At 74.4% G+C, this 57,671-nt stretch carries 46 protein-coding genes and 1 riboswitch (2 of these 47 running past the window's edge); of the genes, 21 read left to right on the top strand and 25 right to left on the bottom strand.

Going from position 1 to position 57,671, the window contains the following annotated elements:
- The 6 genes from LG943_RS13850 to pyrR all read right to left on the bottom strand — a co-directional run.
- Positions 1-823, bottom strand: partial view of a dihydroorotate dehydrogenase electron transfer subunit gene (locus tag LG943_RS13850; protein ID WP_270072673.1) — the 5' portion only. Its footprint begins 89 nt before the window's first position; 823 of the gene's 912 nt are visible here — the first part of the coding sequence; its start codon is at positions 821-823; its stop codon lies beyond the left edge, outside the window.
- Between the two features lie 85 nt (positions 824-908).
- Positions 909-4,211, bottom strand: coding sequence for a carbamoyl-phosphate synthase large subunit (gene carB, locus LG943_RS13855; RefSeq protein ID WP_270072674.1), 3,303 nt, complete (start codon positions 4,209-4,211; stop codon positions 909-911).
- An 18-nt stretch (positions 4,212-4,229) separates the two neighbouring features.
- Positions 4,230-5,417, bottom strand: a complete 1,188-nt coding sequence (gene carA / locus LG943_RS13860) for a glutamine-hydrolyzing carbamoyl-phosphate synthase small subunit (protein ID WP_270072675.1) — start codon at positions 5,415-5,417, stop codon at positions 4,230-4,232.
- Positions 5,414-6,712, bottom strand: coding sequence for a dihydroorotase (locus LG943_RS13865; protein WP_270072676.1), 1,299 nt, complete (start codon positions 6,710-6,712; stop codon positions 5,414-5,416). Before LG943_RS13865 ends, carA begins: the two co-directional genes overlap by 4 nt.
- A 142-nt stretch (positions 6,713-6,854) precedes the next feature.
- Entirely contained in the window at positions 6,855-7,763 is a 909-nt protein-coding gene (locus LG943_RS13870) for an aspartate carbamoyltransferase catalytic subunit (protein ID WP_270072677.1), read from the bottom strand.
- Entirely contained in the window at positions 7,763-8,398 is a 636-nt protein-coding gene (gene pyrR / locus LG943_RS13875; protein WP_270072678.1) for a bifunctional pyr operon transcriptional regulator/uracil phosphoribosyltransferase PyrR, read from the bottom strand. Before pyrR ends, LG943_RS13870 begins: the two co-directional genes overlap by 1 nt.
- Positions 8,399-8,918: 520 nt before the next feature.
- On the opposite strand from pyrR, the gene bldD reads away from it, so the two are divergent.
- Together bldD and LG943_RS13885 are read left to right on the top strand one after the other, a co-directional pair.
- Positions 8,919-9,413, top strand: coding sequence for a transcriptional regulator BldD (gene bldD / locus LG943_RS13880; RefSeq protein ID WP_017591133.1), 495 nt, complete (start codon positions 8,919-8,921; stop codon positions 9,411-9,413).
- Positions 9,414-10,166: 753 nt separating this feature from the next.
- Complete coding sequence (locus tag LG943_RS13885; protein ID WP_270072679.1) at positions 10,167-10,778, top strand: GNAT family N-acetyltransferase; 612 nt, start codon at positions 10,167-10,169, stop codon at positions 10,776-10,778.
- On the opposite strand, the gene metF is transcribed toward LG943_RS13885, so the two are convergent.
- Complete coding sequence (metF, locus tag LG943_RS13890) at positions 10,696-11,649, bottom strand: methylenetetrahydrofolate reductase [NAD(P)H] (protein WP_270072680.1); 954 nt, start codon at positions 11,647-11,649, stop codon at positions 10,696-10,698. The two genes, LG943_RS13885 and metF, sit on opposite strands and share 83 nt — an antisense overlap.
- 122 nt (positions 11,650-11,771) lie before the next feature.
- Here metF and LG943_RS13895 point away from each other — a divergent pair, with 122 nt between their 5' ends.
- From LG943_RS13895 to LG943_RS13905, 3 genes are all read left to right on the top strand, one after another.
- Positions 11,772-12,842 (top strand): polyprenyl synthetase family protein, encoded by a 1,071-nt coding sequence (locus tag LG943_RS13895; RefSeq protein WP_270072681.1) that lies wholly within the window; start codon positions 11,772-11,774, stop codon positions 12,840-12,842.
- A gap of 1,581 nt (positions 12,843-14,423) precedes the next feature.
- Entirely contained in the window at positions 14,424-15,821 is a 1,398-nt protein-coding gene (locus LG943_RS13900) for a DUF418 domain-containing protein (protein WP_270072682.1), read from the top strand.
- 170 nt (positions 15,822-15,991) lie between these two features.
- Complete coding sequence (locus LG943_RS13905) at positions 15,992-16,876, top strand: SDR family oxidoreductase (protein WP_270072683.1); 885 nt, start codon at positions 15,992-15,994, stop codon at positions 16,874-16,876.
- A 168-nt stretch (positions 16,877-17,044) separates the two neighbouring features.
- On the opposite strand, the gene LG943_RS13910 is transcribed toward LG943_RS13905, so the two are convergent.
- The 3 genes from LG943_RS13910 to LG943_RS13920 form a co-directional block, all read right to left on the bottom strand.
- Complete coding sequence (locus LG943_RS13910) at positions 17,045-18,676, bottom strand: long-chain fatty acid--CoA ligase (RefSeq protein ID WP_270072684.1); 1,632 nt, start codon at positions 18,674-18,676, stop codon at positions 17,045-17,047.
- Positions 18,677-18,869: 193 nt separating this feature from the next.
- The gene (gene thiE, locus LG943_RS13915) at positions 18,870-19,571 is read right to left on the bottom strand and encodes a thiamine phosphate synthase (RefSeq protein WP_270072685.1); all 702 of its coding nucleotides are present in this window, start codon (positions 19,569-19,571) and stop codon (positions 18,870-18,872) included.
- A 107-nt stretch (positions 19,572-19,678) separates the two neighbouring features.
- Positions 19,679-20,038, bottom strand: coding sequence for an Rv2175c family DNA-binding protein (locus tag LG943_RS13920; protein ID WP_270072686.1), 360 nt, complete (start codon positions 20,036-20,038; stop codon positions 19,679-19,681).
- Positions 20,039-20,281: 243 nt separating this feature from the next.
- Positions 20,282-20,395: riboswitch (TPP riboswitch) on the top strand.
- Here LG943_RS13920 and thiO point away from each other — a divergent pair.
- The 5 genes from thiO (at position 20,390) to LG943_RS13945 (ending at position 25,579) form a co-directional block, all read left to right on the top strand.
- Positions 20,390-21,589 carry a glycine oxidase ThiO gene (thiO, locus tag LG943_RS13925; protein ID WP_270072687.1) on the top strand — a complete coding sequence of 400 codons (1,200 nt, stop codon included), beginning with the start codon at positions 20,390-20,392 and terminating at the stop codon, positions 21,587-21,589. (Overlaps the previous riboswitch by 6 nt.)
- Positions 21,580-21,780, top strand: a complete 201-nt coding sequence (gene thiS / locus LG943_RS13930; protein ID WP_270072688.1) for a sulfur carrier protein ThiS — start codon at positions 21,580-21,582, stop codon at positions 21,778-21,780. The genes thiO and thiS overlap by 10 nt, the downstream gene beginning before the upstream one ends.
- Before the next feature lie 6 nt (positions 21,781-21,786).
- Positions 21,787-22,608, top strand: a complete 822-nt coding sequence (locus tag LG943_RS13935; protein ID WP_270072689.1) for a thiazole synthase — start codon at positions 21,787-21,789, stop codon at positions 22,606-22,608.
- Between the two features lie 252 nt (positions 22,609-22,860).
- On the top strand, positions 22,861-24,822 hold the full coding sequence (pknB, locus tag LG943_RS13940; protein WP_270072690.1) for a Stk1 family PASTA domain-containing Ser/Thr kinase: 1,962 nt from the start codon (positions 22,861-22,863) through the stop codon (positions 24,820-24,822).
- A gap of 112 nt (positions 24,823-24,934) precedes the next feature.
- Entirely contained in the window at positions 24,935-25,579 is a 645-nt protein-coding gene (locus LG943_RS13945) for a response regulator (protein WP_270072724.1), read from the top strand.
- A 113-nt stretch (positions 25,580-25,692) separates the two neighbouring features.
- Here LG943_RS13945 and glpK read toward each other — a convergent pair whose 3' ends face one another.
- Complete coding sequence (gene glpK, locus LG943_RS13950; protein WP_270072691.1) at positions 25,693-27,171, bottom strand: glycerol kinase GlpK; 1,479 nt, start codon at positions 27,169-27,171, stop codon at positions 25,693-25,695.
- Between the two features lie 268 nt (positions 27,172-27,439).
- Here glpK and LG943_RS13955 point away from each other — a divergent pair, with 268 nt between their 5' ends.
- Both LG943_RS13955 and thiI read left to right on the top strand, forming a co-directional pair.
- Entirely contained in the window at positions 27,440-28,465 is a 1,026-nt protein-coding gene (locus tag LG943_RS13955) for a 6-phosphofructokinase (RefSeq protein WP_270072692.1), read from the top strand.
- Positions 28,466-28,720: 255 nt separating this feature from the next.
- Positions 28,721-29,998, top strand: a complete 1,278-nt coding sequence (gene thiI / locus LG943_RS13960) for a tRNA uracil 4-sulfurtransferase ThiI (RefSeq protein ID WP_270072693.1) — start codon at positions 28,721-28,723, stop codon at positions 29,996-29,998.
- Positions 29,999-30,124: 126 nt separating this feature from the next.
- On the opposite strand, the gene aroF is transcribed toward thiI, so the two are convergent.
- Positions 30,125-31,183 carry a 3-deoxy-7-phosphoheptulonate synthase gene (gene aroF, locus LG943_RS13965; protein ID WP_270072694.1) on the bottom strand — a complete coding sequence of 353 codons (1,059 nt, stop codon included), beginning with the start codon at positions 31,181-31,183 and terminating at the stop codon, positions 30,125-30,127.
- A gap of 336 nt (positions 31,184-31,519) precedes the next feature.
- On the opposite strand from aroF, the gene LG943_RS13970 reads away from it, so the two are divergent.
- Positions 31,520-32,122 carry a molybdopterin-dependent oxidoreductase gene (locus LG943_RS13970; RefSeq protein WP_270072695.1) on the top strand — a complete coding sequence of 201 codons (603 nt, stop codon included), beginning with the start codon at positions 31,520-31,522 and terminating at the stop codon, positions 32,120-32,122.
- Positions 32,123-32,271: 149 nt separating this feature from the next.
- On the opposite strand, the gene LG943_RS13975 is transcribed toward LG943_RS13970, so the two are convergent.
- From LG943_RS13975 to LG943_RS13995, 5 genes are all read right to left on the bottom strand, one after another.
- Positions 32,272-33,927 (bottom strand): FAD-dependent monooxygenase, encoded by a 1,656-nt coding sequence (locus tag LG943_RS13975; RefSeq protein ID WP_270072696.1) that lies wholly within the window; start codon positions 33,925-33,927, stop codon positions 32,272-32,274.
- A gap of 165 nt (positions 33,928-34,092) precedes the next feature.
- Positions 34,093-34,719: an acyl-CoA-like ligand-binding transcription factor gene (locus tag LG943_RS13980; RefSeq protein WP_270072697.1), complete on the bottom strand. Its 627-nt coding sequence runs from the start codon at positions 34,717-34,719 to the stop codon at positions 34,093-34,095.
- A gap of 107 nt (positions 34,720-34,826) precedes the next feature.
- Entirely contained in the window at positions 34,827-35,969 is a 1,143-nt protein-coding gene (gene macS, locus LG943_RS13985) for a MacS family sensor histidine kinase (protein ID WP_270072725.1), read from the bottom strand.
- A gap of 264 nt (positions 35,970-36,233) precedes the next feature.
- A complete protein-coding gene (locus LG943_RS13990) occupies positions 36,234-37,130 on the bottom strand; it encodes a hypothetical protein (RefSeq protein WP_270072698.1) in 897 nt (298 codons plus the stop codon).
- Positions 37,127-37,900: an alpha/beta hydrolase gene (locus LG943_RS13995; protein WP_270072699.1), complete on the bottom strand. Its 774-nt coding sequence runs from the start codon at positions 37,898-37,900 to the stop codon at positions 37,127-37,129. Before LG943_RS13995 ends, LG943_RS13990 begins: the two co-directional genes overlap by 4 nt.
- Before the next feature lie 309 nt (positions 37,901-38,209).
- Here LG943_RS13995 and LG943_RS14000 point away from each other — a divergent pair, with 309 nt between their 5' ends.
- Positions 38,210-39,100 (top strand): lysophospholipid acyltransferase family protein, encoded by an 891-nt coding sequence (locus tag LG943_RS14000; protein WP_270072700.1) that lies wholly within the window; start codon positions 38,210-38,212, stop codon positions 39,098-39,100.
- Positions 39,101-39,671: 571 nt separating this feature from the next.
- On the top strand, positions 39,672-41,612 hold the full coding sequence (locus LG943_RS14005; RefSeq protein ID WP_270072701.1) for a carbohydrate-binding module family 20 domain-containing protein: 1,941 nt from the start codon (positions 39,672-39,674) through the stop codon (positions 41,610-41,612).
- Positions 41,613-41,756: 144 nt separating this feature from the next.
- Here the strand turns inward: LG943_RS14005 and LG943_RS14010 are convergent, their stop codons facing one another.
- The 3 genes from LG943_RS14010 to LG943_RS14020 all read right to left on the bottom strand — a co-directional run bounded on the left by LG943_RS14010 (position 41,757) and on the right by LG943_RS14020 (position 44,320).
- Positions 41,757-42,473 carry an endonuclease/exonuclease/phosphatase family protein gene (locus LG943_RS14010; protein WP_270072702.1) on the bottom strand — a complete coding sequence of 239 codons (717 nt, stop codon included), beginning with the start codon at positions 42,471-42,473 and terminating at the stop codon, positions 41,757-41,759.
- Positions 42,474-42,711: 238 nt separating this feature from the next.
- Complete coding sequence (locus tag LG943_RS14015) at positions 42,712-43,662, bottom strand: ROK family glucokinase (protein WP_270072703.1); 951 nt, start codon at positions 43,660-43,662, stop codon at positions 42,712-42,714.
- A 214-nt stretch (positions 43,663-43,876) separates the two neighbouring features.
- Positions 43,877-44,320 carry a hypothetical protein gene (locus LG943_RS14020; RefSeq protein ID WP_270072704.1) on the bottom strand — a complete coding sequence of 148 codons (444 nt, stop codon included), beginning with the start codon at positions 44,318-44,320 and terminating at the stop codon, positions 43,877-43,879.
- A gap of 360 nt (positions 44,321-44,680) precedes the next feature.
- Here LG943_RS14020 and LG943_RS14025 point away from each other — a divergent pair, with 360 nt between their 5' ends.
- The 3 genes from LG943_RS14025 (at position 44,681) to LG943_RS14035 (ending at position 48,704) form a co-directional block, all read left to right on the top strand.
- Entirely contained in the window at positions 44,681-46,477 is a 1,797-nt protein-coding gene (locus LG943_RS14025) for an AMP-dependent synthetase/ligase (protein WP_270072705.1), read from the top strand.
- A 296-nt stretch (positions 46,478-46,773) separates the two neighbouring features.
- A complete protein-coding gene (locus LG943_RS14030) occupies positions 46,774-47,343 on the top strand; it encodes a UbiX family flavin prenyltransferase (protein WP_270072706.1) in 570 nt (189 codons plus the stop codon).
- Positions 47,340-48,704, top strand: coding sequence for a UbiD family decarboxylase (locus tag LG943_RS14035; protein WP_270072707.1), 1,365 nt, complete (start codon positions 47,340-47,342; stop codon positions 48,702-48,704). Before LG943_RS14030 ends, LG943_RS14035 begins: the two co-directional genes overlap by 4 nt.
- 70 nt (positions 48,705-48,774) lie before the next feature.
- On the opposite strand, the gene LG943_RS14040 is transcribed toward LG943_RS14035, so the two are convergent.
- The 5 genes from LG943_RS14040 to LG943_RS14060 form a co-directional block, all read right to left on the bottom strand.
- Positions 48,775-49,926, bottom strand: coding sequence for a glycosyltransferase family 4 protein (locus LG943_RS14040; RefSeq protein WP_270072708.1), 1,152 nt, complete (start codon positions 49,924-49,926; stop codon positions 48,775-48,777).
- 120 nt (positions 49,927-50,046) lie between these two features.
- Complete coding sequence (locus LG943_RS14045; RefSeq protein WP_270072709.1) at positions 50,047-51,054, bottom strand: C40 family peptidase; 1,008 nt, start codon at positions 51,052-51,054, stop codon at positions 50,047-50,049.
- Between the two features lie 533 nt (positions 51,055-51,587).
- On the bottom strand, positions 51,588-52,580 hold the full coding sequence (locus LG943_RS14050) for a C40 family peptidase (protein ID WP_270072710.1): 993 nt from the start codon (positions 52,578-52,580) through the stop codon (positions 51,588-51,590).
- Positions 52,581-53,063: 483 nt separating this feature from the next.
- Positions 53,064-54,413: an NYN domain-containing protein gene (locus LG943_RS14055; protein WP_270072711.1), complete on the bottom strand. Its 1,350-nt coding sequence runs from the start codon at positions 54,411-54,413 to the stop codon at positions 53,064-53,066.
- Complete coding sequence (locus tag LG943_RS14060; protein WP_270072726.1) at positions 54,410-54,661, bottom strand: hypothetical protein; 252 nt, start codon at positions 54,659-54,661, stop codon at positions 54,410-54,412. The genes LG943_RS14055 and LG943_RS14060 overlap by 4 nt, the downstream gene beginning before the upstream one ends.
- 225 nt (positions 54,662-54,886) lie before the next feature.
- Here LG943_RS14060 and LG943_RS14065 point away from each other — a divergent pair, with 225 nt between their 5' ends.
- The 3 genes from LG943_RS14065 to LG943_RS14075 form a co-directional block, all read left to right on the top strand.
- On the top strand, positions 54,887-56,635 hold the full coding sequence (locus tag LG943_RS14065) for a DEDD exonuclease domain-containing protein (protein WP_270072712.1): 1,749 nt from the start codon (positions 54,887-54,889) through the stop codon (positions 56,633-56,635).
- A 66-nt stretch (positions 56,636-56,701) separates the two neighbouring features.
- Positions 56,702-57,457 carry a rhomboid family intramembrane serine protease gene (locus tag LG943_RS14070; protein ID WP_270072713.1) on the top strand — a complete coding sequence of 252 codons (756 nt, stop codon included), beginning with the start codon at positions 56,702-56,704 and terminating at the stop codon, positions 57,455-57,457.
- A gap of 31 nt (positions 57,458-57,488) precedes the next feature.
- Positions 57,489-57,671 carry the 5' portion of an Lrp/AsnC family transcriptional regulator gene (locus tag LG943_RS14075; RefSeq protein ID WP_270072714.1) on the top strand. The gene runs 96 nt beyond the window's last position, so the window shows 183 of its 279 coding nt (coding positions 1-183); its start codon is at positions 57,489-57,491; its stop codon lies off the right edge, out of view.

Consider the following 57,671-nt stretch of genomic DNA (forward strand, 5'->3'; position numbering starts at 1 on the left):
AGGGGATCGTGCCGACGTCGTCGAAGCGCACCCGTTCGCCGCGGAAGACCGGGCCGTCCACGCACGCCCGCACCATGCGGGTGATCCCGTCCTCGCCCACCACCGGGATGACGCAGCTCATGCAGATCCCGGTGCCGCAGGCCATGGTCTCCTCGACCGCCACCTGCACGGGCACGCCCTGGCGGGCCGCCACCGCGGCCACGGTGCGCAGCATCGGCATGGGGCCGCAGGCGTAGACCACGTCGGAGCGGGCGTCGTCCATGGCGCGCTCCAGCGCGTCGGTGACCCGGCCGCGCACCCCGAAGGAGCCGTCGTCGGTGGTGAAGGTGGTGGTCTCGGCGATGCGGCGGGCGCTGATGGCGCTGAACACCCGGTCGGCCGAGGCGGCGCCGAGCACGAAGTCCACCCGGCAGCCGCGCCGGCGCAGCGCGTGGGCCAGCGGGAACAGCGGCGCCGCGCCCGAGCCGCCGCCGGCCAGCATGCAGTTGACGGGGTCGCGCGGCAGCGGGAAGGGCCGGCCCAGCGGACCCACCACGTCCAGCAGGTCGCGCTGGCGCCGCTCGGCCAGCCAGGCGGTGCCCGGGCCGCGCACCGCGAACAGGAACTCCACGGTGCCGCCGTAGTCGGGCTTGACGTCGTGGATGGCGAAGGGGCGGCGCAGCAGCATGCTCGACTGCTCGCCGCCCACCGCCACCGACAGGAACTGCCCGGAGCGGAACCGCTCGGCGATCTGGGGGGCGACCACGGTGATGGCGTAGTAGGCGTCGACCCGGCGCACGGTCAGTACGGGGCTCCGCGTCTGCACCGGCCCGTTGTCGCTCACTCGTGCTGCCCTGCCTCGCCTCGCCGCGGTGCGCCGCCGCCTGCCCGGCCCCCGCCCGGTCTGCCCTCCCGCGCCTAGGCGCGGCTCACGCCCGCGCCCCCTGGAGGGCTGCGGCGTGCTCCTGGAGGGAGCGCACCCCGATGTCGCCCCGGGCCAGCGCCTCGATGCCCTGCACCGCCGCGGCCAGGCCCTGCACCGTGGTGACGCTGGGCACGCCGCGCACGACCGCCGCGGTGCGGATCTCGTAACCGTCCAGCCGGGGTCCGGCCTGGCCGGCGCTGCCGAACGGGGTGTTGACGATGAGGTCCACTTCGCCGCGGTGGATGAGTTGCACGATAGTGGGTTCGCCGTCGGGCCCGGGACCCTCGCTGTGCTTGCGCACCACGCGGGCCGTGACTCCGTTGCGCCGCAGCACCGCGGCGGTGCCCTCGGTGGCCAGGATCTCGAAGCCGAGGTCGGCCAGCCGCTTGACCGGGAAGACCATGGTGCGCTTGTCGCGGTTGGCCACCGACACGAACACCGCGCCGCTGGTGGGCAGCGAGCCGTAGGCGGCCATCTGGGACTTGGCGTAGGCGGCGCCGAAGTCGGAGTCCAGGCCCATGACCTCGCCGGTGGAGCGCATCTCGGGGCCCAGCACGGTGTCGACGCCCTCGCCCTGGCGGTCGATGAACCGGTTGAACGGCAGCACCGCCTCCTTGACCGCCACCGGGGCGTCCAGCGGCAGGGTGCCGCCGTCGCCCTCGGCGGGCAGCACGCCCTCCTGGCGCAGTTGGGCCACGGTGGCGCCCATCATGACCCGGGCCGCGGCCTTGGCCAACTGCACGGCGGTGGCCTTGGACACGAACGGCACGGTGCGCGAGGCGCGCGGGTTGGCCTCCAGCACGTAGAGCACGCCCGAGGCCAGCGCGTACTGGACGTTGAGCAGGCCGCGCACCCCGGTGCCCCGGGCGATGGCCTCGGTGGAGTAGCGGATGCGCTCGAAGTCCTCGTGGCCCAGGGTGATGGCGGGCAGGGCGCACGCGGAGTCGCCGGAGTGGATCCCGGCCTCCTCGATGTGCTCCATGATGCCGCCCAGGTACAGCTCGGTGCCGTCGTAGATGGCGTCGACGTCGATCTCGATGGCGTCGTCGAGGAAGCGGTCGATCAGCACCGGGTACTCCGGGCTGACCTCGGCGTTGCGCTCGATGTAGTCGGCGAGCATGGCCTCGTCGTAGACGATCTCCATGCCGCGCCCGCCCAGCACGTAGGAGGGCCGCACCATGACCGGGTAGCCGATCTCGTCGGCGACCTCCTTGGCCTCGGCGAAGGAGTGCGCGGTGCCGTGCTTGGGCGCGGGCAGGCCGGCCTCGGTGAGGACCTTGCCGAACTCGCCGCGGTCCTCGGCCAGGTCGATGGACTCGGGGCTGGTGCCCACGATGGGCACGCCGGCCTCCTTGAGCCGGCGGGCCAGGCCCAGCGGGGTCTGCCCGCCAAGCTGCACGATGACCCCGGCCACCGGCCCGGCGGCGCGCTCGGCGAGCACGACCTCCAGCACGTCCTCCAGGGTCAGCGGCTCGAAGTAGAGCCGGTCGCTGGTGTCGTAGTCGGTGGAGACGGTCTCGGGATTGCAGTTGACCATCACGGTCTCGTAGCCGGCCTCGGCCAGCGCGAAGGAGGCGTGCACGCAGCTGTAGTCGAACTCCACGCCCTGGCCGATGCGGTTGGGGCCCGAGCCCAGGATGATCACCTTGGGCCGGGTGCCCGCGGGCACCTCGGTCTCCTCGTCGTAGGAGGAGTACAGGTAGGGCGTCTTGGCGGCGAACTCCGCGGCGCAGGTGTCGACCGTGAGGTAGACGGGGTGGATGCCCAGCGCGTGCCGCAGCTCGCGCACGACCTCCTCGGACTTGCCGGTGATCTCGCCGATCTGGAGGTCGGAGAAGCCCAGCCGCTTGGCCGCGCGCAGCGAGGCGGCGTCGAGCTTGGGCGCCGCGGCCAGCTCGCGCGCGGTCTCCTCCAGCAGCAGCATCTGGTCCAGGAACCAGGGGTCGATGTTGGTGGCCTCGTGCAGCTCCTCGACGGTGGCGCCGGCGCGCAGGGCCTGCTGGACCAGGCGCAGCCGGTGCTCGCCGGGGGTGGCGGCGGCGCGCAGCAGGTCGTCCTTTGCGCCGGGCTCGCCCGCCCAGGTCAGGCCGATGCCGTTCTTCTCGACCGAGCGCATGGCCTTCTGGAGCGCCTCGGCGAAGGAGCGGCCGATGGCCATGGCCTCGCCCACCGACTTCATGGTGGTGGTCAGGGCGGGGTCGGCGCCGGGGAACTTCTCGAAGGCGAAGCGCGGGACCTTCACCACCACGTAGTCCAGGCTGGGCTCGAAGCTGGCCGGGGTCTCGGCGGTGATGTCGTTGGGGATCTCGTCGAGGGTGTAGCCCACGGCGAGCTTGGCGGCGATCTTGGCGATGGGGAACCCGGTGGCCTTGGAGGCCAGCGCCGAGGACCGCGAGACGCGCGGGTTCATCTCGATGACGATGATGCGCCCGGTGTCGGGGTGCACGGCGAACTGGATGTTGCAGCCGCCGGTGTCCACGCCCACGGCGCGGATGATGGCGATGCCCAGGTCGCGCATGCGCTGGTACTCGCGGTCGGACAGGGTCATGGCCGGGGCCACGGTGACCGAGTCGCCGGTGTGCACGCCCATGGGGTCGAAGTTCTCGATGGAGCAGACGACGACCACGTTGTCGTGGGCGTCGCGCATCAACTCCAGCTCGTACTCCTTCCAGCCGAGGATGGACTCCTCCAGCAGGACCTCGGTGGTGGGCGAGAGGGCGAGCCCCTGCCCGGCGATGCGGCGCAGCTCGGTCTCGTTGTGGGCGAAGCCCGACCCGGAGCCGCCCATGGTGAAGGAGGGCCGCACCACCACGGGGTAGCTCAGCTCCTCGGCGGCGGCCAGGCACTCCTCGATGGTGTGGCAGATGCGCGAGCGGGCGGACTCCCCGCCGATGCGCTCCACGATCCCCTTGAAGGTCTCGCGGTCCTCGCCGGACTGGATGGCCTCGACGTTGGCGCCGATCAGCTCGACGTTGTACTTGGCCAGCACGCCGGAGTCGTGCAGGGCCACGGCGGTGTTGAGCGCGGTCTGCCCGCCCAGGGTGGGCAGCAGGGCGTCGGGGCGCTCCTTGGCGATGATCTTCTCGACCATCTCCGGGGTGATCGGCTCGACGTAGGTGGCGTCGGCGATCTCGGGGTCGGTCATGATCGTGGCGGGGTTGGAGTTGACCAGGACGACGCGCAGGCCCTCGGCCTTGAGCACCCGGCACGCCTGGGTGCCGGAGTAGTCGAACTCCGCCGCCTGCCCGATCACGATGGGCCCGGATCCGACCACCAGGACGGACTTGAGGTCATTACGGCGCGGCATGTGTGTGGTCCCCCGGCTCTACGACTGCGCGGGCTGGGCCGGGCGGCCCGAGCTCGCGGACGGATCGGACGAGGCGGCCATCAGGTCGCAGAACGCGTCGAACAGCTCGGCGGCGTCGTGCGGGCCCGCGGCGGCCTCGGGGTGGTACTGGACGCTGAAGGCGGGCCGGTCGAGCAGCCGCAGGCCCTCCACGACGTTGTCGTTGAGGTCGACGTGGCTGACCTCGGCCCGGCCGTAGGGGGTGTCGAACGGGCCGTCGAGGGGGGCGTCGACCGCGAACCCGTGGTTGTGGCTGGTGATGTGCACCCGCCGGGTGTGCACGTCGCGCACCGGCTGGTTGACGCCCCGGTGGCCGAAGCGCAGCTTGAAGGTGCCCAGGCCCAGCGCGCGGCCCAGGATCTGGTTACCGAAGCAGATGCCGAACAGCGGCTTGCGGGCGTCCAGGACGCCGCGCACGGCCGCGACGGCGGTGTCGGCGGTGGCGGGGTCACCGGGGCCGTTGCTGAAGAAGACGCCGTCGGGGTCCAGGGCCAGGATCTCCTCGGCGGTGGCGGCCGCGGGCAGCACCGTGACCTCGCAGCCGCGCTCGGCCAGCCGCTGGGGGGTCATGGCCTTGATGCCGAGGTCGACCGCCGCCACGCGGAACCGGGTGGCCACGCCCTCGGGCGGGCGCACGGTGTAGGGCTCGGTGGTGGTGACCTCGCCGGCGAGGTCGGCGCCGGCCATGCGGGGGCTGGCCAGGACCCGCTCGCGCAGGCGCTCGGGGTCGGTCGCGGTGGTGCTGATGGCGGCGCGCATGGCCCCGCGGTCGCGCAGGTGGCGGGTGAGGGCGCGGGTGCCGTCCAGGGCGATGCCCACCACGCCCTGGCGGCGCAGCTCCTCGTCGAGGGTGCGCTTGGCGCGCCAGTTGGAGGAGACGCGGGCGGGTTCGCGGACCACGTAGCCGGCCACCCAGATGCGGCCCGACTCCGGGTCGTCGTCGTTGACACCGGTGTTGCCGATGTGCGGCGCGGTCATCACGACGATCTGGCGGTGGTAGGAGGGGTCGGTCAGGGTCTCCTGGTAGCCGGTCATGCCGGTGTTGAAGACGATCTCGCCCAGGGTCTCGCCGGGCGCGCCGAAGGAGCGGCCCCTGAAGTGCCGGCCGTCCTCCAGGACGAGGATGGCCTCGGCGTGCTCAGGTCCGCCTGCTGCTGTTGAACTCACTGGATCTTCCCATCGAGGACCGTCGGGGTGCCGCGCAGGAACGTGGCGGTGACGCGGCCGGGCAGCCGCATGCCCCGGTAGGGGGTGTTGGCGCTCTTGGAGGCCAGGGCCGCCGGGTCGACCTCCCAGGCGGTGTCCGCCTCGTACAGGGTAACGTTGGCGGGCTCACCTGGGGCGATCGGGCGGCCGTGCCCGCTGAGGCGGCCGATGCGGGCGGGCGCCGCCGACATCCGCTCGGCCACGCCGGCCCAGTCGAGCAGGCCGGTGTCGACCATGGTGTGCTGCACGATCGACAGCGCGGTCTCCAGGCCGAGCATGCCCATGGCGGCCGTGGCCCACTCGGTCTCCTTGGCCTCGGCCGGGTGGGGGGCGTGGTCGGTGGCCACGCAGTCGATGGTGCCGTCGGCCAGGGCCTCGCGCAGCGCCTGGACGTCCTCGGCGGTGCGCAGGGGCGGGTTGACCTTGTAGATGGGGTCGTAGCTTTCGGCCAGGTCGTCGGTCAGCAGCAGGTGGTGCGGGGTGACCTCGGCGGTGACGTCGCAGCCCCGGCTCTTGGCCCAGCGCAGGATCTGCACCGAGCCCTTGGTCGAGACGTGGCAGACGTGCAGGCGCGAGCCGACGTGCTCGGTGAGCAGGCAGTCGCGGGCGATGATCGCCTCCTCGGCGACGGCCGGCCACCCGGCCAGGCCGAGCCGGTCGGAGACCACGCCCTCGTTCATCTGCGCGCCCTCGGTGAGCCGGGGGTCCTGGGCGTGCTGGGCGACGACGCCGTCGAACGCCTTGACGTACTCCAGGGCGCGGCGCATCAGGAGGGGGTCGGAGACGCACATGCCGTCGTCGGAGAACACCCGCACGGCGGCGGCGGACTCGGCCATGGCGCCAAGTTCGGCCAGGCGCTCGCCGGCCAGGCCCCGGGTGACGGCGCCCACCGGCTGGACGTCGCAGTGGCCGGACTCCCGGCCCAGGCGCCAGACCTGCTCGACCACGCCGGCGGTGTCGGCGACGGGGTCGGTGTTGGCCATGGCGTGCACGGCGGTGTAGCCGCCGGCGGCGGCGGCGCGGGCGCCGCTGGCCACGGTCTCGGCGTCCTCGCGGCCGGGTTCGCGCAGGTGGGTGTGCAGGTCGACCAGGCCGGGCAGGGCGATGAGACCGTCGGCCTCGACGACGCGGGCGTCGGGTGCGCTCAGTCCGGGGCCGACCTCGGCGATCACGCCGTCGCGGATGAGGATGTCGGCCGGGTCGCGCCCGGTGAGGCGGGCGCCGCGGATGAGGTGGGCGGCGCTGCTGTGGGTCATCTCGTACTTCACTTCTGTGTCAGTGGCGGCTAGTGGCGGCTGAGGGTGCGGCCGGCCCGGTGCCGCCGCGCGGTGCGGCGGGCGCGCGGGCGCGGGCGGTGCCGGCGGCGGGCCGGGTGCGGCGGGTGGCGGCACCGCGGGGCTAGGACCCGCCCAGCAGCAGGTAGAGCGCCGCCATGCGGACGCTGACGCCGTTGGCGACCTGCTCGCTGATGGTGCTGCGCGCGGAGTCGGCGACCTCGGCGGAGATCTCCATGCCGCGGACCATGGGGCCGGGGTGCATGACGATGGCGTGGTCGGGCAGGCGGGCGAGGCGGTCGCGGTCCAGGCCGTAGCGGCGGCTGTACTCGCGGGCGGTCGGGAAGAACGCGTTCTGCATCCGCTCGGCCTGGACGCGCAGCAGCATCACCACGTCGGTCTTGGGCAGGACGGCGTCGAGGTCGTAGGAGACCGCGCAGGGCCAGGTGTGCACCGAGACCGGCATGAGGGTGGGCGGGGCCACCAGGGTGACCTCGGCGCCCAGGGTGTGCAGCAGCAGCACGTTGGAGCGGGCCACGCGGCTGTGCAGGACGTCGCCGACCACGGCCACGCGCAGGCCCTCGACGCGGCCGGTGCGCGCGCGCATGGTGTAGGCGTCCAGCAGCGCCTGGGTGGGGTGCTCGTGGGTGCCGTCGCCGGCGTTGAGCACGGCGCCGTCGACCCAGCCGGCGAGCCGGTGGGCCGCGCCGGAGGCGGGGTGGCGCACGACCACGCCGTCGGCGCCCATGGCCTGGAGGGTGAGCGCGGTGTCCTTGAGGCTCTCGCCCTTGGAGACGCTGGAGCCCTTGGCCGAGAAGTTGATGACGTCGGCCGAGAGTCGCTTGGCGGCGAGTTCGAAGGACGTGCGGGTGCGGGTGGAGTCCTCGTAGAAGAGGTTGACCACGGTGCGTCCGCGCAGGGTGGGCAGCTTCTTCACCGACCGGCCGCTGACCTGGGCGAGTTCGGCGGCGGTGTCGAGCACCAGCGTGGCCTCGTCGCGGGAGAGGTCGCCGGTGGAGAGCAGGTGGCGCATCAGCGGTCGTCCTCCTCGCCCGGGCGCGGGCGGGCCGGGCCCAGCAGCACGGCGTCGCGGCCGTCGAGTTCGGCCAGCCGGACGTCGACGCTCTCGCGCAGCGACGTGGGCAGGTTCTTGCCGACGTAGTCGGCGCGGATGGGCAGCTCGCGGTGGCCGCGGTCGACCAGGATGGCCAACTGCACCGCGCGGGGGCGGCCGATGTCGTTGAGGGCGTCCAGCGCGGCGCGCACGGTGCGGCCGGAGAACAGCACGTCGTCGACGAGGACCACCACGCGGCCGTCGACCCCTTGGGGCGGGATCTCGGTGCGGCCCAGGGCGCGCGCGGGCGCCAGGCGGAGGTCGTCGCGGTACATGGTGATGTCGAGGGAGCCCCAGGGGACGGCGCGGCCCTCGACCTGCTCGACGCGCTCGGCCAGGCGGCGGGCCAGCGGGACGCCGCGGGAGGGGATGCCCAGCAGGGTGACGTCGTGGGCGCCCTTGGTGCGCTCCAGGACCTCGTGGGCGATGCGGGTCAGCGCCCGCTGGATCTCGGGACCGTCGAGGACGGTCCGCGCGGTCTGGGCGCCGGGAGCCGTGGGATCGGCCGCCGGGGACGCCTCCGCGTCACTTTCCGCGCGTTTTCGCGCACACACAGTAGTGACCCCCTTTCCTGCCTCACGGGACAGGTCGTTAAAGGATGTCGATCGCGCACACGTTATCAGCGGAGAGGGACAGCGGTGATCACCGCCCGCAGCGATACCGGACAAAAATATGACACTCGTCACAGCGGGGCGCGTTGACATATCCCCCGATGTGGTGGCGTTCGAGGCGACTCGGACACCGCGTGTCTGGGGCGAACGCGTGGAATCCCAGCATTCTCGGGCTTTCCGCGCCGCCCGCGCGCGTGCGATGTCCGCTCGGTCACGTTTTGAGAGGGACCTCACTTACACACGGTTTGGCCACTGATTCATCGCGTTTCCGCCCAACGGCTTGACCTGGCAACCGAACGGCCTTACCGTCACTGTCCGTAACCAATCTTGGGCGGCGCAGCTTGGTGCCACCCCTGGGGCGGCCCCCTGACCGGGGTCCGCCGCGGGGTGCGGCCACCACCGAGCGAACTCGGGGCACACCGCCCACGCCAAGCACCTTCACGGCCGGGGAGCGACGAAGAAGATGCCATCCGAATACGCCAAGTCACTCGGCGCGCGGCTGCGCGCCATCCGCACCCAGCAGGGCCTGTCCCTGCACGGGGTCGAGGAGAAGTCCCACGGCCGCTGGAAGGCCGTCGTCGTGGGCTCCTACGAGCGCGGCGACCGCGCCGTCACCGTCCAGAAGCTGGCCGAGCTGGCCGACTTCTACGGTGTGCCCATGTCGGAGCTGCTGCCGGGCGGCGCCGCGCCGACCCCGCTGGGCCCCACGCCCAAGCTCGTCATCGACCTGGAGCGCATGCAGCAACTGCCCCAGGAGAAGGCCGGGCCGCTGGCACGCTACGTGGCCACCATCCAGAGCCAGCGCGGCGACTACAACGGCCGTGTCCTGTCCATCCGCCAGGAGGACCTCCGGTCGCTCGCGGTGATCTACGACCGCTCGCCGGGCGACCTCACCGAGGAGCTGATCAACTGGGGCGTCCTCGACCCCGAGGCGCGCCGCGCCGTCGACGCCTTCTAGCCGACCGCGCCGCGCGCACGGCGCCACCGGTCCTCTTCGTCGACGCCCCCGTGCCCCAGGGGCCCGCAGTACGCGCACCGGAAACACGGCAAACGGCCACGCCCCCTCAGGACGTGGCCGTTTTCGCGTGCCCGGGGCCTTCCCCCGCGCCCGGCGGGGGGTTTCGGACGTGCCGCGGCGGACCCCGCTCCCCGGCGCGGCGGAGACGGGCGCAGTGGCGCGGGTGGCCGACCTGGAATCCCAGGCCGCGCCAACGCAGGCGGAGCGCGGCAAAGTGAGAACGCCGACCCGGCCACCAGGCTCCGGGAGCGCCGCCCGCGTTCGGCGCGCGGCGCGCCGGCGGGATGGCACGGGGCGGCGGAGGCCGGCAGGTGCGGGCGTCAGGAACAACCCGGGAGGCCGAAGGCAGGCAGCGGGCCGCGGGGCACCGGAGGACGGCCGAGGGAGCCTGAGGCGGCCGGGAAGCCGCGAGCCGAAGCGCGGCGGAGCGTTGCCGCGCACACGAAGGCGGCCGGGCAAGAGGCTTCCCCTCCCCCCGCCCGGCCGCTTCCCCGCGTTCGCCCGGCGCCAGAGGTCAGGCACCGATCGGCCAACGCGAGCCGGAGCGTACTCCCGTGCTCCGCCGGCCGTCCGCCGACCGACCGACTCGAACAGAAGTACGAACAGGTCCAAGTTAAGCGCACCCCACCGTCCTCGTCAACAGCGGCGCCGGCGCGCGCGGCAGGGCGCGGCGATGCGGGTTAGGGTGGCGGCGTGTCCGGTGACATCGAGCTGTGGGAACTGGCCGCCCCCGCCTTCCTCCACACCCTTCCCGCCCTGGTGGAGGTCTACGCGGCCGCCATGAAACCGCCCCGCGACCAGCTCCCCGGGCGCCAGGCCATCATGCGCGAGCACGCCCGCCACCCGCTCTTCCGCAGCGTGGTGGCGCTGCGGCCCGGCGACCCCGGCGCGGCCGGGTTCGCCTACGGCTTCCACGGCCGGCGCGGGCAGTGGTGGCACGACATCGTCTCCGGCGAGGTGCGCGCCCGCGACCCCGAGGCCGAGCGGCGCTGGCTGGGCGACTCCTTCGAGATCGCCGAGGTGCACGTGCTGCCCGCCGAGCAGGGCCGGGGCGTGGGCCGCTCGATGCTGGAGGCGCTGACGGCGGCGCGCCGGGAGCGCACCGCCGTCCTGTCGACACCCACCGGGCCGACGGCGGCCCGGAGCCTGTACCTCTCGTGCGGGTTCGCCGACCTGCTGCCGGAGTTCCGCTTCCCCGGCAACCCGCATCAGCCCTTCGCGATCATGGCCGCGCCGCTGCCGCTGCGGGCATCCGGTCGGCGGCGATCTGCTGGTAGATCTCGCGCGTGGCAGTGGACTGGTTGAACGTGATGAAGTGGATGCCGGGCGCGCCCTCGTCCAGCAGCCGCTCGCACATGCGCTGCGCCTGCTCGATGCCCAGCGCCCGCACCGCCTCGGGGTCGTCGGCGACCCGCTCGAACTCCGCCGCTAGGTGGCGCGGGAACGGCGCGCCGGAGAGCTGCTCGGAGCGCTCGATGGTGGCCAGCTTCACCACCGGCATGATCTCGGGGATGATCGGGACGTCGCAGCCCCGGGCGGCGACCCGGTCGCGCAGCCGCAGGTAGTCGTCGGCGTCGAAGAACATCTGGGTGATGGCGTAGTCGGCGCCGGCGCGGCACTTGCGCACGAAGTACTCCACGTCGGAGTCGACGTCGGGCGAGCGCGGGTGCTTGTAGGGGAACGCCGCCACGCCCACGCAGAAGTCGCCGGACTCCTTGAGCAGCCGCACCAACTGCTCGGCGTACTCCAGGCCCTCGGGGTGGCGGACCCACTCCCCCAGGGGGTCGCCGGGCGGGTCGCCGCGCAGCGCGAGGATGTTGCCCACGCCCACGGCGGCGAACCGGCCGATGAGGTGGCGCAGCTCGCGCACGGAGTGGTTGACGGCCGTCATGTGCGCCACCGGCAGGAGCGTGGTGTCGGTGGCCATGCGCTCGGTGATCTCGACGGTGAGGTCGCGCGTGCCGCCCCCCGCCCCGTAGGTGACCGACACGAACGAGGGCGCCAGCGCCTCGATCTCGCGGATGACCCGCCAGAGCTTGCGCAGGCCCTCGGGGGTCTTGGGCGGGAAGAACTCGAAGGAGAAGGTGGGTTCGCCGGCCTTGAGCAGTTCGCGGATCCGGCGCGGCCGGGCGGACAGGGCCGGCGCGCTTCCGGGACGTGTCGATGAGGCGAGCATGCCCTCTACCTTAGGCGAACCGCCTCCGGCGGTGGAGTCGACCTGACACGCGCGGAGAGGGACACAGGGGCGGAATCGGTCGGTGCGCCAAGCCTGGTGCGCACACCCGATAACCTCTGCCCATGACCTCCTCCGACTCCTCTCCCGTCGCGTTCGTGCGCGCGGCCGTCGACGCCGAGCTGGCCCGCTTCGTCGCCGAGCGCCGCGCCCAGTTGCTGGAGATCGGGGGCGAACTCGCCCCCGTAGTGGACGCGCTGGAGGCCATGCTCGCCGGCGGCAAGCGGCTGCGCCCGGCGTTCTGCTACTGGGGCTGGCGCGGGGCGGGCGGCGCCGACACCCCCGACATCCACGCGGCGGCGGCGTCGCTGGAGTTCCTCCAGGCGTGCGCGCTCGTACACGACGACGTCATCGACAACAGCGACACCCGGCGCGGGATGCCCGCCACCCACAAGCGCATGGAGGAGCTGCACGCCCGCTCGGGGTGGAGCGGCGCGGCCGACGCGTTCGGGCGCGGGGCCGCCATCCTGATCGGCGACCTGTGCCTGGCCTGGAGCGAGGACATGTACCAGGCCAGCGGCCTGAGCCTGGCGGCGCTGCGCGCGGGCCGGCGGCCCTTCGACGCCATGCGCACCGAGGTCATGGCCGGGCAGTACCTGGACATGCTGGAGCAGGTGCGCGAGGACGGCGGCGTGGACGCGGCGCTGCGGGTCATGCACTACAAGGCCGCCAAGTACACCGTGGAGCGCCCGCTGCACCTGGGCGCGGCCCTGGCCGGGCGCTACGACGACCTGGGGCCGGTCTTCAGCGCCTACGGCCTGCCGCTGGGGCTGGCCTTCCAGCTCCGCGACGACATCCTCGGCGTCTTCGGCGACCCCGGCCAGACCGGCAAGCCGGCGGGCGACGACCTGCGCGAGGGCAAGCGCACCCTGCTGGTGGCCGAAACCCTCGACCGCGCCGCCCCGGCCGACGCGGCGGAGTTCCGCCGCCACCTGGGCGACCTCGACCTCACCCCCGAGCGGGTGGAGTGGATGCGCGCCCTGGCGGAGGACTGCGGCGCCCTGGCGGCGTGCGAGCGCCGCATCGACGACCTGGTGGCCCAGGCCACGGCCGCCCTGGACACCGACCTCATCGACGACACCGCCCGTGCCCCCCTGGCCGACCTCATCGTGGCGGCGACGGCCCGCAAGCACTGACGAAGGCGTCACGGGCACCAAGGGCGTTAACGACGTCAACGGCGTCAGCGGCATCAGGGCGCGGGAGGCGATCACCGGCCCGCCGGGCGAACGGCTGAGGCGGCGACGTGGCACCGAAGGCGACGGGGGCCGGACACGCGGTCATCGGGCACCCCACCTGAGGCCAGGGCCGCGACGGGGCACCGAAGGCGGCGGGGCATCCGGGCGGCCAACGGACCGCACCGCGTCCGTCCGGGGCGGCGACGATGGCGCCAAGGGCCGCAGCGGTCCGGGCACGCGGTCATCGGCACGGCGGCGGCAGGGCCGGGGAGCGAGGAGGCGCCGAAGGCGGCGAGGGGCCGGGCTCGCGCGAGCCGGTACTGCGGAGGGCGGCCGGGGCCGCGACGGGGTCCGCGCACCCGCGCGGCGGGCGGGGCGGACTGACGGTGCCGCCCCCGCCCTCGATGCCCCCCGCGCGGGACAATGCAGACAAAGCGGGCACCCGACCTCGGAAATCTCACATTGTGAGACGTTGGCGGCCTCTTTCACGACGACCTGCGAGTTCGACGCGCCAGAGCGACAGATAGGCGCGGTTCGTCGCCTCCAAAAAGCGACATAAGCGTCCAAATGGTCAATCGCCCCTCCCCGAGTGTCTCACCATGCGGGCGGAAGCACCCCTTCGGCACCCTTCGTCGCCCTTGCGTGACAGCCGAATGAAAGAACAAACAGGACAAATTGCTAAATAACAACGGGGCGCGAGCGGACGACATGTGGGTTTGCCCCACCAGCCCTCCGCGCGAGCCACTTCAAGCAGGGGCGGCCCCGCCACCAAGCCGCCAGCCCCGAGGCCGCCCCGTCGCCCACCTCAACCACCTGACGGCCGCACCGACGTTCGCCCGCCGAACCCCCATCCGCCCTCGCCGCCCCCGTCTCGGCCTCAGCCACCCGCCTTGGTGACCGGTGAACGCCACCCGGCACCCCACCACCCTCGCTGCCGCGTCGCCGCTCCAGCCACCGTGCGACAGCACCGATGACCGCCGCCCGCACCCCTGCGGCCCCCGGCGCCCCGTCGCCGCCCCAGCCACCCGACCGCCGCACCGATGTTCGCCCCACCCGAACCCCCACCCGCCGTCGCCGCCCCGACGCCACCCCAGCCAGCACGCAACAGCACCGATGACCGCCGCCCGCACCTCCGCCACCCTCGGTGCCTCGTCGCCACACCCGCCACCCGGGCGGCGGAGCGGTATGGCCTCCCCCGGACCTTCCGCCCCTCCCCCGCCCCCTCCCGAGGCCGGATGCGGACAGCGGCCGTGATCATCGCCGCACCCCTCCCCCTCCCCGCCGCTGTCCCGGCCCGCTCCCCCAGCACCCCAGCACCTACGTTTCCGCTGGTCAGATGCGCCATGAGGGCGACTGTCCCGCACAGAGGTGAAGGGCCTCCCCCTTGCGGTGGAGGCCCGCGCCCTACTCGCGGTCGATATGCCCTACGTCCGCATTGCGGCAGGGTGGAGGAATTAGTCCGTTATCGCGCTGACGCGCCTCGCGGCGGTCCGGCCCCGGCCCCGGCGCGGGTCCCCGAACATCCACCACCTGGAGTTTGCAGTGAACGCCACCACATCCCCCGCACGCGGGCCGGTGCGCCCCGACGAGCGGGCGCTGGCTCCTGACCTGGCGCGCGGGTTCATGCTCCTGATGATCGCGCTGGCGAACACGCCCTGGTACCTGTGGGGATCGCCGCAGTCGTCCATGGGCGCCCACCCCACCGACGGCTCGGCGCTTGACCGCGCCGTGCAGTTCGTCATGATCACGGCGGTCGACGGCCGCATCTACCCGATGTTCGCGTGCCTCTTCGGCTACGGCATGATGCGCCTCTACGACCGCCAGCGGGAGGCGGGCGCCAGTGAGCGGTCGGCGGCGGGCGTGCTGCGGCGCCGCCACCTGTGGCTGCTGGTCTTCGGCTTCCTGCACACGCTGCTGCTGTTCATGGGCGACATCCTGGCCACCTACGGCCTGGCCGGGCTCATCCTGGGCTGGCTGCTCCTGCGCCGCAGCGAGCGGGCCATCCGGATCGCCGCCGGAGTGCTGCTGGGCGTGGTGCTCCTGCTGTACGGCCTCACCCTGCTGGGCGCGGTCGCCGCCGCCTCCGCCCCGCCCTCCGCGGCCGACGCGGAGTCAACGGCCGGAATCCCCGACATCCTGCACGCCTCCTTCGGCGAGCCCGACATCCTGGCCGCCGCCGTGGACCGCGTCATCGTGTGGCCGCTGATGCTGCTCGTCCAGGTGTTCGGGCTGACCGTCCCCGCCATGATGGCGCTGGGCATGGTGCTGGCCAAGCGCCGCGTCCTGGAGCGCCCGCAGGACCACCTCCGGCTGCTGACCTGGACGGCCGTGATCGGCATCGGCGTCGCCTGGGTGTCGGGCCTGCCGCACGCGATGGCCCACGTCGGCCTCTTCGACTCCTCCGAACTCCTCAACACCTCGCTGGGCGGCGTGCAGCAGCTCAGCGGCGTGTTCGGCGGCACCGGCTACGTGGCGCTGTTCGGGTTGATCGGCTACGCGATGACCCGCCGCTCGCGCCGGGGCGTCGTCACGACGGCCGTCGCGGCGGTGGGCAAGCGCTCCCTGTCGTGCTACCTGGCCCAGTCGGTGATCTGCGCGCCGCTGCTGACGGCCTGGGGCGTGGGGCTCGGCGGGGTGTTCGGCAGCGCCCAGATGGCGGCGTTCGCGGTGGGTGTGTGGCTGGTGACGCTCGTCGGCGCCTACGCGATGGAGCGGGCCGACGTGCGCAGCCCGGCCGAGGTGCTGCTGCGCAGGCTCAGCTACCGGGGGCGGTCCCGCCCGGGCAACGACCCCGCCGCGACCGCCGGTGCCCCGGCGGCCGCACCCGCCGCCCCGTCCGGTACCGACGCCTTCCCCGCCTCGCCGACCGCCCCGCCCGCTCCGCCCACCCCCGGCCCGCAGCCGCCGGCCGACGGCCCGACCGCCCCGCCCGGCCGCTGAGGCGGCGTGCCGGCCGCCCCGCTGAGGACGGCGGCCGGCACGCCCCCTCCTCCGCCCCCGCACGGCACAACACGCTGAGCCCCCGACGCGACCCCCGCGCCCGCGCGGGTTGCGTACGGGGGTGCCCACGGTCGGTGACCATCACCCCCTGTTGCCCGATAATGACCGCCATGGGCGACGATCAGGCAATAACGCACACCATCGGCATTACGGGCGCCACCGGCGCCCTCGGCAGGCGCGTGGCCGACCGGCTGGCCCGGCGGGGGGTGGCGCAGCGGCTCATCGTGCGCGACCTCAACCGCGCCCCGGAGCTGCCCGGGGCCAGCGCCGTCATGGCGTCCTACGAGGACACCGCCGCCTTCGAGCGCGCCGCCAGGGGCGTCGACACCCTGTTCCTGGTGTCGCTGCCCGAGGCGGCGGACCGGGTGCCGGTGCACGCGCGGGTGGTCGACGCCGCCCTGGCCGCCGGGGTGAGCCGGATCGTCTACACGTCGTTCCTGGGCGCCGGCCCCGCCTCGGTGTTCATCTTCGCCCGCGACCACTTCCACACCGAGGAGCACATCCGGGCCTCGGGTGTCGCCCACACGTTCCTGCGGCCCAGCCTCTACCTGGACCTGCTGCCCTCCTGGGCCGACGACACCGGCATCATCCGGGGGCCGGCCGGTCTGGGCCGGGCGGCGTGGGTCTCGCGGGACGACATCGCCGACGCGGCGGTGGCCGTGCTCACCGGCGGACCGGCCCACCACGGCCGCACCTACGACCTCACCGGCCCGGAGGCCATGACGCTGGGCGAGACCGCCCAGCGGCTGTCCGCGCTGACCGGTCGGGTGATCGCCTACGTGCCCGAGACCTGGGAGGAGGCGCTGGCCTCGCGGCGGCTGACTGGCGCCCCGGACTGGCAGATCGAGGGGTGGGCCAGCTCCTACGCCGCCATCGCGGCGGGCGAACTGGACGTGGTCTCCCCCGCGGTGCCCGCGCTCACCGGCCATCCCGCCCAGTCGCTGGAGGGCTTCCTGCGCACCCACCCCACCGCGCTGCGGCACGTGCTCGTCTAGCGCCCGGCCCTCGGCGCCCGGCGCGCGGCGAACCCGGCCCCCTGCCGGGCCGCGCGGGCGGCACCGACCCGCACCGCCCGCCGCACCCGCGCATCCATCCGCCCCGCCGCTCTGCGGCCGACCGTGTCGGTCGCAGAGCGGCGGCGGAGTCCACCGGCCCGGCGCCGCCTACCCCCGGACCTCGGCCACCTTCAGGGCGCCCTCGGCGTGCCGGCCGCGCAGCACCTTCTTGTCGAACTTGCCGACACTGGTCTTGGGCACCTCCGCCACGAAGGTCCAGTACTCCGGCACCTGCCAGCGCGGCACCCGCTCGGCGAGGAAGGCCCGCAGCTCGGCGGCCTCCGCCACCGCCCCCTCCTTGAGGACCACCGCCACCAGCGGCCGCTCGTCCCACCTGGGGTCGGGCACCGCCACCACGGCGGCCTCGGCCACGGCCGGGTGCGACATCACCTGGTTCTCCAGCTCCACCGAGGAGATCCACTCCCCGCCGGACTTGATGACGTCCTTGGCGCGGTCGGTGAGCCGCAGGAAGCCGTCAGGGGTGAGCGTGCCGACGTCGCCGGTGCGCAGCCAGCCGTCGTGGAACCGCTCGGGGTCGTCGTCGCGGTGGTAGGAGCCGGTCACCCAGGGGCCGCGCACCTCCAGCTCGCCCACGCTGGTGCCGTCGTGGGGCACCGGGCGGCCGTCGGGGCCCACCAGGCGGCCCTGGACCGAGGCGGGCAGTCGCCCCTGGCTCAGCCGGTAGGCCCAGCGCTCCTCGCCCTCGGAGTCCGCCGGCGGCCGGGCGACGCTGCCCAGCGGCGAGGTCTCGGTCATGCCCCATGCGTGCAGCACCGGGATCCCGTACAGCTCCTCGAACCGGCGCATCAGCGACGGCGGGCAGGCCATGCCGCCCACCACCACGCTGTGCAGCGAGGAGACGTCGCGCGGCGCGGACTCCAACTCCTGGAGCACGCCCTGCCAGATGGTGGGCACGGCGGCGGCGAGGGTGGGCCGCTCCGCCTGGATCATGTCGGCCAGCGGTCCGGGCTGGAGGAACCGGTCGGGCAGCAGCAGCGAGGCGCCGACCATCAGGGCGGCGTAGGGCAGGCCCCAGGACATCGCGTGGAACATCGGCACGACGGCCAGCGCGTGGTCGGCCTGGCTGAGCGCCTTGCCGTCGGTCATGCACACCTGCATGGAGTGCAGGTACACCGAGCGGTGGCTGTAGGCGACCCCCTTGGGCGCGCCGGTGGTGCCGGAGGTGTAGCACATGGCGGCGGCGTCGCGCTCGTCGACGGCCGGCCAGTCGAAGGTGTCGGGCTGCCCGGCGATCAGCTCCTCGTAGGAGTGCACCGCCACGCCCTCGGCCGCCAGGGCGCCGGGGTCGCCGCCGCAGACCACGACGTGGCGCACGGTGCGCAGGCGGGGCAGGACCGGGGCGAACAGCGGCAGCAGCGAGGCGTCCACGATGACGACGTGGTCCTCGGCGTGGTCGGCGATGTAGGCGATCTGGTCGGGGTGCAGCCGGATGTTGAGGGTGTGCAGCACCGCGCCCATCGCGGGGACCGCGAAGTACGCCTCCAGGTGCTCCTGGTTGTTCCACTGGAAGGTGGCGACGCGCTGGTCGCCGGTGACGCCGAGGCCGCGCAGCGCGTGGGCCAGGCGCGCGGCCCGCGCGCCGACCTCGGCCAGGGTGGAGCGGCGCGCCGTGGCGGGGTCTCCCGACCAGGTGACGACCCGCGCGCGGCCGTGGACGGTGGTGCCGTAGCGGACGAGGTCGCCGATGGAGAGGGGTACGTCCTGCATGGTGCTGCGCATCAGCCCACACCCTTCGCAAATCCGTTGTGACGGGTATCACGGGTGCAACTGACGCTAGGAGCCGGGCGCGGCCCGGAAAAGGACGTAACGGAGATCGTTACCTAACGGTGTTAGGGGTGTGTGGCGCGCCGCAGCGGGGCGTCGGCCGGATCAGCCGTGCCGCCGCCCCGAGGGCGTGCTGCCGCCTCCCCGACTACCGCGAGGCGCCCGCGTCCGCGTTGGCGTCCCCGTTCGCGGCCGCGTCCAGGCGGCGCCGGAACTCCGCCGCCGCCGCCCGGGGGTCGTCGGCCTCGGTGATGGCGCGGACCACCACCACGCGGCGCGCACCCGCCGCCAGGACCTGGTCCAGGTTGCCCAGGTCGATCCCGCCGATGGCGAACCACGGGCGCGCGGTGCCCAGCGCGGCCGTGCGCTCCACCAGCTCCAGCCCGGCCGCCGCGCGCCCCGGCTTGGTGGGTGTGGCCCAGGTCGGGCCCACGCAGAAGTAGTCGACCCCCTCCTGCCCGGCCGATGCCGCCGCCATGGCGGCGTCGCTGTTGGAGCGGCCGATCAGCGGCTCGGGGCCGATGATGTCGCGGGCGGCGGGCACGGGGAGGTCCTCCTGGCCCAGGTGCAGCACGTCGGCGCCGGCGGTGCGGGCGATGTCGGCGCGGTCGTTGACCGACATCAGCGCGCCGTGGCGCGCGCAGGCGGCGCGCACGACCTCCAGGGCCGCCAACTCCTGGCGGGCCTCCAGCGACTTGTCGCGGAGCTGGACGATGTCGACTCCGCCCGACAGCGCCGCGTCGAGGAACTCGGCGAGGTCGCCGCGCTCGGCGCGGGAGTCGGTGCACAGGTACAGGCGCGCCCGTGCCAGGCGCTCGCGCAGGCTGGTGCTGGTGCTCACCCGCGTCATGCTAGTGCGCGCCCGCGCGGCGCCCGGCGGGCGGGGTGGGCGCCGCGCCCCGGCGTGCCCGCGGGCGCCGGGGCGGATCCGCCGCGCCCGCCGGGTGCGGCCCGCGCCTACAGGGCCATGGCCTGCGCCCGGCGGCGGACCTCGGTGCCGCGGTTCTCGGTCAGCGCCTGGATGGGCGCGCCGGGAAGGGTGTCGTCAGGGGTGAACATCCACTGGAGCGCTTCGTCGGTGCTGAACCCGGCGTCGGCCAGGACGGTCAGCGTGCCCGGCAGGCCCTTGACGATGTCGTCGCCGGCGATGAACGCGGCGGGGACGCACAGCTCACCCTTGCGGCGGACGCCGAGCAGCTTGTGGTCGGCGATGAACTGCTTGACGCGGTTGGGGCTGGTGTTGAGCGCCCGCGCGACGTCCTTGATGGTCATCCATTCACCGACGAGGGTGTCGGTGTCGTGGTCGTTCTCGGTCACGCTGCCAATGTCCCACACCCCGGCCCCTCGCAAACGCGGCCAACGTCCCCGCACCGGCCGCGTTCGCTCACGGCGTGACCGGCGGCGACCGGCGCGGTCCCCCGCCCGGCGCGCCCGGCGACCTCGGACGGCGCCCCTCGCGCCCCCGCCCTCTCCCTTCCGTCACCGCCGGCCGCGCCGACCCCTCCCCCGCCCGGCCCGCCCGCCCCTCCGGCCGCGCGGGGTCATAGGATGGGTGCGGACAAGGACACCCGCGGGAGCCGGGTCGGGACCCGGCTGAGAGGGAGGCTGTCAGCCTCCGACCGCATGAACCTGATCCGGGTCATACCGGCGAAGGAAGTGGCGACCACCGTGTGCGCAGCGATATCCGCCTCCCGCTCCCCCGACGTCGTCGTCGTGGGCGCCGGCCTGATCGGGCTGGTCACCGCCTGGCGGGCCGCCCAGCGCGGCCTGTCCGTCACCGTGGTCGCCCAGACCGCCGCCGGCGCCGCCTCCCCCGTCGCGGCGGGCATGCTCACCCCCGCCACCGAGGCCGCCTTCGGCGAGGAGGCGCTGATGCGCTTCGGCGTCCTCTCCCGCGACCGCTACCCCGCCTTCGTCGCCGAACTGGAGCAGGACAGCGGCCTGCCCGCCGGCTACCGCCCCCACGGCACCCTCCAGGCCGCGTTCGACACCGACGACCTCGCCCGGCTGGCCCACCTCAGCGAGCTGCGCACCCGCCTGGGCCTGCGCACCGAGCGCCTCACCGGCCGCGAGTGCCGCCGCCTGGAGCCGATGCTGGCGCCCGCCGTGCGCGGCGGCTACCTCGCCCCCGACGACCACTCCGTGGACCCCCGCCGGCTGCTCGCCGCCCTGCACGCCGCCGCCGAGCGGCGCGGCGCCGTGGGCGTCCGCGACCGGGTCAGCGAGGTCGTCCTCGACGGGGGCCGCGTGCGCGGCGTGCGCCTGGCCTCCGGCGGCGAACTCGCCGCCGGCCAGGTGGTGCTGGCCGCCGGCGCGGGCATCCCCGCCATCGGCGGGCTGCCCCCCGGCGCGGTCCCGCCGCTGCGCCCGGTCAAGGGGCAACTGCTGCGGCTGCGCACCCCGCCCGGCGAACCCCCGCTGGTGGGGCGCACGGTGCGCGGCCTGGTGCGCGGCTCCCCCGTCTACCTGGTGCCGCGCGAGGACGGCGAGATCGTGCTGGGCGCCACCCAGGAGGAGCAGGGCCACGACACCCGGCTCACCGCCGGCGGGCTGTGGGAGATCCTGCGCGACGCCCACGAACTGGTGCCCGGCGTCAGCGAACTGGAGGTCGCCGAGACCTGCGTGGGACTGCGCCCGGGCTCCCCCGACAACGAACCGCTGCTGGGCCCCACGTCGGTGCCCGGCCTGCACCTGGCCGCCGGGCACTTCCGCCACGGCGTGCTGTTCACCCCGGCCACCGGCGACGCCATGGCCGAGGCACTGACCACGGGCGCCCTGCCCGGGTACGCGCGCCGGTTCGCCGCCACCCGCGCGCTGGAGGCCGTCGGCGGCACCGGCACGGGAGGCGGAGCGGACCAGTGGACGTGACCATCAACGGGCGGCCGAGCAGCGTCGCCCCGCACACCACGGTGGCCGAGGTCGTGGCCTCGCTCACGCGGTCTGCGGGCGGCGTGGCCGTCGCCCTCAACGACGAGGTGGTGCGCCGGGCCGACTGGGCGACCACCGTGGTCGCCGAGAACGACCGCATCGACGTGCTCACCGCGGTGCAAGGAGGCTGAACCCCCATGACCTACGCCCCTGAGTCCCCCGCCGCCCCCGCCGGCGCGGCGCCGGCCGTCCCCGACCCCGCCGCCGACCCGCTGGTCATCGCCGGGCGCGCCTTCACCTCCCGGCTGATCACCGGCACCGGCGGCGCGCCGTCGCTGCGGGTGCTGGAGGAGGCGCTGGTGACCTCCCGGACCGAACTGACCACGGTGGCGCTGCGCCGCGTGGCGCCCGGCGCCGAGGGGTCGGTGTGGGAGGTGCTGCGCCGCAACGGCATCAGCCCCCTGCCCAACACCGCCGGGTGCTTCACCGCCGGCGACGCGCTGCGCACCGCCCGGCTGGCCCGCGAGGCGCTGGAGACCGACTGGATCAAGCTGGAGGTCGTCGCCGACGAGCGGACCCTGCTGCCCGACCCCGTCGAACTCCTGGACGCCGCCGAGCGGCTGGTCGACGAGGGCTTCACCGTGCTGCCCTACACCAACGACGACCCGGTGCTGGCCCGCCGCCTGGAGCAGGTGGGCTGCGCCGCCGTCATGCCGCTGGGCGCGCCGATCGGCTCGGGGCTGGGCATCCGCAACCCGCACAACATCGAGCTGATCGTGGAGCAGGCGAACGTGCCGGTGGTCATCGACGCCGGCATCGGCACCGCCAGCGAGGCGGCGCTGGCCATGGAGCTGGGCTGCGACGCGGTGATGCTGGCCACGGCCGTCACCCGCGCCAAGGACCCGGTGCTGATGGCGGCGGCCATGCGCGACGCCGTGTCGGCGGGGCGGGCCGCCTACCGGGCCGGGCGCATCCCGGTGCGGCGCTACGCCCAGGCGTCCTCCCCCGGGGTGGACTGACCGCCCCCTCCGCCTTCCCGCGCCTGCCTCCCGCACCCTTCCCCCACCCCGCGTCCGGCCGCGGCCCCTGGCGGCCGGGCGCGGCGCGGGCCGCGCGGGGCGGGTAAAGGATCGGCTCCTGGCCGCGCCGGGCCACCGCGTCGCGAACGCGGCCGTGGCGGGGGTTCCGGACGCCCCAGGCCGCCCCGCCCGGTTCGGCCGGGCGGTGGATCGACTACGACCGGCTGTCCCATACGCCCTAAACTCCCCTGTGTGGACATGACGACTGCGGACCCCCTTGTCGGCACGACCCTCGACCAGCGCTACCGCGTCGAGGCGCGCGTCGCCAGCGGCGGCATGGCCACGGTCTATGTGGCCCACGACCTGCGCCTGGACCGCCGTCTGGCGTGCAAGGTCATGCACCCCTCCCTGGCCGAGGACCCCACGTTCGTGCGCCGCTTCATCAACGAGGCGCACTCGGTGGCCAAGCTGTCCCACCCCAACGTGGTGGGCGTCTTCGACCAGGGCACCGACCAAGGCCACGTCTACCTGTGCATGGAGTACGTCCCCGGGCGCACCCTGCGCGACATGCTGCACGCGCGCGGGCGGCTGGCGCCGCGCGACGCCCTCGACATCATCGCCCCCGTGCTGGCCGCGCTGGGCGCCGCCCACCAGGCGGGCATGATCCACCGCGACGTCAAGCCCGAGAACGTCCTGCTCACCGAGTCCGGCCTGGTCAAGGTCGCCGACTTCGGCCTGGCGCGGGCCGTTGAGTCCCAGCAGGGCATGACCAAGACCGGCACCCTCATGGGCACCGCCGCCTACCTGGCGCCCGAGCAGATCGAGCGCGGCACCTCCGACGCCCGCACCGACGTCTACGCCGCCGGCATCATGCTCTACGAGATGCTCACCGGCCGCCAGCCCCACACCGGCGACACCCCCATCTCCATCGCCTACCAGCACGTCAACGAGGACGTCCCGCGCCCCTCGCGGATGGTGCCCGGCATCCCGCCCGAGGTCGACACCCTGGTCACCCGCGCCACCGAGCGCGACCCCCGCTACCGCCCCGCCAACGCCGGGCAGTACCTCGCCCTGGTGCTGGAGGCCCGCAACTCCCTGCCCGCGGCGGCCGGCGCCGGCCCGGTGCCCGGCGCCGCCGCGCCCGCGCCGGTCAACGCCAACGACACCCTGGTGGTGGAGGCCGGCGGTCTGGCCGACCTCCGCGACCCCGACGACCTCGACGACGACCTCCCGCCCGAGCGGCGCGGCCCGCTGGGCCGCCTGGACCGCCGGCACTACCCCGCCCTGCTGGTCTCGGCGGTGCTCGCCCTGGTGCTCATCGTGCTGGGCTGGTGGTTCTTCATCGGCCGCTACGAGCCCGTGCCCGACGTGGTCGGCATGGGCGAGGAGGAGGCCGCCAACGTCCTGCGCGACGCCGGGCTGCGCATGGAGGTCGCCGACTCCCAGGTCTACAGCGACGACGTCGAACCCGGCCTGATCGCCGAGGTCGACCCCGGGGTCGACGACCGCGTGCTGCCCAACGACACCGTCACGGTGTCGCTGTCCAAGGGGCCCCAGACCGTCGAGATGCCCGACGTGGTCGGCCAGTCCGCCTCCGACGCCCGCGCGGCGCTGGAGGAGGAGGGCTTCACCGAGATCACCGAGGAGCAGACCACCTCCCACGAGGAACCCGCCGGCACCGTGCTCAGCACCGACCCCGAGCCCGGCGCCGAGGCCGACCGCGAGGGCGAGATCGTCCTCACCGTCGCCCAGGGCTTCGACCTGCCCGACGTGGTGGGCCAGGACCAGGAGCAGGCACGGTCCACGTTGGAGGACCTGGGCCTCCAGGTGTCGCTGACCGAGCAGTCCAGCGACGACGTCCCCGCCGGGCAGGTGATCTCCCAGGACCCCCAGGGCGGCTCCACCGCCAGCGCCGGCGACGACGTCACCCTCACCGTCTCCACCGGGCCCGAGATGGTCGCGATCCCCGACGTCACCGGCTGGAAGGTCCAGGACGCCGAGAAGGAGCTGCGCGAGCTGGGCTTCGAGGTCACCGTCACCGAGATTTTGGGCGGCGACCGGGTCGTGCGCTACAGCCCCGAGGGCGAGGCCGAGAAGGGCACCGAGATCGAGCTGTGGGTCAGCCCGTTCGGCCCCGGCGGCGACGAGGGCGAGGGCGGCGGCAACGGCAACAACGGGAACGGCAACGGCAACGGGCGCGGCGGCGACGACTGACCCGGGCCGCCGGCGGCCCCGCCCGCCGGCGGCCGTTCGCTAGGCTCGCCGCATGGACAGCCCGCCCAGCCCCGACCGCGCCGCCGCACCCCCGGTGCGCCCGGTGCGCGTCATGGTGGTCGACGACCACCCGATGTGGCGCGACGCCGTGGCGCGCGACCTCGCCGAGGCCGGCCTGGAGGTCGTCGCCACGGCCGGCGACGGCGCCAAGGCGGTGCGGGTGGCCCCGGCCGCCCGGCCCACGGTCGCCGTGCTCGACCTCCAGTTGCCCGACATGTCCGGGGTGGAGGTCACCCGCCGGCTGCTGGCCGCCGCCGACCCGCCGCGCATCCTGATCCTGTCGGCCAGCGGCGAGCGCGCCGACGTGCTGGAGGCCGTCAAGGCGGGCGCCACCGGCTACCTGGTGAAGTCGGCCGGGCGCGAGGAACTGCTGGACGCCGTGCGGCGGGTGCACGCCGGCGAGGCGGTCTACACCGCCGGGCTGGCCGGGCTGGTGCTGGGCGAGTACCGGCGCATGGCCGCCGAGCCCCGCACCCGCCGCGACCCCGCCCCCGCGCCCTCCCTGACCCCGCGCGAGACCGAGGTGCTGCGCCAGGTGGCCAAGGGCCTGGGCTACAAGCAGATCGCCGAGCGGCTGTCGATCTCGCACCGCACGGTGCAGAACCACGTGCAGAACACGCTGAACAAGCTGCACCTGCACAACCGGGTGGAACTGGCGCGCTACGCGATCGACCGGGGCCTGGACGCCGACGGCTGAGCCGGCCGCTGACGCGGCGCCCCGCCCCCGCGCCGCGCCATGGCGCAGCCTGGCGCGCCGGGGGCCGGCGGCGGGGCGGCGGGGACCGGGCCGCCCTTGGCCCCGCTGGGCCGTCAGCCGATGTCGGCCCAGCCCTTGGTCCGCTCCACCGCCGCGCGCCAGCGGCGGTGGGCGCCCTCGTGGCGCTCGCCCGGCTCGAACCGGCGGTCGAGGTTCCAGGTCTGGGTCAGCTCGTCGGTGGAGGACCACACCCCCGTGCCCAGGCCGGCCAGGAACGCCGCCCCCAGCGCGGTGGTCTCCTGCACCTGGGGCCGGGCCACGCTCACCTGGAGCTGGTCGGCCTGGATCTGGCACAGCAGGTTGTTGGCCGAGGCGCCGCCGTCGACCCGGAGTTCGGGCAGTTCGGTGCCCGAGGCGCGCGCCATGGCCTCGGCGACGTCGCGCACCTCGAAGGCGATGGCCTCCAGGGTGGCGCGGGCGATGTGGGCGCGGCCGGTGCCCCGGGTGATGCCGAAGATCGCGCCCCGGGCGTGGGGGTCCCAGTCGGGCGCGCCCAGGCCGGTGAGCGCCGGCACGAACACCACGCCGCCGGAGTCGCGGACGCTGGCGGCCAGGCCCTCGGTCTGGGCGGCGGTGTCGATGAGCCCCAGTCCGTCGCGCAGCCACTGCACGGCGGCGCCGGTGACGAAGATGGAGCCCTCCAGGGCGTACTCCAGGCGGCCGTCGGGGTGCTGCCAGAGCACGGTGCTCAGCAGGCCGTGCTCGGGCGCCACCGGCGACTCCCCGGTGTTGACGAGCACGAAGGACCCGGTGCCGTAGGTGCACTTGGAGGAACCGGGGGTGTAGCAGTTCTGGCCGAACATGGCCGCCTGCTGGTCGCCGGCGATGCCCGCCACGGGCAGGCGCAGGCCGAGGAACTCCTCGGGGTCGGTCTCGCCGACGGTGCCGTAGGAGGGCACGACCTCGGGCAGCGCCGAGACCGGGACCCCGAACAGCTCGCACATCTCCTCCGACCAGCGGCCCTCGTTGATGTCGTAGAGGAGGGTGCGCGAGGCGTTGGAGGCGTCGGTGACGTGGCGGGCGCCGCCGGTCATGCGGCTGATGATGTAGGAGTCGACGGTGCCGGCCACGGTGTCGCCCGACTCCACGCCGCTCCAGGCCCGCTTGTCGTTGCGGCTCATCCAGGTGAGCTTGGTGGCGGTGAAGTAGGGGTCCAGGCGCAGCCCGGTGACCTGGGTCACGCGCTCCTCGTGGCCGGCATCGCGCAGCTCCGAGCAGATCCCGGCGGTGCGGCGGTCCTGCCACACGATGGCTCTGCGCGGCGCGCCGCCGCGCTTGCGGCTCCACAGCACGGCGGTCTCGCGCTGGTTGGTGATGCCGATGCAGGTGGGCGCGGTCTCGGTGCCGTCCAGCGCGGTCTGGCACGCCGAAAGGGTGGCCTGCCAGATCTCCTCGGGTACGTGCTCGACCCACCCCGACTCGGGATAATGCTGAGCGAACTCCTGGTAACCCCGGGCGAGAACGGCGCCGTTCTCATCCACGATGAGGGCGGTGACACCGGTTGTTCCGGCGTCGATCGCGAGGACGGTCATGGGTTGGCCTCCAGCACGTTGGACGACTATGGTCTAGACCATGCGGACGGTGTGAGCGGACGGCACCGGCCCCCGCTCCCAGACATCACCCGAGGGGTCTACCCGGGGGTGCGGGGCTTGCAACGCGCGCCGGACGCCATCCGTGACACCGGTCACATTCTCGCTGCCGTGCCGGCGGCGGGCGACCCCGGGGTCCGCAACGCCTGGAGGGCGCCCCGCGCCGGCCATGGCAGTCAGGGTTTCGTCATTGGATTCGAGGAGTACGCGCATGCGAGTCGGGGTGCTGACCGGCGGCGGTGACTGCCCGGGGCTGAACGCGGTGATCCGCGCGGTCGTCCGCAAGGGGATCAAGGACTACGGCTACGAGTTCGTGGGGTTCCGCGACGGCTGGCGCGGCCCGCTTGAGGGCGACACCATGCCCCTGGACCGCGCGGCCGTCAGCGGGATCCTCCCGCGCGGCGGCACGATCCTGGGCTCCTCCCGCACCAACCTCATGAAGATCGACGGCGGGGTGGAGCGGGTCAAGGCCAACATGGCCGAGCTGGGCATCGACGCGCTGGTGGCCATCGGCGGCGAGGACACCCTGGGCGTGGCCACCCAGCTCACCGACCGCGGCGTCAGCGTCGTGGGCGTGCCCAAGACCATCGACAACGACCTCAACGCCACCGACTTCACCTTCGGCTTCGACACCGCCGTCAACATCGCCACCGAGGCGATCGACCGGCTGCACACCACCGCGGAGTCCCACCACCGCGCGCTGGTCGTGGAGGTCATGGGCCGCCACGCCGGGTGGATCGCCCTGCACTCGGGCATGGCCGCCGGCGCCAACGTCATCCTCATCCCCGAGCGGCCCTTCGACATCGACGAGGTCGTGGCGCACGTCGAGAGCCGCTTCAAGACCAACTACGCGCCCATCATCGTCGTCGCCGAGGGCGCCCACCCCAAGGACGGCCAGATGGAGCTGTCCACCGGCGAGAAGGACGCCTTCGGCCACGTCCGCCTGGGCGGCATCGGCCAGCGCCTGGCCGACGAGATCGAGTCGCGCACCGGCAAGGAGGCCCGCTCGGTCGTGCTGGGCCACGTGCAGCGCGGCGGCACCCCCTCGGCGTTCGACCGCGTCCTGGCCACCCGCCTGGGCGTCAACGCCATCGACGCCGTCCACGACGGCGACTTCGGCAAGATGGTCGCCCTCCAGGGCACCGACATCGTGCGGGTGGACCTCTCGGCGGCCACCGAGAAGCTGAAGACCGTCCCCACCGAGCGCTACGAGGAGGCCGAGGTCTTCTTCGGCTGACCGGCGCCGCGCGGCCCGGCCGCGCACAGCCCCGCACCGCCGCGGCGGCGCGCGGGGCCCCCCCGCGCGCCGCCGCGCCCGGGGGCGGCCCCTCCGGAGTCCCGGCCGCCGGAAGCGGGAATCCGGTTGTCCCGACCGGTCGTTGGGATGTTCGATACTGGGATATCACCCGCAGGCGCCGGGCGCGGCCCCCTCCGCGGCCGCCCGCGCGCCTCCGGGCACCACGCACGCGAACGAACCGTTGGAGCCGCCGCCATGGCCGTCATGTCCGAGCCCGAGGCCGTCGACGGGCGCGAGGCCGCCGAAGCCGCCGTCCAACTGCGGTCCGCCTCCGGACCGCACGAGCTGTGCGTGCTGATGAAACTCGGCGAGATCGTGCTCAAGGGCAGCAACCGCCGCCTGTTCGAGCGCCGGCTGCACAACAACATCCGCGCCTCGGCGCGCGGTCTGGGCGAGATCAAGCTGACCCAGCGCGGCGCCGGCGTGATCATCGTCCGCATGCCCGGCGGCTCCGACCTGGAGGTCGCCGAGCTGGCCGAGCGCATGCGCAACGTGATGGGCGTGGTGTGGGTGCACCTGGTGCGCCGGGTGCCCAAGGATCTCGACACCGTGACCGCCACCGCCGTGGCGGCCCTGGCCGACCGCACCGGCACCTTCGCGGTCAAGGCGCGCCGCCGCGACAAGCGGTTCCCGCTGACCTCCTCCGAGATCGCCCGGCACGTGGGCGCCGCCGTGCAGGCGGCCCACGGCCTGCCGGTCGACCTCAAGCGGCCGGCCAACACGGTCGCCATCGAGGTCGACAAGGACGAGGTGTTCGTCTTCACCGACGGCATCCCCGGTCAGGGCGGGCTGCCGGTGGGCATGAGCGGGCGCGCGCTGGTGCTGCTGTCGGGCGGCATCGACTCCCCCGTCGCCGCGCACCGGATGATGCGCCGCGGCCTCAAGGTCGACTTCCTGCACTTCTCCGGCATGCCGTTCACCGGCCCGGAGTCCATCTACAAGGCCTACAGCCTGGTGCGCCAGCTCGACCGCTTCCAGGTGGGTTCGCGGCTGTTCGTGGTGCCCTTCGGCAAGGCCCAGCAGCAGCTCAAGAGTTCGGGCGTGGAGCGGTTGCAGATCGTGGCGCAGCGGCGGCTGATGCTCAAGACCGCCGAGGCGCTGGCCGACGACCTCGGCGCCGAGGCGCTGGTCACCGGCGACGCGCTGGGCCAGGTCTCCAGCCAGACCATGACCAACCTGACCGCCCTGGACGACGCCGTCGACCTGCCGATCCTGCGCCCGCTGATCGGCATGGACAAGACCGAGATCATGGACCAGGCGCGGCGGATCGGCACGCTGACGATCTCCGAGCTGCCCGACGAGGACTGCTGCACGCTGCTGACCCCCCGCCAGGTCGAGACCGCCGCCAAGATCCCCGACCTGCGCCAGATCGAGAAGCGGCTGGACGCCGAGGAGCTGGCCGAGCACCTGGTCACCACGGCGCAACTGCACCGGCCCAGCTTCCTGGGCGACTCCGCGCCCGCCAAGGTCTGAAGGCGCTCGCGGCGCCAAGGCCGCATCGGGGGGCGCCGCGCCGCCGCGCACGGCGGCCCCGGTTCCGGGCCGGAACCGGGGCCGCCGTCGTGTGCCACGTGCGAAGGGACAGCCCAAGCGACGCCGTCAGACCCCGGCCGGCTCCGGCCGGGCGGCGGGCGACGGCGCGGGCGTGAGGGTGCGGCCCAGCAGCGCGGGCAGCGTGGCGGCGATGTCGGCCAGCTCGGGGATGTCGGAGTCCACCAGCGCCTGCGGGCCGTCGCACAGCGCGGTCTCGGGGTGGGGGTGGACGTCGACGATGATGCCGTCGGCCCCCACCGCGATGGCGGCCCGCGACAGCGGCAGCACCAGTTCGCGCTTGCCGCCCGAGTGCGAGGGGTCCACGATCACCGGCAGGTGGGACAGCCGCTGGGCGACCGGCACCGCGCTGATGTCCAGGGTGTTGCGGGTGGCCTTCTCGAAGGTGCGGATGCCGCGCTCGCACAGCACGATGTCGAGGTTGCCGCGCTGGGCGATGTACTCGGCGGCCATCAGCCACTCCTCGATGGTGGCGTTCATGCCGCGCTTGAGCATGACCGGGCGGCCCGCCTCTCCGGCCGCCTGGAGCAGCGCGAAGTTCTGCATGTTGCGGGTGCCGATCTGGAGCATGTCGGCGTAGCCGGCGACCAGCTCGACGTCGGCGGCGTCGACCACCTCGGTGACGATCGGCAGGCCGGTCTCGGCGCGCACGTCGGCGAGGATCTTCAGGCCGGTCTCGCCCAGCCCCTGGAAGGCGTAGGGGGAGGTGCGGGGCTTGTAGGCGCCGCCGCGCAGCAGCGCCGCGCCGGCGGCCTTGGCCATCTGGGCCGCCCGCAGGGTCTGGTCGGGGGTCTCGACCGCGCACGGCCCGGCGATGACGGTCATGTGGTCGCCGCCGATGGGCACCCCGGCCACCCGCACGGTGGAGCGGGTGGGGTGGTTCTCGCTGCTCACCAGCTTGTAGGGGACGCTGATGCGCAGGACGTCGCTGACACCGGGCATGGCACGCAGGTCCAGGGTCTCGAACTGCGCCACGTCGCCGACCAGGCCGATGATGGTGCGGCTCACGCCGCGCGTGACGTAGGCCTCGCCTCCCGCGCTCGTCACGAGGGCGACGAGGTTGTCGATATGTTCGGGTGTTGCTCCTGGTCCCATGACGATGACCATGGTGGTTGTCCCTTCGGCGTCGTGTGCGTCCGTGGCCGGACGTGGCTGTCGTGCTCGGGCGCACCGGGTGCGGTCCGGGACCGGACCGGCCCGTGAGACGCGAAAGAGCCCCGGGCCGGTGACCGGCCCGGGGCTCTTCGATGTCGTCCGTGTCAGCGCAGCGCTTGGCGGGCGACCGTCCTAGCCGTGGGCCGGTAGCCATAAAAGCGCCAAAAGCTGAGCTGCATGGAAGCGACTATAGCGCACCACGGTGAGGGGCCGGGCAGCTGAGGGGGCGGGTGGAGGGCCGGGACGGCCCTGGCAGGATGTGAGGGAGAGCGCACCGAGGAGAGCCGATTGTCGGAACAGCCGCTGCCGCCGGGGCAGTACGTACCGCGCGAATGGCCCGCCCTGCACTACGGGCCCGTGCCGCGCTTCCGGCCCGAGCGGTGGGACCTGCGCGTCTACGGGTTCACCGAGAACCTGGGCGAGTACCGGTGGACCTGGCCGGAGTTCGACGCGCTGCCGCGCGTGGACAGCGTCTCGGACTTCCACTGCGTGACCAGGTTCACCATGCCCGAGGTCCCCTGGAGCGGGGTCTCCACCCGGACCCTGGTGGAGCTGGCGCCGCCGGCGCCCTCGGTCACCCACGTGCTGGTGTGGGCGGAGTACGGCTACAGCGCCAACATGCGCATCGGCGACTTCCTGGCGGCCGGGGTGCTGCTGGCCACCCACCGGGCGGGCGCGCGCCTGGCGCCCGAGCACGGCCACCCGGTGCGGCTGGTGGTGCCCCACCTCTACGGGTGGAAGAGCGTGAAGTGGGTGCGGGCGGTGGAGTACCTGACCGCCGACCGGCGCGGATTCTGGGAGGAGCGCGGCTACCACAACCTGGCCGACCCCTGGAAGGAGCAGCGCTACTCCTACCAGGAGGAACCCGGCGACGGACCGCCGCTGGTGTGATGGCGTGACGGTATGACCGGGCGGATGGCGGCGGCCGGACGGTGATGCCGGACCCGGTGGTCGGACACGGCCCGGCGGTGGAACACCGCCGGCGGCCGGACCCGACCTGGTGACCCGGCGCGACCTGGTGACCGGGTCGGTGCGGCACCTCAGGCAGCGGGGCCGAACCAGCGGGCCAGCGCCGCCCGCAGCTCGCCGAGGTCGCGCTCGGCGGGCCGCTCTGCCGAGGACGCCCAGGCGGTGTAGCAGTCGGGGCGCAGCAGCAGCGCGCGGGCCGGCGCCTCGCCGACGGGGCGGGCGGAGACCGCGTGCACTCGGTCCGCCCAGTCCCCGGCCTGGGCGGCGAACGCCCCCGTGCCGGTGAGGTCCAGCAGCAGCGGGCGGGCGTCGGGGGTCAGGTTGTCCAGGGCGCGGGTCGGGCCGCCGTCGACCGGCTCCAGCACGAGGTCCGGCGCCCAGCGCCCCACGAGCGGGTGGGGGTCGGGCGAGTCCGTACCCATGTCGTAGCGGACGTCGGCCCCGGCCATGGTGTCGGCGACGTGCTGGACGACGGCGGGCAGGCGCAGCAGCTCGGCGAACAGGCGGCGCAGGGCGGTGGTGTCCGGGCCGGGGGCGGTCAGGGCGGACTGCGCCTGGGTCTGCATGGTCACCCGCTCGGCGACCGGGCGGCGCTCGGCCTCGTAGGTGTCCAGCAGACCGGGGGCGGCGCGGCCCCGTACCTGGGCGGCCAGCTTCCAGCCGAGGTTGACGGCGTCCTGCAACCCCAGGTTGAGGCCGGGGCCGCCCATGGCGGAGTGCACGTGAGCGGCGTCGCCGACCAGCAGGACGCGGCCCGCGCGGAACCGGTCGGCCAGGCGGGTGTTGCCGCCCGCGATGCGGCGGAGCACGTGCGGCCCGGGACCGGCCGGGGGCGCGAGCGGCACGTCGGCGCCCAGGACGCGGCGCACGCTGTCGCGGACCTCGGCCAGGGTGGGCACCTCGTCGGTCGAGGGCGCGGGGGCGCCGCCGGGCTCGATCCACTCGGTGACGCTGAGCAGCGGGGCCTCGGGGGTGAACGGGGCGAAGGCGATGAGCCCGTGGTCGGTCCGGTGGTGGGCGAAGGCCGGGACCGTGCCGTGACCGGGGACGCCCAGCCCGCCGGTCGCGGGGTCCACGAGCGCGGCCGGGACGCTGACGTGGGCGGTCAGGGTGACGGTGTTGTCGCGGGTGACGCCGGGGAAGCCGATGCCGCTGAGCTTGCGGACGGCACTGCGGCCGCCGTCGGCGCCGACCAGGTAGCGGGCGCGCAGCTCGTAGCCGCCGCGGGGGTGGTCGGCGGCCTCGACGGTGACGGTGACGCCGCCGGGGTCGGTGGCGGGGCCGCTGCCGGGACCGGTGGCGGGGTCGGCGTCCTGGGACAGGGCGGTGAGGGCGTGGCCCCAGCGGATCTCCACGCCGAGTTCGGCGGCCCGCTCGGCGAGCACGGCCTCGACGCGCCGCTGGGGCACGGGCAGGAGGTGCAGGGGGTTGTCGGCGGCCAGGCGCAGGTCCAGCGGAAGCGCGCCGAAGACGTACCTGTCGGTGGGGAGGGGCGGCTCGGTGTCGCCGGTCAGGCGTCGGCCCAGGCCCCGGCGGTGCATCAGCGGCACCACCCGGCCCACGAGCCCGTTGGCCCGGTTGTCGGCCGTGGGGCCGGTGCGCTTCTCCAGCACGACGGGGCGCACCCCGGCCAGGGCGAGTTCGCACGCGAGCATCAGTCCGTTGGGCCCGGCCCCGGCGATGACGACATGGGTGGTGGGCGTGGTGGCGGGTGTGGAAGCGGACATGCGTCGGTCCTCCTGGGACTCGGGCGGATTTCGGGCATGGCGGACGGCGCCCCGGCGCTGCCGGGGCGGTGGAGGGTGACGGGGTTACGGGGAAGGGTGATCTGCGCGGAGCCGGTCGAGGGCGGGGGCCGGACTGCGGGAGGAGTCAGGGAGGGGCAGGACAGGTCAGGGCGGGGGCAGCCCGGCGGAGAGCCGGCTGATGGCGTCGTCCAGCAGCGGCAGCAGGGGGCCGGGCGGGTCGGCCCGCAGCCACCGCCGCATGGCGGCGTGCATGGCGGCGCCGACGGCACCGGCCACCAACTGCGGGTACAGGTCCTCGGGGTCGGTGCCGGTGCGGTCGGCGACCGCACCGGCGAGCGCGTCATGGGCGGCGGCGTCGATCCGGAACAGTTCGGCTTGCAGGGCGGGCTCGGTCAGCATCAGCCGGACACCGGCGATCCAGTGGTCGTTTGGGGTCCGCTCCCCGTCGGAGGGGCGGTCGAGGGCGACCCGCGCCCGCGCGGCGTTGCGCACGGCCGTCCAGAGGGGTTCGGAGTCGGGCCGGGCTCGCAGTTCGTCGGCGATGAGCCGCGCCCGGTCCAACTGGCGCGCGGCGATGGCCTCGCCCTTGCTCGCGAAGTAGTTGTTGAAGGTCCGAGCCGAGACGCCGACCTCGTCGGCGATGTCCTCGACCCGCACGTTGGCGTACCCGCGTTCGACGGACAGCCGGATGGCCGCCCAACTGAGCGCCATGCGGGTCCGCTGCTTCTTCCGCTCCCGGAGCCCCGGAGGGGAGGGGTCGTCGGCGTCCATGCGTTCACCCTACCCCAAAGTTTCCGACCACGAAAAATTTCTGACTCGGAAATTTTTTGGCTCGCCCCGCCACCGCGAGGACACCCGGCCGGGAGGGGGCGGCGGTCCTAGCGGGGCACGCGGAGTTCGATCTCCGTGCCCTGGCCTGGGGCGGTGGTGACCACCGTGGTTCCGCCGAGGTCGGCGATGCGCCCGCGGATGGAGTGGGCCACTCCCATGCGGCCCTCGGCGCATGCCCGGTCCAGGCGGTCGGCGGCCATGCCGGGGCCGTCGTCGCGCACGGTCACGGCAACGGTGTCGCCCTCGTCCTCCACCAGCAGCCACACGCGGGTCTCATCGGGGCAGTGCCGCTCGACGTTGGCCAGTGCCTCGCCGACGGCGGCGTCGATCTCGGTCGCGGCGTGCTGGGGCAGCCCCACCTCCGTGGCCGGGGCCGAGACGCTGACGCGGGACGACGCGCGGCCGCGCAGCAGCGCGGCCAGGTCCTCGGTGGCGGCCGCGTGGATGCCGCCTCCACCGCCCTCGCCCGCTGCGGGCGCGCCGCTCCCCGCCCCGTCGCGCAGGTCGATCAAGGCGCGCAGCTTGGCCTCCTGCTCACCGGCCAGCCGCCCCAGTTCGGCCGCCTCTCCCCCGGCCTCGGCGCCGCGCCGCTGCACCAGGGCCAAGACCTGGAGCACCGAGTCGTGGATGGACCTCGCCAGCCGCTCCCGCTCGCGGGTGCGGGCGGCCAGTTCCACGGCCTCGGTGAAGCGCCGCTCGGCCAGGTGGGCGTAGTTGGCCATGTAGCCCACGGCGTAGCCCGCGAGCATCAGCAGCGCCACGCCGCGCGGCACGGCGGCGGTGATGGTGAGGCCCAGGGCCAGGCGCACGCAGATGTCCACCACCCCGTGGCCGAGGGCCACGCCCAGCGCCCAGCGGCGACCGCCGATCACGGCGGCGGCCAGCGCCGCCCCGGCGAACCAGGTGGTGGTCAGCGGCGGCCCCATCCGCAGGTAGCCCGGCTCCACCACCAGCGCGGTGGCCGCCAGGCAGCCGAACGTCAGGGCGAGGTCGGCGGCCAGCAGCCCCCACGCGCGGCGCGGCGGGTTGGGGCGGGCGTAGAGGTAGGCCGAACCGGCGGTCCAGGCGGCCATCACCACCAGCACGGCGCACGCGCCCAAGGGGTGGGCCAGCAGGTCGCGGTGCTGCACCACCAGCACCACGGCGTAGACCAGCGACGCCACGCGGAACACGGCGATGGCGCGCCACAGGGGCGCGGTGAACCCGGGGCGCGCGGCGGTGGCGGATCCGGTCGGCCCCGCCGATCCCGTGAACGCCGAGCCGGAGGACGCCGAATCCGAGGCCGCCGACGCCGCTCCCGGCCACCACCGCCCTGGCTTCAGCCATGCCCCCGGCCCTGACCCCCGCGCACTCGCGGAACCGGAGGACGCGGTGCCGGAGGACGCCGCGTGCGCGGCCTGCGGCCGGGTGGTGTCTGTCATCAGGGCTGCCGAGGGGTGCGGTGCCGCCGGGCGTCAGACCACGGCGCCGTCGTCGGGCCCGTGGTCGCCCGGCGGGCGGTCGCCCATGCGCACGACCAGCACCACGAAGCCCGCGATGAACGCCGCCACGGCGAGGAACGCCACCCACCCGGGCAGGGACACGCCCAGCAGCATCGAGCCCAGCAGCACCAGCGGCCCGCCGAACAGGCCGCCCCAGGACAGCCGGCTCACGAGGTCGCCCCGGGGCAGGGGCGGCGGCGGGGGCGGGACGTAGTGGTCCTGGGGCTCGGCGTTCTGGGCCGGGCGGACGATCCGGGCGCGCGGTTCGTCGTCGTCATCCGGGTCGGGCTCGGGCTCGCGGGTGTCGAGCAGGTCGCCCGGGTCGGGCACGGAGCCCCGGTCGCGGCCCCGCCCCCGGCCGCGGTCGTCGTCGGCTGCGGCGCGCTCCTCCGCCGAGAGGTTCTCGGCGTCGGGCCAGTGCGGGGTGTCGCCGCCCCGGCCGCCGTCGTCGTAGAAGCGGGCGACGAGGTCGGCCCACACGTCGTCGTCATCCCCGGCGGTGCCGCGCGCGGGGTCGGCGGCGGCCGGGCCGGGGCCCGGAGCCGCCTCGGCGGGCTCGCCGCCCCCGGCCGATCCGCCGGAGTCGGCGGCGGCCGCGCCCCGCTCGGAGCGGTGCTGCTCCAGGTCGGGCAGTTCGGCCCGCAGGATCTCGGCGGCGGCGGCGCGCTGGCGGGCGTCGACGTAGAGGTGGTCGGTGGGCGGGTCGTCGAGGGCGTCGGCGGACTCCAGCGCGCCGTCCAGCGGCATGGCGTAGGCCGCGATGCCCGAGCGCCGCAGCGCGTCGAGCATGAGGTCGGCCAGGGCGGGCGGGAGCAGGATGAGCGGGACATAGGTGTCCGCGAGCAGGCCGTTGCCGCGGCGGTGCGTCATCGCTTCGTCCCTTCCCCGCTCCTGCTGTGCTCGCGGACGAACGCGAGGCTTCCCTCGAAGATGGTCGAGGCGTCGTAGTCCAGGGTGGCCACGTGGTAGCTGTTGTCCAGGGAGTGGACGCGCAGCTCGGCGTTGACCGCCCTACTGGTGAGGATACGCAGACTCCGGGGCCCGACGACATGGTCCTGGGGACTTCGGTAGGCCAGGACGGGGGCGGTGATGGCCGCGAGGTCGCGTTTGGTGTCGCGCCACAGCTTCGGGAGTGTCGCGGCGGCGGCCGTGGGCACCTTGTCATAGGAGCCTTCGCCCACGCCGGGCTTCTTGATGTCCTCGCCGATGCTGTCGGTGGTGGGCAGGATCCGCGCCAGGGCGGGGGCCACCAGCAGCAGCCAGTTCTCCAGGGCGAGGGACGGGTTGACCACCACCACCCCGCACACCTTGTCGGGGTGCAGCTCGGCCAGGCGCAGGGCGAGCGTGCCGCCCATGGACAGCCCCATGACGAAGACCGTGTGGCAGGACTCGTGCAGCCGCAGCAGCGCGTCCTCCACGGTGGCCAGCCACTCGGTGCTGGTGGTGGCGGCCATCTCCTGCCAGGTGGTGCCGTGGCCGGGCAGTAGCGGCAGGTCGACGGTGAGCCCCTCCTCGCCGAGGTACTGGGCCCACGGGCGCAGCGAGGCCGGGCTTCCGGTGAAGCCGTGGCAGAGCAGAACGCCCACCCCGGCGCCGTCGCCGTCGCAGCGGTAGGGTTCGGCGCCCGGGACAGGCAGCATGAGGACTCCTCGGCTCAAGGATGCGCGTATGACCCGACTTTACGAAATTAGTACGCGCCGCGCGTCCCCGCCTACCCCCGGCCGTGTACGGCCTCGCGCCCGTGGTGGCGGGGGTGGCCGGACCGGGCGGAGGGCGCCGCGCGGGACCGCCCACCGTTCCTACCTGCGGGTAACTTTTCCCGATATTGGTAGTCGGTCGCCGACGATGGGAAGATGACCACGATTGTTCGTGGAAGCGTTCGTGGAAGCGGGAAGACCGACGCGGCGGGAACGCCACGGCGCGGCCCGCGTGTCCGAGGGTGAGTGCCGGTGTTCTATTGGGTGGTCAAGGCGATTCTGGGCCCCGTGCTCGCGGTGCTGTGGCAGCCGCGCGCCGAGGGCGTCGAGAACGTGCCCCGGCAGGGTCCGGCGATCATGGTGAGCAACCACCTGTCGTTCTCCGACCACTTCTTCGGCCCGCTGCCGCTCCCGCGCAAGATCACCTTCCTGGCCAAGGCGGAGTACTTCACCGGCACCGGCCCCAAGGGCCTGATCAGCCGGCTGTTCTTCACCGGGGTCGGCCAGATCCCCATCGACCGCTCGGGCGGCAAGGCCAGCGAGGCGGCGCTGCGCACCGGGCTGAAGGTGCTCAAGCAAGGCAAGCTGCTGGGCATCTACCCGGAGGGCACCCGCTCCCCTGACGGCCGGCTGTACCGGGGCCGCACGGGCGTGGCCCGCCTGGTCCTGGAGTCCAAGGCGCCGGTGGTCCCCATGGCCATGATCAACGTCGACAAGATCATGCCGCCCGGCCGCACCATCCCCCGGCTGGGCATCCGGCCCAAGGTCGTGTTCGGCAAGCCGCTGGACTTCTCGCGCTACTACGGCATGGAGAAGGACCCCCGCGTGCTTCGGGCCATCACCGACGAGATCATGTACGCGCTGATGGAGCTGTCCGGCCAGGAGTACGTGGACCGCTACGCGCAGTCGGTCAAGGCCGAACTCGCGGCGGCGGCCAAGGAGGAGCGCAAGGAGCAGCACGCCGACGAGAAGCAGCGCCGGCGCGCGGAGCGGGCCGAGCGCAAGGAGCGCCGCAAGGCCGAGCGCGCCCGCAAGAAGGAGTCGGGCAAGGCGGAGAAGGGCGCGGCGGGCGGCGAGGCCGACACCGACCCCGAGGGCGTGCCGGGTTCGGCCACCGACGAGACGCCGGGGACCGCCGCCTAGGGACCGCCCCCCGGTCCCCGTCCTCGCCCTCCGGCGCCGCCGCGTCGCCGACCTCATAGGGATCACGCGGATCGGCGGTCCGGCGGTCTGGGCGGCCACCCGCCCGGGCCTTCCGACGTTCCTCCGCCAGGCCGCGCGCCTCCCGCGCGGCCTGCCGCCGGTGCGTGACGGGTGGGGCGACCGGCTGTCCGGGCCGACGGCCGTCCCGTGGGTACAGCGCCTCTCCCCCGCCGCGCACGTGGACGCGACATCTCCGGCATCTCCCCGCAAACCCGCGCAAGACTTCCACAAGCTTTCCCTTCCGAGTGCACGTCGGCGGTCGGCGGCCTTCCCCAGCTCAGGCGCCCGCACGCCGTCGCCCAGCGCTTCTGATTCGCCACGCTTCGGCGTACAGCCACGTCACGCCCCCCTCGGTCTCCTCGGCACCCCGGGCTCAGGACGCGACCCGCCCTTCGTAGGGGCATTCCCAAGCCTCCTCCGGCTTGTTACATTCGCCACAGCGCAAGAGTTTTCCGCAATTACATTGAAAACGACGGCGCCGCTTGAGTCCCCCATTTCGCCCGGAGGCGTGATGAAGCAACCACCACGACTCGGCGCGGCGGCGGTCTCCGCCGTCCTCATCGCCACCGCGGCGGCGGCCCTCACCGCGTGGCCCGGCGCGGCCGCCGCCGACCGCGACTCCGACCCCGCACCCCGGCCCCCGTCTTCCGCCGCCGATGCCCCTGCGGCCGCCCCTGCCGCCGACAGCGGCGGCACCGCCGCCCAGGCCAACGGCGACGTCATCGTCCACCTCTTCCAGTGGCGCTGGGAGTCCGTCGCACAGGAGTGCGAGGACGTCCTGGGCCCCAACGGCTACGGCGCCGTGCAGGTGTCGCCGCCCCAGGAGCACGTCGTCCTGGCGGAGGAGGAGCACCCCTGGTGGCAGGACTACCAGCCGGTCTCCTACTCCGTCGACAACACCCGGCGCGGCACCCGCGCCGACTTCGCCGACATGGTGGCGCGCTGCCGCGACGCCGGGGTGAGGATCTACGTCGACGCCGTCGTCAACCACATGACCGGCACGGGCTCCATCGGCAGCGGCCCCGGCAGCGCCGGGAGCACCTACGCCAAGTACGACTACCCGGCGGTGCCCTACGGCGACGGCGACTTCGGCGACTGCCGCCGCGACGTCGCCGACTGGACCGATCCCGCCGAGGTGCAGGGCTGCGAACTCCTGGCCCTCTCCGACCTGGACACCGGCTCGGCGCACGTGCGCGGCGCGATCGCCGACTACCTCAACGACCTGGTCGGGCTCGGCGTCGCCGGGTTCCGCGTCGACGCCGCCAAGCACGTGCCCGCCGAGGACCTGGCCGCGATCTACGCCCGCCTGGACGAGGTGCCCGGCTACGGCGGGCGGCCCTACGTCTTCCAGGAGGTGCTGGACGGCGGCGGCCCGGAGTCCATCCGGCCGCCCGGCTACACCCACCTGGGCGACGTCATCGACGACCGCTACCACAGCCGGGTCGGCGCGCAGATCCGCGACGGCCGGCTGGGCGACGTGCTGGAGACCGTCCGCACGGGCATGGCGGTGGAGTCCGACCAGGCCGTGGTGTTCGTCGACAACCACGACACCCAGCGCTCCGCCCCCTCCATCAGCTACCAGGCCATGGGCCAGCGCCACGTGCTGGGCCAGGCGCTCACCCTCGCCCAGCCCTACGGCACGCCCAAGGTGATGTCGAGCTACCGGTTCGACTCCTCCGACCAGGGGCCGCCCACCACCGGCACCGAGGCGGGCAACCCGGCCGGAGCCCTCACCGCGCCCACCGACTGCTCCGGCGAGCGGTGGTTCTGCGAGCACCGCGACCTGAACGCCATGCCGACCTTCGCCAACGCCGTGGGCGACGCCCCGGTCGTGGAGCGGGCCGAGGACGGCGCGGCGCGGATCGCCTTCGACCGGGGCGAGCGCGGGTTCGCCGCGTTCAACGCCGGAGGGTCGGCGTGGACGCTCACCTCGGCCACCGGCCTGCCCGACGGCCGCTACTGCGACGTCGCCAACGGGACGATCGGCCCGGACGGCTCCTGCGACTCGGCGGGGTACGCGGTGTCGGAGGGCGAGGTCACGGTGACCGTGCCGCCCAACGGGGCCGTCGCCCTGCACGTGGACGCGCTGTGCGCCGAGGGCGCGCCGTGCGCCGAGGACGGCGGACCGCCGGACGAGGAGTGCGCGAACGTCACGGCCGCGTTCAGCGTCCGGGCGCAGACCTGGTACGGGCAGGACGTGCGCGTCGTCGGGTCGGTCCCGGCCCTGGGGTCGTGGGACCCGCAGCGCGGGGTGCGGCTGGCCACGGACGAGGACACCTATCCGACGTGGCGCGGCGAGGTGGACCTGCCCGAGGGCACCGCGTTCGAGTACAAGCTGGTGAAGGTCGCCCCCGACGGCGCCGTGGAGTGGGAGTCGGGCGCCAACCGCGCGGCGGCCGTCGACTCCCCCGACGCCGAGTGCGTGCAGGCGTTCACGGGCGAGTGGCGCTAGCCGCCGCACGCGCGGGCGGTCCCGGCCGGGAGTGGCCGGACGGGACCGCTTCCGGCTGCCGGTTCGGATTGCGCGGATGGTGCGGGCTGCGGCGGCTCAGGCGGCGGTTCGCGCGGCGGATTCGCCCGCGGCTCGGTCGGCGGTTCACGTGTCGCCGTGGAGGGTGATGTCGGCGAGCACCGGCCGGTGGTCGCTGGCGGCGGCCATGTCGTCGGGGTCGGCCAGGTCCACGGGCACCCCCGCGCGCCGCACGTGCACGTCGCCGGAGGTGAACACCCCGTCGATGCGGGTGCGCGGGCGGCGCGAGGTGAAGGTGTCGGCCGCGCCCCAAGGGTGCTCCCCGGCCGCGTCGTGCATGACGGCGGTGATCAGCCGCCAGGCCGACCCGTCGGGCGGGCAGTTGACGTCGGCCGCCAGCACGTAGGGGCCGGGGTTCTCGGCGGCGAAGGCGCCGAGATGGTCCAGCGCCTCCCCGGCGTGGTGCAGCCGCGCCCCGGGGTGCAGGTCGAGGTGGGTGCAGCCGACGAGCAGCGGGTTGCCGTCGATCTTGAGCGCCGCCATGGACAGCGTGCGGGTGTGCATGGCGGGGTACTGGCGCAGGACGCGGTGGCCGATGCGGCGGACCTCGATCCCCGGGCGGCACAGGATCGCCAGGCCGCCGGTGCGTCGGCTGATGGCGGGGACCATGCCGGTGGCGCGGTCGAGTTCGCGCCGCTTGGCCCGCCAGCCGAGCAGGCGCGGCGCCTCCTGGAGGCACACGATGTCGGGGTCGCAGGCGTTGATCACCCGCGCCACGGCGTCCGGGTCGTCGCGCAGAGCGCGCACGTTGTAGCTGAGCACGCGAAGGTCCGAGTTCGACACATCGTGTCCCTACCCTTCTGCGCCGCGTCAATCGCCGCCGACTGCGAGCGTTGGCAGGCACCCCCCGCCGATGGCGGCCGCCGCGGCGACTGTCGGCGCAGGTCGGACGCGCTTCGGGGCGGCAGGGGCGGGCGCGGGGCGCCGTCGGCGGCGGTCCGCCCGGCACCGACCAGGCCACCGTGAACCGGCGACCGCCCGCCCGAACCCGCGCCCGACCTCGGCGCCCCCGACGCGGCCTCTAGCGCAGAGCCAGGTCGGCGGCTCCCACGATGCCTGCGGCCGACCCCATGCGGGCGACGCGGACGTCGGCCAGGCGGCGGGTGGCGCGGCCGCTGACGTTGCGGTGGAAGGAGTCGCGCACGGGGCCGAGGAGGATGTCGCCGGCGTCGGAGACACCGCCGCCGATGACGAACAGGGCGGGGTCGAGGATCGCGGCGAGGTCGGCCAGCCCCAGCCCGACCCACTCCCCCACGGCGCGGAAGCACGCCAGCGCGCCCGGGTCGCCCTCCACGGCGGCGCGGGTGATGTCCGCGCCCTGGATCGCGGTGATGTCGCCGCCGGCCAGGTCGACCAGCCGCGCGGCGCGCGCGGGGTCGGTCCGGGCCAGGTCGTGGGCCTCGCCGACGAGCGCGCGGCCGCTGGCGTACTGCTCCCAGCAGCCGTGGTTGCCGCAGCCGCAGCGGCGGCCGTAGGGCACGACCCGGTAGTGGCCGAACTCGGCGGCCGCGCCGAACCCGCCGCGCTGGATCTCGCCGTCCATGACCACGCCGCCGCCGACACCGGTGCCCAGCGTCACGCAGACGACGTGGCGGCTGCCCTGCCCCGCGCCGAAGCGGGTCTCGGCCCAGGCGGCGGCGTTGGCGTCGTTCTCCACGACCACGGGCAGGTCCACGCGGCGCTGGACGCGCTCCTTGAACGGGTCGTCGGCGAGTCCCAGGTTGGCGGCGAGGACGATGGTGGCGCGGTCGGCGTCGACGAACCCGGCGGTGCCGATGCCCACGGCGGCGGTGTCGGCGCCAGCGCCGCGCCCGCGCAGCTCGCGCACCGCCGCCCCCACGACGTCGGCCAGCGCCTCGGCGTCGCCGAAGGGCGTGGGGTGCTTCACCACGTCGAGGACCCGCCCCTGGGGGTCGACCACTCCGGCGGCCACCTTGGTGCCGCCGATGTCCACGCCGATCGTCGTCCGCATGGCCGGCTCCTTCGTCTGCGTCGCCGCACGCACCGGCGCGGCGGTGGGCGTGCCGAGGGGGCGCGCGCGGGGGTGCGGGCGCCGCCACTGGATTAAACCAGTGGCATAGACCAGTGCCCCACCCCGGCCCCGGGGCGTCCCCCGGGCCGGGCCCGGGGCCGCTCCCCGTGCGCACGCCCGCCCGGCGGACGGTCCCGGCCGGCGCGTACCGGTGTCACTCCCCGCGCGAGATCTGGCGCGGCCCCGAGCCGGTGGTGTCGGCGCCGGTCCCCGCGCCGCCGCGGGCGGAGTCGCGCTGGGCGGCGGCCTCGCGGGCGCGGCGCTCCAGGGTGGTCTCGACCACCTTGAAGGTCTCGCCGAGGGCGCCGGCGAGCGCCATGCCGGCGCGGCCGAGGTGGCCGGCGACCTCGGGGCCCTTCTCGCGGGCGATGCCCAGCAGTTGCTCGACGGGGTTGGGCTCGGGCTCGGGGTGCTGCTCGCGCACGGCCTCCTCCCACACGTCGCCCTTGCGCGGCGGCGCGGAGGAGGGGCCCGCGGCGCCGCGCCGCACGCCGGCCACGATGAGGCGGCGCTGCAAGGCGTCGACCAGCCGCAGGGCGTCGTCGATGATGTCCTGGGATCCCTGGGATCCGGTGGAGTCGCGGTTCGGCTCTGCCATGGTGGTGGTGCCCCTGTTTCGCTGTCCCGGTGGGTCCCGGTGGTCCGGGCGGCCCGGTGGTGGGCCTGATGACGGCTCTGCCCGTCACGTTAGCCGCACCCGGGCGGGTGTGGTCGGGGCGTCCGGGGGAAAACCGGGGGTATCCCGCGCCAATCCCAGGGTTCCCGGACACACCGGACGGGGGCCGGGCGGCCGCGGGCACCGGTTCCCGTTCGCGGTGGGCCACCCGAAGCGCCCCCGCGTTGAGGTCGGATCACTTTCGGGTACCAGACGAGAACTTGTTCTACCCAGCGGTAACGAAAGTTGTTACCTTCTGTTTCGTCCCCTCTCGCAGAACTACGTCCGTCCGGGAGAGAACAGGTGCGCGAATACAGCACTCCGCTGAAGGTCACGGTCGCCGACGACTCGCGGCTGCCCGACACGCTCTTCACCCGGGCCGAGAAGGAGCCCGGAGCCGTCGCCCTCCGCCGCCAGGAGGCCGGCCAGTGGCGCGACGTCACCTGCGCGCGGTTCCGCGACGACGTCGCGGCCGTCGCCAAGGCGCTCATCGCCGCCGGCGTCCAGCACGGCGACCGCGTCGGCCTGATGTCGCGGACCCGCTACGAGTGGACGACCATCGACTACGCGATCTGGTCCGTCGGCGCGGTGACGGTCCCCATCTACGAGTCCTCCTCCGAGGAGCAGATCGCCTGGATCCTCGGCGACTCCCAGAGCAAGGCGGTCTTCGCGGAGCTGCCCGAGCACGCCGCCCGCGTCGAGGCGGTGCGCGGCGAGCTGAGCGGCCTGGCCCACGTCTGGCCGATCGAGGGGCCGGAGTTCGCCGCGTTCCTGGAGACCGGCGCCGACGTCGCGGACACGGTGGTCCACGAGCGCCGCCGCGCCGGCGGCGCCGACGAACTGGCGACGCTGATCTACACCTCGGGCACCACCGGCCGGCCCAAGGGCTGCGAACTGACGCACCGCAACCTGCTGTTCACCATCCTCAACACGATCAACGGCCCGCTGGAGCAGGTCTTCACCATCGAGGGCCGCTCGACGCTGCTGTTCCTGCCGCTGGCGCACTCCTTCGCCCGCATCATCCAGGTCGGCTGCATCGAGTCCCACACCGTGATGGGCCACTTCCCCACCACCGGCCCCGAGGTGATCGACGCGCTGGGGTCGTTCCGGCCGACCTTCCTGCTGGCGATGCCGCGCGTGTTCGAGAAGGTCTACAACAAGGCCGAGCAGCGGGCCACCTCGGAGGGCCGGGGCCGCATCTTCCGCGCGGCGGCCGACACCGCCATCGCCTACAGCCGCGCGCTGGACACCGGGCGGGTGCCCCTGGGCCTGCGGCTGCGCCACGCCCTGTTCGAGCGGCTGGTCTACGGCAAGATCCTGGCGGCCGTGGGCGGTCAGGCGCGCTACGCGGTGTCGGGCGGCTCGGCGCTGGGCGACCGCCTGGGCCACTTCTTCCGCGGGGTGGGGCTCACCGTCCTGGAGGGCTACGGGCTCACCGAGACCTCGGCGCCTACCTGCGTCAACAGCCCGCAGCGCAACAAGGTCGGCACGGTCGGCCCGCCGCTGCCCGGTGTCTCCCACCGGATCGCCGAGGACGGCGAGATCCTGGTGAAGGGCGACCACGTGATGCGCGGCTACTGGGGCAACGAGAAGGCCACCCGCGAGGCGTTCGACGAGGAGGGCTGGTACCGCACCGGCGACCTCGGCGCGCTGGACGAGGACGGCTACCTCACCATCACCGGCCGCAAGAAGGAGATCATCGTGACGGCGGGCGGCAAGAACGTCGCCCCGGCCGTGATCGAGGACCGCCTGCGCGGCCACGCGATCATCAGCCAGTGCATGGTGGTCGGCGACAACCGCAACTTCGTCTCGGCGCTGATCACCATCGACGAGGAGGCGCTGGAGTTCTGGAAGGGGCAGCACAACAAGACCGGCTCGGTCGCCGACCTGGTCGAGGACCCCGACCTGGTGGCGGCCGTCCAGGAGGCGGTGGACGACGCCAACAAGGCGGTCTCCCGCGCGGAGTCCATCCGCAAGTTCGCGATCCTGCCGGTGGACTTCACCCAGGAGGGCGGCCAGATGACGCCCTCGCTCAAGGTCAAGCGGCACGTGGTGGCCCAGCAGTTCAGCGCCGAGATCGAGAAGATCTACGCCGGCTGACCCGCTTCCCGCGGGGCCGAGCGGTCGACGGGCGCGTCCGCGTGCGGGCGCGCCCGTCGGCGTGTGCGGGGCCGTCCGGGGCGGGCCGCGCGGGTACGGGCGCGGCGGCCCGGCGCCCGGCCGACGCGACGCCCCGGTGTCCTCCCAGCTCAGCCGTTGTGAACACGTGATCAAGAAACAGCGCCACACTCTGGCACAAACCGGTCAATCTGGCTACATTCACGCTGCCGACATGATCGCGGGACGTTGCCGCGTGCGGCGGTGGGTCGTTCCAGGTGAAAGGCAGGTGCGCCGCGGTGGGGCGTCGAATAGTGGTGGGGATCAGCGGGGCCTCGGGCGCGGTGTACGGCATCCGGCTGCTGGAGGCGCTGCGGGCCGCCGACGTCGAGACGCACCTGGTCGTCTCCCAGAGCGGCAAGCGCGCCATCGCCGAGGAGACCGACCACACGCTCAAGGACGTCCGCGCGCTCGCCGACGTCGTCCACCCCAGCGAGGACGTGGGGGCGCCGATCTCCTCGGGGTCCTTTTCGACCATGGGGATGGTGGTGGCGCCCTGCTCGGTGCGCTCGCTCGCCGAGATCGCCTACGGCAACACCACCGGCCTGCTCACCCGCGCCGCCGACGTGGCGCTGAAGGAGCGGCGCCGGGTGGTGCTCCTGGTCCGCGAGACGCCGCTGCGCATCACCCACCTGCGGGCCATGGCGGCCGCCGCCGAGGACGGCGCGGTCATCATGCCGCCGCTGCCCGCCTTCTACACCCGCCCCACCAGCCTGGCCGAGGTGGTCGACCACACCGTGGGCCGGGTGCTCGACCAGTTCGGCATCGACAGCGGCCTGGTGCGGCGCTGGACGGGGAGCCGGGCATGACCGGGGCACCGCGCGTGCACGACCTCGCGCTCATCATCGAGGACCTCGACGCGGCCGGCCGCCTGGTGCGCGTGCGCGGCGAGGTCGACCCCCGCCTGGAACTGGCGGGCGTGGCCGCCGCCTTCGAGGGCACCGACCAGGCGGTGCTGTTCGAGCGGGTCAAGGGCCACACCGCGCCCGTCTTCACCGGTCTCTACTGGTCGCGCACCCTGCTCGCCGGACTCCTGGGCCAACCCGAGCCGACCCTGGCCCACTACGTCACCGGGCGGATCGCCCAGTGGAAGGCGCGCCCGGTCCCGCCGGTCGTCGTGGCCGACGGCCCGGTCCTGGAGGTCACCGAGAAGGACCTGGCCGCCCTGCCCGTCCCCGTCCACGCCGAAGGCGACGGCGGCCCCTACATCGACGCCGGGGTGGTCATCGCCCGCGACCCCGAGACCGGGGTGCGCAACGCCTCCATCCAGCGCTTCATGGTCGCCGGCCTCGACACCCTGCACATCAACATCGACGCCGGCCGGCACCTGGGGCTCTACCTGGACAAGGCGGCCCGGCTGGGGAGGAACCTGCCCATCACGGTCAACGTGGGCGTGGGCCCCGGGGTGCACTTCGCCGCCGCCGCGCCCGCCGAGGCCGCCGGCGCCGACGAGGACGAACTGGGCATCGCCTCGGCCTTCCACGGCGCCCCGCTGCGCCTGGTGCCGGGCACGCTCTCCGACGTCGAACTCGTGGCCGAGGCGATGTACGCGCTGGAGTGCGAGATCGTGCCCGGCGCCCTCGCCGAGGAGGGGCCCTTCGCCGAGGTCACCGGCTACTACGCCAAGCGGCTGCCCCGGCCGGTGGTGACCGTCCGCGCCGTGCACCGCCGCGCCGCACCCGTCTTCCACACCATCCTGTCGGGGGCCGAGGTGTGGAACTCGGTGGGGCTGCTCGGCGAGGCCAACATCCTCGACCTGGTCAGCCGGCAGGTGCCCGGCGTCCGCGACGTCTACCTGCCCCACGGCGGCTGCGGCTTCTACCACGCCGTCGTGCAGATGGAGCAGCGGCGGGCCGGGTGGGCCAAGCAGGCCATCATGGCGGCCTTCGCGGCGTTCCCGCCGCTGAAGATGGTCACCGTGGTCGACGAGGACGTCGACCCGCGCGACCCCTCCGACATCGAGTGGGCCATGGCCACCCGGCTGGACCCCGACCACGGGATCGTGCGCATCCCCCGCGCCTACGGGCACGGGCTCAACCCCGGGTTCCCCGACTACCTCGGCACCAAGGTCGGCTTCGACGCGACCCGCCCGGCGCCCCGCACCCCCGAGTACGACCGGGTGCGCTACCGCGCGGTCGACCTCGACCGGTTCGACATCCTGCGGCCCTGAGCCCTCGCCGGCGCGGCGCGGAGTGGGCCGGCGCCGCCGCCCGGCGCCCGGCTCGCCCCGCTCATCCGGCTCAGCCGGCCAGCAGCGCGTCCAGGCGCGCGGCCACGCCCTCCCAGGCCCACTCCCGCTCCACCCAGGCGCGCCCGCGCGCGCCCATGGCCCGGGCCGCCGCCGGGTCGCCCAGCAGGCGCAGGAGGGCGCGGGCGGCCGGTCCCGGCCGCTCCCCCTCCACCGCCGTGCCCGTCTCGCCCTCCAGCACCGCGTCGGGGGCGCCGCCGGAGCGGCCGGCCACCACGGGCAGGCCCGTGGCCGACGCCTCCAGGTAGACGATCCCCAGGCCCTCCACGTCCAGGCCGCCGTTGCGGGTGCGGCAGGGCATGGCGAACACGTCGCCCGCCGCGTAGTGCGCGGGCAGCTCGGCGGCCGGCACGTCGCCCGCGAAGACCACGGAGCCGGCCACCCGCCGCTCGGCCGCCAGCGCCTCCAGCCGCCGCCGGTAGGGTCCGCCGCCCACCAGCAGCAGCGCCGCGCCGGGGATGTCGGCGAGCACGCGCGGCCAGGCCCGGATCAGGGTGTCCTGCCCCTTGCGCGGCACCAGCCGCGACACGCACACCACCACCGGGCGGCCGGTCAGGCCGTGGCGCTCGCGCACCGCCGAGCCGTCGACGCCGGGGTGGAAGCGGCGGGTGTCCACCCCGGGCGCCAGGCGCCGCATGCGCGCGGCCGCCGCGGGCGAGAGGGCGCGGGCCAGGCGGGTGCGGGTGTAGTCGCCGAGGTAGGTGAGGGTGTCGGACTCCTCGCCGATGCGGTGCAGCGCCCGGCGGGCGCCGGGCAGCGCCGCCCAGCCGGTCTCGTGGCCGTGGGTCAGCGCCACGACGCGCCGCGCGCCCGCGCGGCGCAGGTCGGGCGCCATCAGGCCCAGCGGCGCGGCGGCGCCGAACAGGACGGAGTCGCAGCCCTCCAGCTCCAGGATGCGCGCCGCGCGGCGCCGCACCCCCGGCGTGGGCAGCAGCACGGAGGTGCGCTCGCGGACGACGGGGAAGGGCTGGGCGAGGTCGAACTCCGCGGCGCCGCCCCAGGCGGCCGAACCCCGGCGGCCGGGGGTGGAGCAGTAGACCACCACGGAGCCGGGCGGGCGCCGCAGCGCGAGTTCGTGGACGAACGCCTGGATGCCGCCGGGGCGCGGCGGGAAGTCGTTGGTGACGATGAGGGTACGCGGCACGGGACCCGAGTCTAGGGCGGACCCGCCCGCGCGGGGTGCGGCGCGCGCCGCGGGCGGGCGCGGGAGCCGCCGTGCCGGCGCTCCGCGCCCCCGCCCGCGTGCGGCGGTGCGCAGCGGGTGCTAGGGGCGGACGGCCGAGTGGAAGTTGCTCTGGTAGTAGCCGCTCAGCTCGACCTCCATCACCGGCTTGGAGGAAGTGGAGGCGTGCACCATGCGGCCGTTGCCGACGTACATGCCGACGTGGTCGGGGCCGCCGTAGAAGAAGATCAGGTCGCCGGGCTGCATGGCGTCCCAGGACACCGGCGTGCCCGCGTTGACCTGGTCGTAGGTGGTGCGCGGCAGGCTCACGCCGGCCTCGGCCCACGCGGCCTGCACCAGGCTGGAGCAGTCCCAGACGTCGGGGCCGTTGGCGCCCATGCTGTAGGAGTCGCCGATCTGGGCGTAGATGAAGTCCAGGGCCACCGCGGCGTCGCCCGAGGCGTTGCCGGTGTAGCTGGTGCCGCCGGTGCCGTTGTTGACGCCCGAGGTCGCGGCCGCGGCCTCCTCGGCGGTGAGGTCGGCGAGGATGTCCTCCTGCTCCTGGATCTTCTCCTCGGCCTTGTCCTTGGCCTCCTCGGCCTCGTCGAGCTTGTCCTTGGCCTCTTCCTCGACGTCGGCCGCCTCGGCGGTCAGGTCCTCCAGCTCGTCCTTCTCCTCGAGGTACTGCTCCAGGGTGTTGGACTGGCTCTCGGAGAGGTAGCCGAGGTCGGCGGCCTGGCGCAGGGCGTCCTCGGGGCCGCTGGCGCTGAGGAGGTAGGCCGGGGAGGAGTAGTCGGCGTTGGTGTAGGCCGCGTTGGCGAGGTCCACGATGTCGTCGCGCATCGAGTCGATGCGGTCCTCGGTGTCCTGCTGGTCCTCGCGGAGGTCCTCCAGCTTCTCCTTGGCGGCCTCGTGGTCCTCCTGGGCCTGGTTGTACTTCTCGGCGAGCTTCGCGTGCTCCTCTTCGAGCTTCTCGATCTTGCCGCGCACCTCGTCCTCGGTCGGCTCGGCGACCGCGGTGCCGGTGGACAGGATCAGAGCACCTGCGGCGACGAAACCGACGGTGGCGAGATGCCGCCGGAACGAGCCACGTTCATGGCGTTCGCCCACGATAGTGGCACACCTTTCTCCCAGGGCCGCCTTGTCCGGAGCGCACGGGTGGGCCCGGCGTGGCCGTCGGGCGGCGCGCACGCGCGGCTCCCATGGCCGCCGGCGCCGCACGCGTGGGCACGGGGCTGTGCGGGCGTCGCGCGCTGCCGCGCGACCGCGGGGGTTCTCCGGTCTCCGCAGCGAGGGGGGCTGCCGGGGGTGCCGCGGAGTTCGGCGGGAGCGGGCCGCCGCCATCCTGGTGATGGCAAGAACGTCGACCACGCTCGGCGTCGAACACTAATGCATACGCGGCACCACACTCAACCGATTCGTTACCAATTTCGCCGGTTTGTGGTATGTCCGAATCGGGACCAGCGGGTGTCCCCAACCGCCGCGACCACGGCCGCCGCGCCCGCGCGGGCCGGCCGGGACCGGGCGCGGCGCCGGCCGCCGTGTGACATTCGCCCGGCGCGGCTGTGCCGCCGCGCCCCGGCCGCGGTGCGGCGGGATGCGGCGGCACAGGCCGTGCGGTGGAGCCGGGGTACCGCCCCGGGTCAGGGGCGCACGCCGAACTGGAACTGGCTGTCCCAGTAGCCCGCCAGCGCCACGACCTCGACGTTCTTGCCGGTGCGCGGGGCGTGGATCATCTGGCCGTTGCCGACGTAGAGGCCGGCGTGGCCCAGGTCGCCGAAGAAGAAGACGATGTCGCCGGGCTGGAGCGCGTCGCGGCTGACCCGGGCGCCGGCCTCGGCCTGGCCGTAGGTGGTGCGGGGCAGGCTCACGCCGGCCGCGCCCCAGGCGCGCATGATCAGGCCGGAGCAGTCGAAGCTGTCGGGGCCGGCGGCGCCGTAGACGTAGGGCTTGCCGAGCTGGGCGTAGGCGAAGTCGAGGGCGGTGCGGGCGTCGCCCGAGGCGGCGCCGGTGTAGCTGCCGCCGGTGTCGGAGCCCTCGGTCGCGGGGTCGGCGTCGGGGAACTGCGCGAGGAGGTCCTCCTGCTCCTCGATCTTGTCCTCGACGTCCTCCTTCTTCTCCGCGATCTCGTCCTTCTTGTCCTTGGCCTCGGCCAGGGCCTCGTCGGCCTCGTCCTTCAGCCGGAACAGGCGCTCGGAGGACTCGCCGAACTCGTCCAGCTTGTCGCGCTGGGTCTCCGACAGGTAGCCGACGTCGGCCGACTGGGCGAGCAGGTCCTCGGGGTTCTCGACGCTGACGACGTTGGCCGGGCTGTCGAGGTCGGTGCCCTGGTAGGCGGCGCTGGCGAACTCGGCGACCTCGTCGCGGAGCTTGTCGTAGCGCTCCTGCTCCTCGCCGACCTGCTCCTCAAGCTCGTCGGCCTTCTTCTTGGCGGCGTCGTACTCGTCCTTGGCCTCGTTGTAGTCCTGGACGATGGTGCTGGCCTCTTCGTTGAGGCTGTCGAGCTTGTCCTCGACCTCTTGCTGGGTCGGCTCGGCGTAGGCCACACCGGGGGGCACGATCAGACTTCCGGCGGCCACGACCCCGATACCGGTCGCGATCCGGCGGGCCGTGCGCCGACCACCTGGGTTCGTCATGGCGGTCCACGCTCCTAACGGGTCAAGGTCCTCATGCGGGGATGGGGTAAAGGCGATGGCTGGAAGGCGGCGTGCGGTGCGGGGAGCGGGGACCACGGACACAGCGCGCCGGACCATCCGAGCGGCGCCGCGCCGAGCCGGCCGGGGCCGCTCATCGGCGCCGCAAGGGCCTCCCAGCGGACGCGACGACCACCGGCGCGCGGTGGCCGCACGCCGACGCGAACCTCGTCCTATTCGGGAAACCCGTCAAGCTACCGGGAAGAACCTAGCGGACGGGAGTGCGCAGCTCAACCACGGGACCCCCGGCGACACAGGGAAACCGGGCGCCTCACCTGCCCCGCGCGCGGCCCCCGGCCGCTCCCGCGCAGCTCGCGGCGCAGGCCGCGCGGGCGCGTCGGCGCACGTCGCCCCGCCCGCGCGGTCCGCAACGAATGCGTCACACCGCGCCGCCGGCCCCCGCGCGCGGGCGGCGCGCCGCCCGAGTTAGGCGCCCAGGCGGCGCAGCAGCAGGGGTGAGGACAGGGTGCGGGCGCCCTCGCGGCGCACGGCGGTGACGATCTCCTTGTCGGAGGTGGCCACCGCCAGCGGCCGCCCGTGCGGTTCGGCGCGGACCAGGCGCACGATCAGCTCGTCGGCGGTCTCCCCCGGGTCGCTGAAGAGCACCCGCACCCGCCGGGTGGCCGACAGCGCGGGCGGGGTGCCCACGTCGGCGCCGTCGAACACGCAGGTGATCTCCGCCTTGGTGCGGCTGGCCAGCCCCTCCAGCGCCGTCAGCAGCCGGCCGCGCTGGTCGGCCAGCGGCAGCGTGCCGTACCCGGTCTTGGTGACGTTGTAGCCGTCGACCAGCAGGTGGGCGCGGGGCAGGCTGAGCACCTCGTCGACCAGGCCGGGGTCGTCGTCGGGCAGCCCCTGGCCGGGCGGCGCGGCGGCGCCGGCGCGCGCGGGGTCGGCCACCAGGTCGGCCGGGCTCTCGATGGAGGTGGGCAGCGCCAGCTCCCGGCGCAGGCCGTGCGCGGCCTCCAGCAGGACGTCCAGCAGCACCCGCAGCCGCGCCTCGTCGGCGCTGCGCCCGGCCCGCGCCGCGCGGCGGGCGTTCTCGACCTGCGCCTCGGCCGCCGCCAGGCGGTTGCGCAACCGGCGGTTCTCCGCCTCCACGGCATTGACCTGGACGGTCGTCGTGGCAGTGCGGTCCGCCGCCTCCGCGATCGCCTGCTCGGCCTCGCTCACGGCCTCCTTGGCGCGCTGCCGCTCCCCGTGCAGCCGGCGGCGCAGGTCGGCCACGGTGCTGCGGTACTCCCGCAGCTCGCCGCGCAGCCGCTCGATCTCCTCGCGCTGCTCGCTGCGCGCCTCCTCCACCTGGCGGCGCAGCGCGGCGATGGTGTCGGCGGCCTCGTCGGCCTCGCGCACCGACTCCTGGCGGTCCAGCTCCTCGCGGATGCGCGCCACGATGTCGGACCAGCCCTCGGGCCGCAGCAGGTAGGCCGCCGCCGCCACCGCGACCGGGTCGGCCGCCGGCGGCACCACGCCCTTGCGCAGCCCCTCGGCCAGCTCGGGCCACACCTGCTCGACCCGCTCGCCCACGCGGGTGCGGAAGTCGGCGTCGGCCTCCAGTTGGGCGGCGATCTGGGGGCCGGCCAGGCGGGCGCGGCGGCGCGGCTCGAAGCGGGCCACGCGGCGCAGCACCGGCGGCAGGTCGGCCACCCGCATGCCGCCCAGCACGTCGGAGCCGTACTCGATGACGCGGGCGCGCACGGCCTCGGGCAGCGGCCGGTCGGCGCCGCCGGCGCCGTCGCCCCCGGCGTTGGGCGACGGCTCCCCGCTTCCGGGGCTCACGCCGGTTCCGCTGCGCCGGCGTCGGGGCGGTCGACGGTCTCCACCGCGTCCACCGCGTTGCACCAGCGGCAGCGGACCTGCTCGATCGTCTCGGCCAGGGTCTCGCTCTCCTCCACCCGGCTGCCGCCGGAGAGGTCGAAGTGCAGGTAGTCCCGCGACCGCACGGCCCGCGTGACGTCGAAGCGGGTGAGGTTGCCGCACTGGGTGCACCGCCAGCGCTGGGTATCGGACGGCACCGAAATGCTCACAGCCATGTCCTCCTTCTTAACAAACGCACCCGGCGCGAGCACGTGAACGTGCACGTGCGCGGCACCGGTGCGGCGGCCGTCGGGCGCGGCACGCGGGGTCTGGCCCATCCTTCCACGTGCGGGGCCGGCAAAACCGGTCGGACCCGCCCCCGACCTGCGGCGCCGGAGGCGGCGGTGACCGGAACCCGCCGCGGTTCGGTCGGTGCCCGGGGCTACCCTGGCCGGGTGGCAGAGCAGTTGACCGCGGTCCAGGGCACCCTCGACGACCTCGGCACCCCCCTGTCGCGGTGCACCTTCGTCATCGTCGACCTCGAGACCACCGGCACCCGCTCCGACGGCGCCGGCATCACCGAGATCGGCGCCGTCAAGGTGCGCGGCGGCGAGGTCCTGGGCGAGTTCGCCACCCTGGTCAACCCGGGGGCGCCCATCCCGCCCTTCATCACCCTGCTGACCGGCATCACCCAGGCCATGGTCGCCCCCGCGCCCGACATCGCCGCCGCGCTGCCCGCGTTCCTGGAGTTCGCCGGGCTGGACTCCGGCGCGATCCTGGTCGCCCACAACGCCCCCTTCGACGTCGGCTTCCTCAAGGCCGCCTGCGCCGAGCACGGCTACCCCTGGCCCGCGCCCCAGGTCCTCGACACCGTCGCGCTGGCCCGCCGCCTGGTCACCCGCGACGAGGTCCCCAACCACAAGCTCGGCACCCTGGCCGGGTTCTTCGGCGTGCCCGACCAGCCCACCCACCGCGCCCTCGACGACGCCCGCGCCACGGTGGGGGTGCTGCACGGCCTGCTGGAGCGGCTGGGCTCCTTCGGCGTCGACACCGCCGAGGAGCTGCGCTCCTTCCGCTCGGCGCCCACCGCCGCCCAGCGCGCCAAGCGCCGCATCGCCGACGGCGTGCCCGAGGCGCCGGGCGTCTACGTGTTCACCGACGCCAAGGGCGACACCCTCTACGTCGGCAAGAGCACCAACCTGCGCCGCCGGGTGCGCTCCTACTTCACCGGTTCGGAGAAGCGCGCCCGCATCCGCGAGATGGCGGCCCTGGTCGAGGGCGTCACCCCCATCGTGTGCGGCACCGGGCTGGAGGCCGAGGTCCGCGAACTCCGGCTCATCGCCGAACGCAAGCCGCCCTACAACCGGCGTTCGCGCAACCCCGAGCGCGCACCCTGGCTGAAGCTGACCCGCGAGGTGTTCCCCCGGCTGTCGGTGGTGCGCTCCGTCCGCGACGACGGCGCGCCCTACCTCGGCCCGTTCCGCTCCTCGCGCGAGGCCGAACTCGCGCGCGAGGCGCTGCACCAGGTGTTCCGGCTGCGCCAGTGCACCCGCCGCATCGTCCCGGGCCGCCCCACCGCGCCATGCGTGCTGGCCCAACTGGGCCGCTGCGGCGCGCCGTGCGCGGGCGGGGAGTCCCCCGAGGAGTACGCCGCCCACGCCGACACCGCCCTGGCCGCCATGACCGCCGACCCCGCACCCGTGGTGGAGCACCTCAGCGCCCGGATCGCCGAACTCGCCGCCGACCTGCGCTACGAGGAGGCCGCCGGCGTCCGCGACCGCCTCACCGCGTTCGTGTCGGCCGCCGCCCGCGCCCAGCGCCTGGGCGCGCTGGCGGCCGTGCCCGAACTCGTGGCCGCCGCTCCCGCGCCCGCGCCGCCCGGCTCCGGCGCCCGCCCCGGCTGGGAGGTCCACGTGATCCGCCATGGCCGGCTGGCCGCCGGCGGCCTGATGCCGCCCGGCGCCGACCCCGCCGCGTTCGTCTCGGCGCTGGTGCGCACCGCCGAGTCGGTGTTCCCCGGTCCCGGCCCGGCGCCCAGCGCCACCCCCGGCGAGATGGAGTGCGTGCTGCGCTGGCTGGAGCGGCCGGGCGTGCGGCTGGCCGAGGCCACCGGAACCTGGACGTGCCCCGTCAATGGGGCCGAGAAGTACCGGCACCTGACAGACTGGGACCGCGGCGTGCCGGCGCCCGCGCCGCACCGCTGAGCCGCCCGGCGTCCCGGGCGGGGGCGGCGCCGCCGACCAGCCGGAGTCCTCGCGCTAGGAGTGCAGATGGCGGGCGTCCCGCTCAGTGACGACTACCCGGTGCGGCGCGTGCCCACGGTCACCTACCTGCTCATCGCCGCCAACGTCGCCGTCTACCTGCTCTCGCCGCTGTCGATGGTGGCGTTCTGGTACGGCGGGGTGGAGCGGATCTGCGACGCCCAGCGCTACCACTTCCAGTGGGGCGCGGTACCGGTGGAGCTGCTCACCGGCCGCCAGGTCGCCATGCCCGGGCCCTGCCCCGGCGGCGACTACACCAAGGTCCCGTGGGTCTCGGCGTTCACCTCGATGTTCCTGCACGGCGGCGCGGCCCACCTGATCGGCAACATGGTCTACCTGTTCGTGTTCGGCCCGGTGGTGGAGGACCGCCTGGGCCGGCTGCGCTACCTGGGCCTGTACCTGGTCAGCGGGCTGGTGGCCACCTACGGGTTCGCGCTGACCGAGGCGGGCTCGCAGATCCCGCTGGTGGGCGCCTCGGGTGCGATCTCGGGGGTGCTGGGCGCCTACCTGCTCGTGCAGCACCGCAGCCGGGTGATCACCCTGGTGTTCCTGGTGATCCCGGTGCGCCTGCCCGGCTGGGCGCTCGTCGGCACCTACTTCGTGCTCCAGTATTTTCTCTACATCAGCATGTCGCTGTACCCGGGCGAGGACTCCAGCGTGGCCTACGCCGCGCACGTCTACGGCTTCATCGCCGGCGCCGTGGGCGCCCTGCTGATGCACCGCGTCCGCTGGCGCTCGGGCACCCGCCCCTCCGACGTCTACTGATGTCCCGCACGCACCACCAGGAGGAACCCTCGTGATCACCGCGATCGTCATGATCAAGGCCGACGTCGGCCGCATCCCCGAGGTGGCCGAGGCCATCGCCGAGATCGAGGGCGTCAGCGAGGTCTACTCGGTCACCGGCGGCGTCGACCTGATCGCGGTGGTCCGCGTCCGGGGCCACGAGGACCTCGCCGAGGTGATCCCCGGCCACGTCAAC

It is taken from the genome of Streptomonospora mangrovi, assembly GCF_027604915.1.
Lineage (GTDB): Bacteria > Actinomycetota > Actinomycetes > Streptosporangiales > Streptosporangiaceae > Streptomonospora > Streptomonospora mangrovi.

What these genes read in the sequence shown, in the direction of transcription:
- carB (WP_270072674.1), bottom strand. Translation starts at nt 4,211, where the DNA reads ATGCCGCGCCGTAATGACCTCAAGTCCGTCCTGGTGGTCGGATCCGGG.
- thiI (WP_270072693.1), top strand. Translation starts at nt 28,721, where the DNA reads ATGGCCGTCATGTCCGAGCCCGAGGCCGTCGACGGGCGCGAGGCCGCC.
- aroF (WP_270072694.1), bottom strand. Translation starts at nt 31,183, where the DNA reads ATGGTCATCGTCATGGGACCAGGAGCAACACCCGAACATATCGACAAC.
- LG943_RS13980 (WP_270072697.1), bottom strand. Translation starts at nt 34,719, where the DNA reads ATGGACGCCGACGACCCCTCCCCTCCGGGGCTCCGGGAGCGGAAGAAG.
- metF (WP_270072680.1), bottom strand. Translation starts at nt 11,649, where the DNA reads ATGCTCGCCTCATCGACACGTCCCGGAAGCGCGCCGGCCCTGTCCGCC.
- LG943_RS13910 (WP_270072684.1), bottom strand. Translation starts at nt 18,676, where the DNA reads ATGCGCAGCACCATGCAGGACGTACCCCTCTCCATCGGCGACCTCGTC.
- LG943_RS13975 (WP_270072696.1), bottom strand. Translation starts at nt 33,927, where the DNA reads ATGTCCGCTTCCACACCCGCCACCACGCCCACCACCCATGTCGTCATC.
- LG943_RS13990 (WP_270072698.1), bottom strand. Translation starts at nt 37,130, where the DNA reads ATGACGCACCGCCGCGGCAACGGCCTGCTCGCGGACACCTATGTCCCG.
- LG943_RS13865 (WP_270072676.1), bottom strand. Translation starts at nt 6,712, where the DNA reads ATGACCCACAGCAGCGCCGCCCACCTCATCCGCGGCGCCCGCCTCACC.
- LG943_RS14015 (WP_270072703.1), bottom strand. Translation starts at nt 43,662, where the DNA reads ATGCGGACGACGATCGGCGTGGACATCGGCGGCACCAAGGTGGCCGCC.
- LG943_RS13945 (WP_270072724.1), top strand. Translation starts at nt 24,935, where the DNA reads ATGGTGGTCGACGACCACCCGATGTGGCGCGACGCCGTGGCGCGCGAC.
- LG943_RS13895 (WP_270072681.1), top strand. Translation starts at nt 11,772, where the DNA reads ATGACCTCCTCCGACTCCTCTCCCGTCGCGTTCGTGCGCGCGGCCGTC.
- LG943_RS13870 (WP_270072677.1), bottom strand. Translation starts at nt 7,763, where the DNA reads ATGCGCCACCTGCTCTCCACCGGCGACCTCTCCCGCGACGAGGCCACG.
- LG943_RS14005 (WP_270072701.1), top strand. Translation starts at nt 39,672, where the DNA reads ATGAAGCAACCACCACGACTCGGCGCGGCGGCGGTCTCCGCCGTCCTC.
- LG943_RS13995 (WP_270072699.1), bottom strand. Translation starts at nt 37,900, where the DNA reads ATGCTGCCTGTCCCGGGCGCCGAACCCTACCGCTGCGACGGCGACGGC.
- LG943_RS13955 (WP_270072692.1), top strand. Translation starts at nt 27,440, where the DNA reads ATGCGAGTCGGGGTGCTGACCGGCGGCGGTGACTGCCCGGGGCTGAAC.
- LG943_RS14050 (WP_270072710.1), bottom strand. Translation starts at nt 52,580, where the DNA reads ATGACGAACCCAGGTGGTCGGCGCACGGCCCGCCGGATCGCGACCGGT.
- LG943_RS14020 (WP_270072704.1), bottom strand. Translation starts at nt 44,320, where the DNA reads ATGGCAGAGCCGAACCGCGACTCCACCGGATCCCAGGGATCCCAGGAC.
- glpK (WP_270072691.1), bottom strand. Translation starts at nt 27,171, where the DNA reads ATGACCGTCCTCGCGATCGACGCCGGAACAACCGGTGTCACCGCCCTC.
- LG943_RS13935 (WP_270072689.1), top strand. Translation starts at nt 21,787, where the DNA reads ATGACCTACGCCCCTGAGTCCCCCGCCGCCCCCGCCGGCGCGGCGCCG.
- LG943_RS13905 (WP_270072683.1), top strand. Translation starts at nt 15,992, where the DNA reads ATGGGCGACGATCAGGCAATAACGCACACCATCGGCATTACGGGCGCC.
- LG943_RS14070 (WP_270072713.1), top strand. Translation starts at nt 56,702, where the DNA reads ATGGCGGGCGTCCCGCTCAGTGACGACTACCCGGTGCGGCGCGTGCCC.
- bldD (WP_017591133.1), top strand. Translation starts at nt 8,919, where the DNA reads ATGCCATCCGAATACGCCAAGTCACTCGGCGCGCGGCTGCGCGCCATC.
- LG943_RS14035 (WP_270072707.1), top strand. Translation starts at nt 47,340, where the DNA reads ATGACCGGGGCACCGCGCGTGCACGACCTCGCGCTCATCATCGAGGAC.
- thiE (WP_270072685.1), bottom strand. Translation starts at nt 19,571, where the DNA reads ATGACGCGGGTGAGCACCAGCACCAGCCTGCGCGAGCGCCTGGCACGG.